Source organism: uncultured Limimaricola sp. (assembly GCF_964022235.1).
GTDB lineage: Bacteria > Pseudomonadota > Alphaproteobacteria > Rhodobacterales > Rhodobacteraceae > Limimaricola.
Genome location: NZ_CAXHZL010000002.1, coordinates 222,491 through 279,962 on the forward strand (window position 1 = coordinate 222,491; position 57,472 = coordinate 279,962).

The 57,472-nt window shown below is 68.2% G+C and carries 49 protein-coding genes (2 of these 49 cut by a window edge); 21 read left to right on the forward strand and 28 right to left on the reverse strand.

What is annotated here, in order from left to right; translation table 11 throughout:
• Window positions 1–527: the 5' portion of a YdeI/OmpD-associated family protein gene (locus AADJ02_RS03575; protein WP_341211613.1), read on the reverse strand. Its footprint begins 61 nt before the window's first position; 527 of the gene's 588 nt are visible here — the first part of the coding sequence; its start codon is at window positions 525–527; its stop codon lies beyond the left edge, outside the window.
• A 55-nt stretch (window positions 528–582) separates the two neighbouring features.
• Window positions 583–2,775, reverse strand: coding sequence for a primosomal protein N' (locus tag AADJ02_RS03580; RefSeq protein ID WP_341211614.1), 2,193 nt, complete (start codon window positions 2,773–2,775; stop codon window positions 583–585).
• A 212-nt stretch (window positions 2,776–2,987) separates the two neighbouring features.
• Here AADJ02_RS03580 and fsa point away from each other — a divergent pair, with 212 nt between their 5' ends.
• The 4 genes from fsa (at window position 2,988) to AADJ02_RS03600 (ending at window position 6,124) form a co-directional block, all read left to right on the forward strand.
• Window positions 2,988–3,641, forward strand: a complete 654-nt coding sequence (gene fsa, locus AADJ02_RS03585; RefSeq protein ID WP_341211615.1) for a fructose-6-phosphate aldolase — start codon at window positions 2,988–2,990, stop codon at window positions 3,639–3,641.
• A gap of 121 nt (window positions 3,642–3,762) precedes the next feature.
• Window positions 3,763–4,470 (forward strand): DUF484 family protein, encoded by a 708-nt coding sequence (locus AADJ02_RS03590; RefSeq protein WP_341211616.1) that lies wholly within the window; start codon window positions 3,763–3,765, stop codon window positions 4,468–4,470.
• Window positions 4,467–5,381 carry a tyrosine recombinase XerC gene (locus AADJ02_RS03595; RefSeq protein WP_341211617.1) on the forward strand — a complete coding sequence of 305 codons (915 nt, stop codon included), beginning with the start codon at window positions 4,467–4,469 and terminating at the stop codon, window positions 5,379–5,381. Before AADJ02_RS03590 ends, AADJ02_RS03595 begins: the two co-directional genes overlap by 4 nt.
• Window positions 5,382–5,428: 47 nt before the next feature.
• A complete protein-coding gene (locus AADJ02_RS03600) occupies window positions 5,429–6,124 on the forward strand; it encodes a phosphatidylcholine synthase (RefSeq protein WP_341211618.1) in 696 nt (231 codons plus the stop codon).
• A gap of 12 nt (window positions 6,125–6,136) precedes the next feature.
• Here AADJ02_RS03600 and AADJ02_RS03605 read toward each other — a convergent pair whose 3' ends face one another.
• On the reverse strand, window positions 6,137–6,973 hold the full coding sequence (locus AADJ02_RS03605; RefSeq protein WP_341211619.1) for a DMT family transporter: 837 nt from the start codon (window positions 6,971–6,973) through the stop codon (window positions 6,137–6,139).
• 118 nt (window positions 6,974–7,091) lie between these two features.
• Window positions 7,092–10,007 carry an isoleucine--tRNA ligase gene (ileS, locus tag AADJ02_RS03610; protein ID WP_341211620.1) on the reverse strand — a complete coding sequence of 972 codons (2,916 nt, stop codon included), beginning with the start codon at window positions 10,005–10,007 and terminating at the stop codon, window positions 7,092–7,094.
• 245 nt (window positions 10,008–10,252) lie between these two features.
• Here ileS and AADJ02_RS03615 point away from each other — a divergent pair, with 245 nt between their 5' ends.
• Window positions 10,253–10,654, forward strand: coding sequence for a group III truncated hemoglobin (locus AADJ02_RS03615; RefSeq protein WP_341211621.1), 402 nt, complete (start codon window positions 10,253–10,255; stop codon window positions 10,652–10,654).
• Here AADJ02_RS03615 and AADJ02_RS03620 read toward each other — a convergent pair.
• Complete coding sequence (locus tag AADJ02_RS03620) at window positions 10,651–11,658, reverse strand: TIGR01620 family protein (protein WP_341211622.1); 1,008 nt, start codon at window positions 11,656–11,658, stop codon at window positions 10,651–10,653. The two genes, AADJ02_RS03615 and AADJ02_RS03620, sit on opposite strands and share 4 nt — an antisense overlap.
• Before the next feature lie 10 nt (window positions 11,659–11,668).
• Entirely contained in the window at window positions 11,669–13,087 is a 1,419-nt protein-coding gene (locus AADJ02_RS03625) for a YcjX family protein (RefSeq protein WP_341211623.1), read from the reverse strand.
• Between the two features lie 158 nt (window positions 13,088–13,245).
• Here AADJ02_RS03625 and truA point away from each other — a divergent pair, with 158 nt between their 5' ends.
• From truA to AADJ02_RS03650, 5 genes are all read left to right on the forward strand, one after another.
• A complete protein-coding gene (gene truA / locus AADJ02_RS03630; RefSeq protein WP_341211624.1) occupies window positions 13,246–14,019 on the forward strand; it encodes a tRNA pseudouridine(38-40) synthase TruA in 774 nt (257 codons plus the stop codon).
• A gap of 114 nt (window positions 14,020–14,133) precedes the next feature.
• Window positions 14,134–15,963, forward strand: coding sequence for an autotransporter assembly complex family protein (locus AADJ02_RS03635; RefSeq protein ID WP_341211625.1), 1,830 nt, complete (start codon window positions 14,134–14,136; stop codon window positions 15,961–15,963).
• Window positions 15,960–21,530, forward strand: a complete 5,571-nt coding sequence (locus tag AADJ02_RS03640) for a translocation/assembly module TamB domain-containing protein (protein ID WP_341211626.1) — start codon at window positions 15,960–15,962, stop codon at window positions 21,528–21,530. The genes AADJ02_RS03635 and AADJ02_RS03640 overlap by 4 nt, the downstream gene beginning before the upstream one ends.
• Window positions 21,531–21,616: 86 nt before the next feature.
• Window positions 21,617–22,993 carry a DUF1800 domain-containing protein gene (locus AADJ02_RS03645; RefSeq protein ID WP_341211627.1) on the forward strand — a complete coding sequence of 459 codons (1,377 nt, stop codon included), beginning with the start codon at window positions 21,617–21,619 and terminating at the stop codon, window positions 22,991–22,993.
• A 4-nt stretch (window positions 22,994–22,997) separates the two neighbouring features.
• Window positions 22,998–24,194: a DUF1501 domain-containing protein gene (locus AADJ02_RS03650; RefSeq protein WP_341211628.1), complete on the forward strand. Its 1,197-nt coding sequence runs from the start codon at window positions 22,998–23,000 to the stop codon at window positions 24,192–24,194.
• Here AADJ02_RS03650 and AADJ02_RS03655 read toward each other — a convergent pair.
• The gene (locus tag AADJ02_RS03655; RefSeq protein WP_341211629.1) at window positions 24,191–24,907 is read right to left on the reverse strand and encodes a response regulator; all 717 of its coding nucleotides are present in this window, start codon (window positions 24,905–24,907) and stop codon (window positions 24,191–24,193) included. The two genes, AADJ02_RS03650 and AADJ02_RS03655, sit on opposite strands and share 4 nt — an antisense overlap.
• Before the next feature lie 152 nt (window positions 24,908–25,059).
• Here AADJ02_RS03655 and mce point away from each other — a divergent pair, with 152 nt between their 5' ends.
• Both mce and AADJ02_RS03665 read left to right on the forward strand, forming a co-directional pair.
• Window positions 25,060–25,464: a methylmalonyl-CoA epimerase gene (mce, locus tag AADJ02_RS03660; RefSeq protein WP_341211630.1), complete on the forward strand. Its 405-nt coding sequence runs from the start codon at window positions 25,060–25,062 to the stop codon at window positions 25,462–25,464.
• 10 nt (window positions 25,465–25,474) lie between these two features.
• A complete protein-coding gene (locus AADJ02_RS03665) occupies window positions 25,475–25,771 on the forward strand; it encodes a DUF1467 family protein (protein WP_341211631.1) in 297 nt (98 codons plus the stop codon).
• Here the strand turns inward: AADJ02_RS03665 and AADJ02_RS03670 are convergent.
• The 5 genes from AADJ02_RS03670 to AADJ02_RS03690 form a co-directional block, all read right to left on the reverse strand.
• Window positions 25,758–26,462 carry an EI24 domain-containing protein gene (locus AADJ02_RS03670; protein ID WP_341211632.1) on the reverse strand — a complete coding sequence of 235 codons (705 nt, stop codon included), beginning with the start codon at window positions 26,460–26,462 and terminating at the stop codon, window positions 25,758–25,760. The two genes, AADJ02_RS03665 and AADJ02_RS03670, sit on opposite strands and share 14 nt — an antisense overlap.
• Window positions 26,459–27,037 carry a nitroreductase gene (locus AADJ02_RS03675; RefSeq protein ID WP_341211633.1) on the reverse strand — a complete coding sequence of 193 codons (579 nt, stop codon included), beginning with the start codon at window positions 27,035–27,037 and terminating at the stop codon, window positions 26,459–26,461. Before AADJ02_RS03675 ends, AADJ02_RS03670 begins: the two co-directional genes overlap by 4 nt.
• 320 nt (window positions 27,038–27,357) lie before the next feature.
• Window positions 27,358–27,813, reverse strand: a complete 456-nt coding sequence (locus AADJ02_RS03680; protein ID WP_341211634.1) for a prepilin peptidase — start codon at window positions 27,811–27,813, stop codon at window positions 27,358–27,360.
• Between the two features lie 107 nt (window positions 27,814–27,920).
• A complete protein-coding gene (gene mgrA / locus AADJ02_RS03685) occupies window positions 27,921–28,955 on the reverse strand; it encodes an L-glyceraldehyde 3-phosphate reductase (protein WP_341211635.1) in 1,035 nt (344 codons plus the stop codon).
• A gap of 92 nt (window positions 28,956–29,047) precedes the next feature.
• A complete protein-coding gene (locus AADJ02_RS03690) occupies window positions 29,048–30,253 on the reverse strand; it encodes an AI-2E family transporter (RefSeq protein WP_341211636.1) in 1,206 nt (401 codons plus the stop codon).
• A gap of 128 nt (window positions 30,254–30,381) precedes the next feature.
• On the opposite strand from AADJ02_RS03690, the gene ettA reads away from it, so the two are divergent.
• The 3 genes from ettA (at window position 30,382) to AADJ02_RS03705 (ending at window position 33,023) form a co-directional block, all read left to right on the forward strand.
• Entirely contained in the window at window positions 30,382–32,037 is a 1,656-nt protein-coding gene (gene ettA / locus AADJ02_RS03695; protein WP_341211637.1) for an energy-dependent translational throttle protein EttA, read from the forward strand.
• Window positions 32,038–32,406: 369 nt separating this feature from the next.
• Window positions 32,407–32,613, forward strand: coding sequence for a cold-shock protein (locus AADJ02_RS03700; protein ID WP_021693403.1), 207 nt, complete (start codon window positions 32,407–32,409; stop codon window positions 32,611–32,613).
• A gap of 209 nt (window positions 32,614–32,822) precedes the next feature.
• Window positions 32,823–33,023, forward strand: a complete 201-nt coding sequence (locus AADJ02_RS03705) for a hypothetical protein (protein WP_341211638.1) — start codon at window positions 32,823–32,825, stop codon at window positions 33,021–33,023.
• A gap of 24 nt (window positions 33,024–33,047) precedes the next feature.
• Here the strand turns inward: AADJ02_RS03705 and AADJ02_RS03710 are convergent, their stop codons facing one another.
• From AADJ02_RS03710 to AADJ02_RS03740, 7 genes are all read right to left on the reverse strand, one after another.
• Entirely contained in the window at window positions 33,048–33,398 is a 351-nt protein-coding gene (locus tag AADJ02_RS03710; protein WP_341211639.1) for an H-type lectin domain-containing protein, read from the reverse strand.
• 71 nt (window positions 33,399–33,469) lie between these two features.
• Window positions 33,470–33,907: a F0F1 ATP synthase subunit epsilon gene (locus AADJ02_RS03715; protein WP_341211640.1), complete on the reverse strand. Its 438-nt coding sequence runs from the start codon at window positions 33,905–33,907 to the stop codon at window positions 33,470–33,472.
• A 12-nt stretch (window positions 33,908–33,919) separates the two neighbouring features.
• Window positions 33,920–35,344: a F0F1 ATP synthase subunit beta gene (gene atpD / locus AADJ02_RS03720; protein ID WP_341211641.1), complete on the reverse strand. Its 1,425-nt coding sequence runs from the start codon at window positions 35,342–35,344 to the stop codon at window positions 33,920–33,922.
• 22 nt (window positions 35,345–35,366) lie between these two features.
• Entirely contained in the window at window positions 35,367–36,239 is an 873-nt protein-coding gene (locus tag AADJ02_RS03725; RefSeq protein WP_341211642.1) for a F0F1 ATP synthase subunit gamma, read from the reverse strand.
• Window positions 36,240–36,269: 30 nt separating this feature from the next.
• Window positions 36,270–37,808, reverse strand: coding sequence for a F0F1 ATP synthase subunit alpha (gene atpA / locus AADJ02_RS03730; protein ID WP_341211643.1), 1,539 nt, complete (start codon window positions 37,806–37,808; stop codon window positions 36,270–36,272).
• Window positions 37,808–38,374 carry a F0F1 ATP synthase subunit delta gene (locus AADJ02_RS03735; protein ID WP_341211644.1) on the reverse strand — a complete coding sequence of 189 codons (567 nt, stop codon included), beginning with the start codon at window positions 38,372–38,374 and terminating at the stop codon, window positions 37,808–37,810. The genes atpA and AADJ02_RS03735 overlap by 1 nt, the downstream gene beginning before the upstream one ends.
• Window positions 38,375–38,611: 237 nt before the next feature.
• Window positions 38,612–39,373: a hypothetical protein gene (locus tag AADJ02_RS03740; protein ID WP_341211645.1), complete on the reverse strand. Its 762-nt coding sequence runs from the start codon at window positions 39,371–39,373 to the stop codon at window positions 38,612–38,614.
• 95 nt (window positions 39,374–39,468) lie between these two features.
• Here AADJ02_RS03740 and gloB point away from each other — a divergent pair, with 95 nt between their 5' ends.
• From gloB to AADJ02_RS03755, 3 genes are all read left to right on the forward strand, one after another.
• Entirely contained in the window at window positions 39,469–40,230 is a 762-nt protein-coding gene (gloB, locus tag AADJ02_RS03745; protein ID WP_341211646.1) for a hydroxyacylglutathione hydrolase, read from the forward strand.
• 202 nt (window positions 40,231–40,432) lie between these two features.
• The gene (gene clpA, locus AADJ02_RS03750) at window positions 40,433–42,763 is read left to right on the forward strand and encodes an ATP-dependent Clp protease ATP-binding subunit ClpA (protein WP_341211647.1); all 2,331 of its coding nucleotides are present in this window, start codon (window positions 40,433–40,435) and stop codon (window positions 42,761–42,763) included.
• Between the two features lie 177 nt (window positions 42,764–42,940).
• Window positions 42,941–43,912 (forward strand): M23 family metallopeptidase, encoded by a 972-nt coding sequence (locus AADJ02_RS03755; RefSeq protein ID WP_341211648.1) that lies wholly within the window; start codon window positions 42,941–42,943, stop codon window positions 43,910–43,912.
• Between the two features lie 4 nt (window positions 43,913–43,916).
• On the opposite strand, the gene AADJ02_RS03760 is transcribed toward AADJ02_RS03755, so the two are convergent.
• From AADJ02_RS03760 to AADJ02_RS03770, 3 genes are all read right to left on the reverse strand, one after another.
• A complete protein-coding gene (locus AADJ02_RS03760; protein WP_341211649.1) occupies window positions 43,917–46,115 on the reverse strand; it encodes a peptidoglycan -binding protein in 2,199 nt (732 codons plus the stop codon).
• Window positions 46,116–46,118: 3 nt separating this feature from the next.
• Complete coding sequence (locus tag AADJ02_RS03765; RefSeq protein ID WP_341211650.1) at window positions 46,119–47,303, reverse strand: biopolymer transporter ExbB; 1,185 nt, start codon at window positions 47,301–47,303, stop codon at window positions 46,119–46,121.
• A 106-nt stretch (window positions 47,304–47,409) separates the two neighbouring features.
• A complete protein-coding gene (locus tag AADJ02_RS03770; protein ID WP_341211651.1) occupies window positions 47,410–47,955 on the reverse strand; it encodes a gamma-glutamylcyclotransferase in 546 nt (181 codons plus the stop codon).
• A 64-nt stretch (window positions 47,956–48,019) separates the two neighbouring features.
• On the opposite strand from AADJ02_RS03770, the gene AADJ02_RS03775 reads away from it, so the two are divergent.
• Window positions 48,020–48,988 (forward strand): DUF2125 domain-containing protein, encoded by a 969-nt coding sequence (locus tag AADJ02_RS03775; protein ID WP_341211652.1) that lies wholly within the window; start codon window positions 48,020–48,022, stop codon window positions 48,986–48,988.
• Here the strand turns inward: AADJ02_RS03775 and AADJ02_RS03780 are convergent.
• From AADJ02_RS03780 to AADJ02_RS03805, 6 genes are all read right to left on the reverse strand, one after another.
• Window positions 48,985–49,944 carry an extensin family protein gene (locus AADJ02_RS03780; protein WP_341211653.1) on the reverse strand — a complete coding sequence of 320 codons (960 nt, stop codon included), beginning with the start codon at window positions 49,942–49,944 and terminating at the stop codon, window positions 48,985–48,987. The two genes, AADJ02_RS03775 and AADJ02_RS03780, sit on opposite strands and share 4 nt — an antisense overlap.
• A complete protein-coding gene (locus AADJ02_RS03785) occupies window positions 49,941–50,888 on the reverse strand; it encodes a prephenate/arogenate dehydrogenase family protein (RefSeq protein ID WP_341211654.1) in 948 nt (315 codons plus the stop codon). Before AADJ02_RS03785 ends, AADJ02_RS03780 begins: the two co-directional genes overlap by 4 nt.
• Entirely contained in the window at window positions 50,885–51,964 is a 1,080-nt protein-coding gene (gene hisC, locus AADJ02_RS03790; RefSeq protein WP_341211655.1) for a histidinol-phosphate transaminase, read from the reverse strand. The genes AADJ02_RS03785 and hisC overlap by 4 nt, the downstream gene beginning before the upstream one ends.
• Window positions 51,965–52,180: 216 nt before the next feature.
• Entirely contained in the window at window positions 52,181–52,801 is a 621-nt protein-coding gene (gene rpsD, locus AADJ02_RS03795) for a 30S ribosomal protein S4 (protein WP_341211656.1), read from the reverse strand.
• Window positions 52,802–52,992: 191 nt separating this feature from the next.
• Window positions 52,993–53,877: a lipid A-modifier LpxR family protein gene (locus tag AADJ02_RS03800; RefSeq protein WP_341211657.1), complete on the reverse strand. Its 885-nt coding sequence runs from the start codon at window positions 53,875–53,877 to the stop codon at window positions 52,993–52,995.
• Window positions 53,878–53,940: 63 nt separating this feature from the next.
• Window positions 53,941–55,095 carry a CaiB/BaiF CoA-transferase family protein gene (locus tag AADJ02_RS03805; RefSeq protein ID WP_341211658.1) on the reverse strand — a complete coding sequence of 385 codons (1,155 nt, stop codon included), beginning with the start codon at window positions 55,093–55,095 and terminating at the stop codon, window positions 53,941–53,943.
• A gap of 147 nt (window positions 55,096–55,242) precedes the next feature.
• Between AADJ02_RS03805 and AADJ02_RS03810 the strand changes: the two genes are divergently transcribed.
• Both AADJ02_RS03810 and AADJ02_RS03815 read left to right on the forward strand, forming a co-directional pair.
• Window positions 55,243–56,421, forward strand: coding sequence for a GAF domain-containing sensor histidine kinase (locus tag AADJ02_RS03810; protein ID WP_341211659.1), 1,179 nt, complete (start codon window positions 55,243–55,245; stop codon window positions 56,419–56,421).
• A 241-nt stretch (window positions 56,422–56,662) separates the two neighbouring features.
• On the forward strand, window positions 56,663–57,472 hold the start of the coding sequence (locus AADJ02_RS03815) for an alpha-glucosidase (protein WP_341211660.1). Its footprint extends 831 nt past the window's final position; the window shows 810 of its 1,641 coding nt (coding positions 1–810); the start codon lies at window positions 56,663–56,665; its stop codon lies off the right edge, out of view.

A 57,472-nucleotide genomic window follows, 5' to 3' on the forward strand; every position in this document is an offset into this window, starting at 1 on the left:
TGGCGGGTCGCAGCTTGCTTGGCACCAGCGATGGTGAGCGCATAGCCGCGCTGCCGCCCGGGTGTCAGCGCGGCAAAGGCCTCGGCAAGCGCAGGGTTCGCGTCGAGCGCCGCGACCAGCTCCTCGGGCAGGTCGATGTCGTCCTTGGGCAGCACCACGCGGCGACCGGCGCGGTCGATCGCCACCGCCTCGGCGATATAGCGGCGCAGCACCGTCTCTTGCGCCGCGATGTCGTCCATATCCCGAAACACCATCATCCGCACCGCGCGCGAGTTCGGCCCCGGCGCCACCAGCATGCCTTCGGGGTCCGAGAGCAGAACGCCCTTGAAGAAGGAGATGCCGCAGCGCTCGGCATAGCCCGCGATCATGGCCAGATTGCCGCCCGCGCAGGTGTAGCAGGGCGCGCGCCACTTCCAGACCTCCTCGATGCCGTCGGTGTCGCGCAGGATCGCCCTGAGCGCCGATTTCTCCGCCATCCAGCGCCCTTCGCGCGCATAGAAGGCCTCGATCCGTGCCTCGTCGTCCATGATCCGCCCCTCTCCTGCGCAATCCTTTCCCGCGCAGGGGGGCGCGGTCAACGGCTCACAGGAAGCTCTGCGGGTCGATGTCGATGGCAAGCCGCAGGTTGGCGGGCAGCCGCACCTGCGCCGCCCATTCGGCCAGAGCGGATTGCAAAGGCGCTGCCTTTTCGGCCTTGACCAGAAGCCGCACCCGATGCCGCCCGCGCACCCGCGCGATGGGGGCCGGTGCCGGGCCAAAAACCTGCGCGCCGATCCGGCGCAGCGGCGCGTCGAGCCGCGCCAGCCGATTGCCCAGATCGAAGGCGGCCTGCATGTCCGGAGACGAGATCACGATCCCCGCCATACGCCCATAGGGCGGCACGCCTGCGGCACGGCGGGCGGCGGCCTCGGCGGCCCAGAATCCCTCCTCATCGCCCGACAGGATCGCGCGGATCACCGGGTGCTCCGGCTGGAAGCTCTGCAAGAGCGCTGTGCCGCGCGCCTCGGCCCGCCCCGCGCGGCCCGCCACCTGCCGCATCAGCTGAAACGTGCGCTCGGCGGCGCGCAGGTCCGACCCCTGCAGCCCCAGATCGCTGTCGATCACGCCCACCAGCGTCAGCTTGGGGAAGTTGTGGCCCTTGGCGACGAGCTGCGTGCCGACGACGATGTCGGCGGCCCCTTCGGCGATCTCCAGAATACGGGCCTTGAGCGCGCGGGCCGAGCCGAACAGATCCGAGGAGAGCACCGTCACGCGGGCATCCGGAAACAGCGCCTGCGCCTCTTCGGTGATCCGTTCCACCCCCGGCCCCACGGCGGCGAGCTTGCCCGCCACCTCGCAGTTCGGGCAGGTCTCGGGCATCGGCGCGGTCTCGCCGCACTGGTGGCACATGAGCCGCTTGAGAAACCGATGCTCGACCATCCGCGCGTCGCAATGTTTGCAGCCGATCTGGTGCCCGCAGGCGCGACACAGCGTCAGCGGCGCATAGCCACGGCGGTTGAGGAACAACAGCGACTGCTCGCCGCGCTCCAGCCGCTGCATCACGGCCCCTCTGAGCGCCGGAGAAATCCAACTTCCCGAGGGCACCTCCTCGGTGCGCATGTCGATGGCGCGCATCTCGGGCATGACGGCGGGGCCATAGCGGCTTTCGAGATCGAGGCGGGTGTATTTGCCCGACTGGACGTTGACCCAGCTCTCGAGGCTCGGTGTGGCCGAGGCCAGCACCACCTGCGCCTTTTCCAATGATGCCCGCAGCACCGACATGTCACGCGCATTATAAAGAACGCCGTCCTCCTGCTTGTAGGAGGTGTCGTGCTCTTCATCGACGACGATCAGCCCGAGGTCATGGAACGGCAGGAACAGCGCCGAGCGCGCGCCGACCACAAGCTGCGCACCGTTCTCGGCCACCATCTTCCAGCAGCGCCGCCGCTCGGTCGTGGTCACGCCCGAATGCCATTCGGCGGGCCTGGCACCAAAGCGCGCCTCGACGCGGGTGAGGAATTCCGCCGTCAGCGCGATCTCGGGCAGCAGCACCAGCGCCTGCCGCCCGCGGGCGAGACAGGCGGCGACCGCTTCGAGATAGACCTCGGTCTTGCCCGAGCCGGTCACACCCTTCAGCAGCGTCGTGCCATAACGCCCGGCCTCGATCCCCTCGCGCAGACTTGCGGCTGCCGTGGCCTGATCGCCGCTGAGCGCCTTGCCCGGCATATGCGGATCGAGGGGCGGATATGGCACGTCGCGCGGGGCCTCCTCCTCGACCACGGCGCCAGAGGCCACCAGCCCCTTGACCACCGAGGAGCCGACACCCGCGAGGTCGGCCAGCTCGCCCAGCATGAAGCCCATGCCGTCGTGCTCTTCGAGCAGGTCGAGCACCCGGGCGCGGGCCGGCGTCATCCGCGCGGGCTGGCCATGGCCGCGCCGGTAGATCTTGCGCATCCCCGGCGGGTCGGTGAGCCCCGGCGCGCGGGTGGCGAGGCGCAGCATCGCGGGCATCGGCGTCAGCGTGTAATCCGCGACCCGGCCCAAAAATTCGCGCATGGCCGGGCGCATCGCCGGGATGTCGAGCACGCGGATCGCGGATTTCACCTTGGCAGGGTCGTAATCCCCCGCCCCCGGCCCCCAGACCACGCCCGTGACCTTGCGCGGCCCGAACGGCACCTCGACATGATCGCCCGCCCCGCAGCCGCCCGCGGGCGCGCGATAGTCGAGCACCCGGTCGAGCGGCTGTGTCGTCAGCACACCGATCAGCGCGCCTTGCTCGAAGCGGGGGGATGTCATGGGCGGGGCGGTATCCTCGGGCCGGACGGGAAAGAGCCGCCAACATGCGCCGCGCCCCGCCCAGCTTCAAGGGATCGGCATGTCGCAGCCTTCACGCCGCCTTCGCCGGTTCCCATATGGGAAAGGCGCTGTTCGACCACTGCGGCAATTGCTAGACCAAGGCCGAAGCCGCCTCGACCGGGGGCGCGCGACACCTGACAGGGAGAAACTCCATGAAATTCTTCGTCGATACCGCCGAGATCGACCAGATCCGCGAACTCAACGATCTGGGCATGGTCGACGGCGTCACCACCAACCCGTCGCTGATCATGAAGTCGGGCCGTGACATCAAGGAAGTCACCAAGGAGATCTGCTCGATCGTCTCCGGCCCCGTCTCGGCCGAAACCGTGGCGCTCGACGCCGAAGGCATGATCGCCGAAGGCCGTGAGCTGGCCAAGATCGCCGACAACATCGCGATCAAGGTGCCGCTGACCTGGGACGGCCTCAAGGCCTGCAAGGTGCTCACCGACGAGGGCCGGATGGTCAACGTCACGCTGTGCTTCTCGGCCAACCAGGCACTTCTCGCCGCCAAGGCGGGTGCCACCTTCATCTCGCCCTTCATCGGCCGCCTCGACGACCTGAACCTCGACGGGATGGAGTTGATCGCCGACATCCGGCAGATCTACGACAACTACGGCTTCGAGACGCAGATCCTCGCCGCCTCGATCCGCAACGCCAACCATATGTCCGACGCCGCCAAGATCGGCGCCGACGTGGCGACGGCCCCCGCCGCCGTGATCAAGGCGATGGCCAATCATGTGCTGACCGACAAGGGGCTCGACGCCTTCCTCAAGGACTGGGCCTCGACCGGGCAGAAGATCGTCTGACCCTTTCGGCGGGGCGCTGTGCCTTCCGGGCCGCGCCCCGCCGCATTCTTGCCACATCGGGGCGCATCGTCGCGCCAGCACTGCTATGATCGGGCGGATGCGACAGCCCGGACCCACCCAGATGACAGACGACACACCGCCAGATGACGGGCTGCGCGACCGCATTCTCGCCGATCCCGCCTTGCTGCTCGACGACCCCGCGATCATGCGCGCCCTCGTCGAGGCCGATTCCGAATCCAAGGGTTCGAACGTCGTCGACCTGCGCGCCCTCGCGATGGAGCGGCTGCAGTCACGGCTCGACCGGCTTGAGGACACGCACCGCTCGGTGATCGCCGCGGCCTACGAGAACCTCGCCGGGACCAACCAGATCCACCGCGCCGTGCTGCGCATGATGGACGCGACCCGCTTCGAGACCTTTCTTCAGGACCTGTCGGGCGAGGTGGCCGACATGCTGCGCGTTGACGTGGTGCGCCTCGTGCTTGAGACCGCGAGCCCCGAGGACGACCCCGCCATCGCGCGCCTGTCGGACGTGCTGTCGGTGGCCGAGCCGGGCTTTGTCGCCGATTACGTGACCCAAGGGCGCAATGTGCCAGTGCGGCAGGTGTCGCTGCGCCCGGTCGAGCCGCAAGAAGCCGGGCCATATGGCGCCCGCGCGCCCGACATCCTGTCCGAGGCCTGCCTCAAGCTCGATTTCGGTCCGGGCCGCCTGCCCGGCATGCTGCTTCTCGGGGCCTCCGACGCGACCCGCTTCGCGCCCGCGCAGGCGACCGACCTCATGGGGTTCTTCGCGGGCGTGTTCGAGCGGCAGATGCGACGCTGGCTGTCGTGATCTCGCCCGCCCTCACCGACGCGATGGGTCGCTGGCTCGATCACGAGCGGGCGCTGAACGCTGCGGCACAGAACACGCTCACCGCCTATCAGGGTGACGTGCTGGGCTTTCTCGCCTTCATGCAGACCCACCACGCCGAGGCGCAGGGCTTGGGCGCCATCGCGCGGGTCACGGTGTCCGACATGCGGGCTTGGATGGCGCATGAACGCGCGCGCGGCCTCTCGGCGCGCAGCCTCGCCCGCGCGCTGTCGGCGGTAAAGTCCTTCTACCGCTGGCTGTCCGCGCGCGAGGGGTTCGAGCCCACGGCGGTGCTCTCGACCCGTGCGCCACGCATGAAACCGCGCCTGCCGCGCCCGCTCGACGAAGAGGCGGCGGCGCGGGTGCTCGAAGCGGTGGAGCTGCAATCGAGCGAGCCTTGGGTCGCGGCGCGCGACACCGCCGTCGTGACGCTGCTCTGGGGCTGCGGGCTGCGAATTTCGGAGGCGCTCTCGCTCACTGGCGCGCAGGTGCCGCTGCCCGAGACGCTGAGAATCACCGGCAAGGGCGGCAAGGAGCGGTTGGTGCCGGTGCTGCCCGCCGCGCGCCGCGCGGTGTCGGACTATGTGAAGCTCTGCCCGCACCCGATGGATCCGGGCCTGCCGCTGTTTCGCGGCGTGCGCGGCGGTGCCCTGAGCCCGCGTCCGATCCAGAAGGCGATGGAGATGGCGCGGATGCAACTCGGCCTGCCCTCGACCGCGACGCCGCACGCGCTGCGTCACAGCTTTGCCACGCATCTGCTGAGCGCGGGTGGCGATCTGCGCGCGATTCAGGAACTTCTGGGCCATGCGTCGCTTTCGACCACGCAGACCTACACGGCGGTCGATGCGGCGCGGCTCATGGAGATCTATGACCGCGCCCATCCGCGCGCCTGACACCAGACGCGTTGCACCGGCTCGCAGGATCGGCCAAGAGGGACGGCATGACTGACGCACGCAAGGCCCTCGGGGTCCATCTCTTTACCGCCACAGGCGCGGTCTTCGCCATGCTCGCCATGTTGGAGGCGGTGCAGGACGACTGGAGCATGATGTTCCTGTGGCTGGTCGTTGCCTTTGCCGTGGACGGCATCGACGGGCCGCTGGCGCGCAAATACGACGTGAAGCGCAACGCGCCGATCTTTGACGGCGTGCTGCTCGACCTGATCATCGACTATCTGACCTATGTTTTCGTGCCTGCCTTCGCGCTGTTCGAATCAGGCCTGCTGCCGGGCTGGACCGGCTGGATGGCGATCATCGTGATCACCTTCGCCTCCGCGCTCTATTTCGCCGACAGTCGCATGAAGACCAAGGACAACTCGTTTCAGGGCTTCCCGGGCTGCTGGAACATGCTGATCCTCGTGCTCTTCGCGCTTTCGCCCAATTTCTGGATCATCCTCGCGCTTGTCGTGATCCTCGCCGTGACCATGTTCCTGCCGGTGAAGTTCATCCACCCCGTGCGCACCAAGCGCTGGCGCGCCGTGTCGCTGCCAATGGCGCTGGCTTGGACCTTCTTCGCCGGTTGGGCGGCCTGGGTCGATTTCGATCCGGCGAGCTGGGCGCATTGGGGCCTTGTGGTGACCTCGGTCTATCTGATCGGCGCAGGGGCCGCGCAACAGGTGGTGCACGGCAAGAACGGCTGAGCACCGTCCCGCCTAGAGACGGGTCAGCACCACTCCGGTGACGATCAGCCCCGCCGAGATCGCCTTGCTCCGGTCCATGCGGTCGCCGAAGGCCGCCCAGCCGATCAGTACCGCGAAGAGGATCGAGGTTTCGCGCAGCGCGCTCACCAGCGCGATCGGGGCCAGTGTCATCGCCCAGACCGCGATGCCATAGGCCCCGTAGGAGGCAAGCGCGGCCACGGCCCCCTGCCCCCAGACCCGCGCCGACACGCGCAAGAGCCCCCGGCCTCGCATCGCGAATCCCACAGGCACGAACAGGACCGTCGAGGCCACGAAGAGCCAACCGACATAGGCCACCGGATCGCCCGAGACCCGCGCGCCCAGACCATCGACCAGCGTATAGCCGGCGGTCCCCGCCGCGGCCCCCAGCGCATAGGGGATGAGTCGTCGGCTCTCGCCGGAGCCCAGCGCGCCGCGCGCCATCCCGAGAATGCCGAGGCCCAGCACCAGCACGCCCACGACCGACATCGGCTCGATCGCGTCGGACAAGAACAGCCCGCTCGCCACCAGCACCGCCATCGGCGCCGCTCCGCGCGCGATCGGGTAGACGCGGCTCAGGTCGCCGTGGTCGTAGGCCATGGCGAGGAAGGTGTTGTAGGTCGCATGGCACAGCGCCGATCCGGCGATCCACGGCCAGACCTCGGCTTCGGGCCAAGGCCGCGTCAGCGCCACCACGAGGCCCAAGCCCCCCTGCACCAGCGTCAGAATCACCATACCCGCGAGCTTGGAGGCCCCGAGCTTGATCATCGCGTTCCAGCTGGCGTGCAGAAGGGCCGCGAGCATCACTGCGAGAAAAACCGGCAAGCTCATCGCGGGCGGCATCCGCGCATGAGTATTCGCGGAGCAAAGTCACAAGGCGCGCGCCCTGCAACTTTACTCATCAAATACTCGGATCCGACGCCGCGGCAGGCGCGGCGCCGGGGGAGCGTCACGCCAGAGCCGCGTCGCAGCGCGCGCAGACGCCCGGATGCTTGTGGGTGCCGACATCGGGCAGGATCTTCCAGCAGCGCTGGCACTTCTCGCCGTCGGCGCGCTCGAACACCACGCCCACGCCCTCGACCTCGGGCAGACGGAACGCTTCGGACGGGGCAGGATCACCGGTGAGATAGATCGCCGAAGTGATGCACAGATCCTCAAAGGTCACGCTCTTGAGCGCCTGCAGAGCCTCTTCGTCGTCGACATGCACCACCGGGGCCGCTTCGAGCGAGGCGCCGATCACCTTGTCGCGCCGGGCCACTTCGAGAGCGGCGGTGACCACGCGCCGCACCCGACGGATCGCGGTCCATTTGGCCGCGAGATCCTCGTTGCGCCATTCCTGCGGCGTCTGCGGAATGTCGGTCAGGTGCACCGACGCATCGTCGCCCGGGTTCCGTTCCAGCCAGACCTCTTCCATCGTGAAGACGAGGATCGGCGCGAGCCATGTCGTCAGCCGGTGGAACAGCAGGTCGAGAACGGTGCGCGAAGCACGGCGGCGCGCGGTGTCGCCGTCGCAGTAGAGCGCGTCCTTGCGGATGTCGAAGTAGAAGGCCGAGAGCTCCACCGTCGCGAAGGTGAAGACCGACTGGAACACGCCCTGGAAATCATAGGCGTCGTAACCCTCGCGCACGGTCTGATCGAGTTCGGCCAGACGGTGCAGCACCCAGCGCTCCAGCTCGGGCATTTCCGATGCCTCGACCCGGTCCGCTTCGGTGAAGTCCGCCAGCGACCCCAAGAGGAACCGCATGGTGTTGCGCAGGCGGCGGTAGCCGTCGGCCGTGCCCTTGAGGATCTCCTGCCCGATGCGCAGATCGGCGGTGTAATCCGACTGCGCCACCCAAAGCCGCAGGATGTCGGCGCCGTATTGCTTTGTCACGTCGGCGGGGCTGACGGTGTTGCCCAGAGACTTGGACATCTTCATGCCCTTCTCGTCGAGGGTGAAGCCATGCGTCAGCACGCCTCGGTAGGGCGCGCGCCCGCGCGTGCCGCAGGCCTGCAGCATCGAGGAGTGGAACCAGCCGCGGTGCTGGTCGGTGCCTTCGAGATAGAGGTCGGCCAGACCGTCTTCGGAGCCGTCCTCGCGATCGCGCAGCACGAAGGCGTGAGTCGAGCCGCTATCGAACCATACGTCGAGGATGTCGAAGACCTGCACGTAGTCGTCGGGGTTCACGGCCTTGCCCAGGAACCGCTCCTTGGCCCCGTCCATGTACCACGCGTCCGCGCCCTCGGCCTCGAAGGCCTCCAGGATACGCGCGTTGACCGCATCGTCGCGCAGCAGGAAATCGGCGTCGGTGGGCTTGGCCCCCTTCTTCACGAAGCAGGTCAGCGGCACGCCCCAGGCGCGCTGACGCGACAACACCCAGTCGGGGCGCTGTTCGATCATCGCATAGAGCCGGTTGCGCCCGGTCTTGGGCGTCCACGTCACCAGTTCGTCGATCGAAGTGAGCGCGCGCTCGCGGATCGTCTTGCCGTACTGATCCTTGCCATCGCCCACGGGGCGGTCGATCGCGGCGAACCACTGCGGCGTGTTGCGGAAGATCAGCGGCGCCTTGGAGCGCCAGCTGTGCGGGTAGGAGTGCTTGATCTTGCCACGCGCAAAGAGCTTGCCCGACTGTGCCAGCGCGTCGATGACGGCGGCGTTGGCGTCGCCCTCCTTGCCATTGGGCTTGAGGATCATCTTGCCACCGAACAGCGGCAGATCGGCGCGGAAGGAGCCATCCTCCTCGACGTTGTAGGTGATGACCTCGGCCAGCATGCCCGCATCGCGATAAAGCTCGAACTCATCCATGCCGTGGCTCGGCGCGCAATGCACGAAGCCGGTGCCGTCCTCGTCGGTGACGAAGGGCGCGGGCCGGAAGTCGCGGGGTTGGTCCCACTCGCCCTCGCCGCCCTCGATGCCCGCGAAGGGATGCGCGACCGACAGGCCGCTCAGCGACGGCGCATCGCCGATCCGCTCCCAGCCGTCGACTCGCGCCTTGCCGAGGCAACCCTCGGCCAGCTTGTCCGCGAGCAGCAGCTTGTCGCCGGTCTTGACCCAGTTGTCCTCGGGCGCGCCGGTGATCCGGTAGACGCCGTAGGAGATGTCGGGGTGATAAACCACGCCCTTGTTGGACGGGATGGTCCAAGGCGTGGTGGTCCAGATCACCACGTCCGTGCCCTCGAGCAGCGGATCGTCGGACCCCTGCACCGGGAAGCGCACCCAGATCGTGAAGCTTTCCTTGTCGTGGTATTCGACCTCGGCCTCGGCCAGCGCCGTCTTTTCGACCGGCGACCACATCACGGGCTTGGAGCCCTGATAGAGCACGCCCGTGTCGAGGAACTTCAGGAATTCCTCGGCGATCACCCGCTCGGCGTGGAAGTTCATGGTGAGATAGGGATCGGCCCAGTTGCCGGTGATCCCGAGGCGCTTGAACTCTTCGCGCTGCACGTCGACCCAGCCTTCGGCGAACTTGCGGCATTCCTGCCGGAAGTCGATCACCGGGACCTCGTCCTTGTCGCGGCCCTTGTTGCGGTACTGCTCCTCGATCTTCCACTCGATCGGCAGGCCGTGACAGTCCCAGCCGGGGATGTAGCGCGCGTCGCGGCCCATCATCTGCTGGGAGCGGACCACCATGTCCTTGAGGATCTTATTGAGCGCGTGACCGATATGCAGGTTGCCGTTGGCATAGGGGGGGCCATCGTGCAGCGTGAAGGGCTTTCGCCCCTCGGCGCGCTCGCGCAGGCGGTCATAGACCCCGATCTGTGCCCAGCGATCGAGCCATTCGGGCTCGCGCTTGGGCAGGCCCGCGCGCATCGGAAACTCCGTACGCGGCAGGTTCAGGGTGTCTTTGTAGTCGGGGGCTTGGGTCTCGGGCGTATCGGCGCACATCGCTGTTCGGTCCTGTCGAAGTCCGGTCGTGTCGGAATGTCTGGTGAGGGGGCGGCGCGGCGTCGGCTCATGCGCCTTGTCCCGGCGGCCCTGATCCTCAGAGCGCCGGGCCGGTAATTCGCATGAGCGGGACACGAAAAGCCAACATGGGGCCGCTTATAGGCGCAGGCCCGGGGCGGGTAAAGCGCGGCCCGGTTTTCCCAGCGCGGCATTCGGGCGTATGAGGGGATCAGAGGAGCCGCGCCATGCCAGAGCCACGCATCACCGTCACACCCGAAGAGATCGCCCGCGTCGTGGCGCGGTTCTACGAACGGGTGCGCGCCCATCCCGGTCTCGGCCCGGTCTTTGCCCGCCACGTCACCGACTGGCCCGCGCATGAGGCGCGCATCGTGTCGTTCTGGGAAAGCGCGATCCTCGGCAAGCCGGGCTATCGCGGCAGCCCGGTCAAGCTGCACCGCGACGCGCGCGACGTGCGGCCCGGCATGTTCGCACCGTGGCTGGCGTTGTTCGACATGACACTGCGCGAGGAGCTGCCACCCGAAACCGCCGCCGCGTGGTCGGAGCTGGCCCACCGCATCGGCCGCACCCTGCGCGCCGGGGTGACCGAGCGCGAGACGCTGCCCGGCGGAATCCCAAAGCTGATCTAGCCGCGCCCGCCGAACAGCCCCGCCAGCGCCCGCGCCACCAGACCCGAGACCGAGGGGCGCTCCACCGCGCGGAACGGCAGCGGGCGGCAGACCTCGATCGCGGCGACCCCGACCCGTGCCGTCAGCGCGCCGTTGACCACGCCCTCGCCAAAGCGGCGCGACACGCGCGACAGCACGCCGCCGCCCGCAACCGATCCCACCAGATCGTCGCCCACTGCCACCGCCCCCGTCGCCACGAGATGCGTCAGCACCGAGCGGGTCAGGCGCCACGCGCCCAAGGTGCCCGACCGTCCGCCATAGATCTCGGCCACGCGCCGGATCATCCGCAGGTTCGAGGTCAGCGCCGCCGTCACATCCGCGAGCGCCAGCGGCACCACCGCCGTCACCGTCGCCACTTGCCGGGCCGCCATCTCGACCTCGCGCGCGGCCATGGCATCGAGCGGCGCCAGCAACTCGCGCTCGACCAGAGCCAGCACGCCGTCGGCGTCGAACACCTCGCCCTCGCGCGCCTTGACCTTGGCCAGACCCGGCGCCAACTCGTCGCGGCCCGCATAAAGCGAGAGCATCTGCGCCGAGACCGATGTGGCGAGGCCCAGATCCTGCGCGCCCAGCGCCGCCGCCGCATCCCTCTGAATGTGATCGAGCCGCGCCAGACGGCGAAAGGCCCAGGCCTCCTTGGCCGCGATCGCCAGAAGCAGCGCCAGCACCAGCGCCACCAACACGGTCGCGATCATCCCGAGCACCGGGCTCGCCGCCAGAAGACCCGTCACCCAGTTCCACGCCGCCACAGACAGCATGAAGCTTACCAGCGTGCCCAGCGCCGCGAAGAACCAGCGCGCCAGCTTTGATCGCGGCCTTGCCGCCATGACGGCGACGCGCTGCATCGCGGCCCCCTGCGGCAGGCCCGGCTCGGGCACCGGGGGGGCGGTGGCGGGCGTCATCTCCGGCGTCGCGTCCTCTTCGAGGTCGATCACCACCGGGCCGCGCCGTTTCTCGTCGTTCATGCCTGCCTCCTCACAGCCGGTCGCCCAAGAGGAACTCCGCCGCCCGGTCGAGCCGGATGTGGGGCGGCCCCTCGCCAGGCTTCAGCACCATCCGCGCGGGCGCGAAGTTCATGATCGAATAATCCCCATCGAGCCATTTCTCGGCCCCCGCCCGCGCCGGTGCCAGCAGATGCGACGGGTCTTCGGGAAGCGCGCCCGCGTGCAGCGCCGCCTGCCGACCCGTCTCCAGAAGCTTGCCGCGCACCACGTCGATCATCTCGCCGCCATGGCTCACCCGGTCCTCGACCGTGGTGCGCAGCGCCGCGATCGCCATGCCTTGGGTCTTGGCCCCGGCAAAATCGGCGCGGTCGCGCGCATCGCGCAACAGGGCCTCGGTGATCGCGGCCAGCTTGGCGTGCTCGGTGTGGTGCAAATGGTCCGCCTTGGTCGCGGCAAAGAGAATCCGGTCGATGCGACGTCCTTGAAGGATACGGCTCAGAAACGCGTTCCGGCCGGGGCGAAAGGCGCGCAGGATATCGGCCATCGCAGCCCGCAGATCCTCGACCGCCTGCGGCCCGGCATGGATCGCCGAGAGCACGTCGACCAGCACCACCTGCCGGTCGATCCGCGAAAAGTGATCGCGAAAGAACGGCTTCACCACCTCGCGCTTGTAGGCTTCAAAGCGCCGCTCCACCTCGCGCCTCAGGCTCCCCTTCGACCCCGGCTCGCCCGGCAGCGGTGCGAAGGTCAGCACCGGTGAGCCCTCGAGATCGCCCGGCAGCAGGAACCGCCCCGGCGTGCAGTCGGAATATCCCGCCTCGCGCGCCGCGTTGAGGTAATCGGTGAAGGTCCGCGCCAGCGCCTTGGCGCGCGGCTCGTCGTAGGGCGCGCCCGGCTCCACCGCCCCCACCGCTTCGACGAAGGCCGCCGCCTGCGGCATCGCCACCGCGCGCCGCTCGGCCCGCGCCAGCGCCTCGCGTGCCCAGGTGGCATAGTCCTTTTCCAGAAGCCCGAGGTCGAGCAGCCATTCGCCGGGGTAATCCACGATGTCGAGATGCACGGTGCGCGGGCCTTGCACGCCGGCGAGCAGCCCGCCCTGCTGCACCCGCAGCGACAGGCGCAGCTCGCTCACCCGGCGCGTGCCCTCGGGCCATTCCGGCTCGGGCGCCAGCAGATGCGCCAGATGCCCCTCGTAGTCGAACCGCGCCACCGTGTCGTCGGGCTGTGGCTTGAGCACCGCGCCAAGGATGCGCGGGGCGGAGGCGAGTTGCGGCATCCGCCCCCGGTCCATCAGATTCGCCACCAGCGAGGTGATGAACACCGTCTTTCCCGCGCGCGACAGCCCCGTGACGCCCAACCGGATCACCGGGTCCGAAAACGGCGTCACCAGACGGTCCGCCATCCCCTCGACGCCGCGCGTCAAGCTGTCCGTGATCGCCCCGATGACCAATGTGCCGCTCCCTGCCCGTCTCCGCCCGGCAAGATAGGCACGCGCAGCCGGAATGCACAGGGGCGCGCCCGAGGCCCGCGCCGGAATTGCGCATTCGCGACACCGCGTTGCCGTCACACGCGCTTGCCAAGCCGCGCGCCCGAAGCTACCCGACCGCCATGCCCCGCTATGCTCTCAAGATCGAATACCACGGCGCGCCGTTCTCCGGCTGGCAGCGCCAGTCCGAACATCCGTCGGTACAGGGTGCCATCGAAGCGGCGCTCGGGCGGCTGGAGAAGCGCGAGCACACCATCGCCGCCGCCGGTCGCACCGATGCGGGGGTGCATGGGCTGGGACAGGTCGCGCATTGCGACATGACCAAGGATTGGGAGCCGTTCCGCCTTTCGGAGGCGCTGAACTTCCATCTCAAGCCCGAGCCGGTCGCGATCACCGCCTGCGCCTTGGTATCGGAGAACTTCCACGCGCGGTTTTCGGCCACGTGGCGGCAATACCTGTTTCGCCTCGTGATGCGCCGCGCGCCGCTGACGCATGACAAGGGCCTCGCTTGGCAGGTGCCTCACGCGCTCGATTTGGGCGCGATGCAGCGAGGGGCCGACCGGCTCGTCGGACGGCACGACTTCACCACCTTCCGCTCCTCGATCTGTCAGGCGAAATCGCCGCTGCGCACGCTGGATCGGCTCGACGTGGAGCAGATCGAAGGCCCCTCCGGCCCCGAGATCCGGTTTCACGTGAAAGCCCGCGCCTTCCTGCACAACCAGGTCCGCAGCTTCGTCGGCACGCTGGAACGCGTCGGTGCCGGGGCCTGGACGCCCGACGATGTGACCGCGGCGCTCAAAGCCCGGGATCGCGCCGCCTGTGGGCCGGTCTGTCCGCCGCACGGGCTCTATCTTGCCGGTGTGGGATATACGCCCGATCCCTTCGATCACAATTGATCATGGGGCGGGAACAGGCTGTTGCCTCCCTGTCTCGATAGGATAGCAATAGGGCCAAGGCCCGGCCCAGACCGCGCCATGAATAAAGAGCGGTTCGCTGGGAGGACATCGAAGTTGCGCCATATTGCCGTGCTGACCGGCCTGTCGGTCCTTGCCCTGTCGACCTCTGCCGCCTTCGGTCAGGACGTCCGTTTCGAGATCGACGTCGCCGACGACAACCTCGAAAGCGTGCTGGAGAACTCCTCCCTGCTCGTGGCACTCAAGGATGACGAAGCCCCGACGCCGCAAGACTATGTGGCCGCCGCTCGCGCCGATTATCGCCGCCTGCTGACCGGGCTCTACTCCGAAGGCTACTACGGCGGCACCATCTCGATCCTCGTCAACGGGCGCGAGGCCGCGACCTTGGCACCGCTCGACGCGCCCGCGCGCATCGACGACATCGCGATCCGGGTGAGCCAAGGCCCGCGCTTTACCTTCGGCCGCGCCGAGATCGCGCCGCTCGCTCCCGACACCGAACTGCCCGAGGGCTTTGCCACAGGCGAGACCGCGCGCGCCGAATCGGTGCGCGGCGCCGCACGCGCGGGCGTCGAGGCCTGGCGGGACGTGGGCTTTGCCAAGGCCGAGGTCGCGGGTCAGGAGATCGTGGCCGATCACGCCACCGAGCGTCTCGACGCCTCGGTCACCCTGGCCCCCGGCCCGAGGCTGCGGTTCGGCGCGCTCACCGTCACCGGCAACGAGAAGGTGCGCGAGGAACGCATCCGCGCCATCGCCGACCTGCCGGTGGGGCGCATCTACGACCCCGAGGACCTCGACTTTGCCGCCACCCGTCTGCGCCGCACCGGCGCCTTCGACGCCGTGGCCTTCATCGAGAGCGAAGAGATCGGCCCCGACGACACCCTGCCCTTCGAGCTGACGGTCACCGAATCCAAGCCCCGCCGCATCGGATTTGGGGCTGAGGTCTCGACCGTGGAGGGGCTTGGCCTCTCGGCCTTCTGGATGCATCGTAACCTGCTCGGCGGGGCCGAACGGCTGCGCGTCGAGGGCGAGATCTCGGGCATCGAGGGCGAGGTGCCCGGCGTCACCGGCTCGGGCGGGGCCGACTACCGGCTCGGCACCAGCTTCAACCGCCCCGCTACCTTCCGCGCCGATACCGATCTCTTTGCCGAGGCCGAGCTGAAGCACGAGAACGAGATCGACTACGTGCTCGACCAGTTCAGCGCCGAGGTGGGCCTGTCGCGCTATGTCAACGAAACCCTGAGCCATTCCGCCGCCATCGGCATTCTGACCGCGCGCGAAGAGACCGACGCGCGGGTGCGCGACTACACGCTGCTGACGCTGCCGCTCGATGCTACGCTCGATCGCCGCGACGTCTCGCTCGATGCCAAGAACGGCTATTTCATCGACGCCGAGGTGACGCCCTTTCTCGGCGTGACCGGCTCCGACGACGGGCTGCGGCTTTACGTCGACAGCCGCGCCTATCGCAGCTTTGGCGAGACCGAGCGCCTGACGCTGGCGCTGCGGGGCCAGATCGGCTCGGTGCTGGGTTCGAGCCTCGCCGAGACGCCCGCCGATTTCCTGTTCTACTCGGGCGGCGGCGGCACGGTGCGCGGGCATGACTACCAATCGCTCGGCGTGACCTACACGCGCGATTTCGGCGACGGGCCGATCGAGGTCCGCTCCGGCGGCAAGAGCTTTGCCGGCGCCCAGCTCGAGGCGCGCGTCGGCGTCACCGAAAAGATCGGCGCCGTGGGTTTTTACGACATCGGCTATGTCGAGGCCGACGGCATCCCCGACGGCTCCGGCGATTATCAGGCCGGCGCCGGCGCGGGCCTGCGCTACACCACCCCGATCGGCCCGGTCCGGCTCGATGTCGCTACCCCCGTCACCGGCTCCGGCGCCTATGAAAGCGTCCAGATCTACATCGGAATAGGACAGTCGTTTTGAAGCAGCTCTCCCGCGCCGCCGCCATCTCCATCGCCACCATCGCGCCCACCATGCTGCCTGCCCAAGAGCAGGCCGAGCGGGACCGGGGCTTTCTCACCGGGCTGATCGAGGACAACCTCTCGGGCGCGGGCCGCGAGGTCATCATCACCGGGTTCCAAGGCGCGCTCAGCTCCACCGCGAGCATCGACGTCATGACCATCGCCGACGAAGAGGGTGTCTGGCTCAGGGCCGAGAACCTCGTGCTCGACTGGAACCGCTCGGCGCTCTTGCGCGGCAGGCTGGAGGTCGAGGAGCTTTCGGCCGAGTTGATCGAGCTCACCCGCCCGCCGATGGCCGACCCCGAGGCCCCCGCCGCCGAGGCCAGCCCCTTCTCGCTGCCCGAGCTTCCCGTCTCGATCCGTCTCGACGAGCTGGCCATCGACCGGCTGGTGCTTGGCGAGGCCTTCCTCGACGAGGAGGTCGCGCTGACGCTGCAGGGCTCGGCGCGGTTGGCCGAGGGCGAGGGCGAGGCGCAGCTTCTGGCCGAGCGGCTGGGCGATCGTACCGGCCGGTTCGAAATTTCGGGAAGCTATGCCAACGACAGCCGCCTGCTCGACCTGACCCTCGCGTTGGATGAAGCCGAGAACGGCCTCATCGCGCGCATTCTCGGCCTGCCCGGCCGCCCCTCGGTCGCGCTGAACGTCGAGGGCACCGGCCCGATCGACAACTTCGACGCCGCCATCACGCTCGACACCAACAACCAGCGCCGCATCGCAGGCAGCTTCGCGCTCGACCGCGAAGAGGCCCCCGAAGGCGGCACCGCGCCGCTTGCCTTCTCGCTCGATATCGATGGCGACGTGACGCCGCTCATCGCGCCCGATTACAGCGACTTCTTCGGCCCCGACGTCTCGCTCGCGGTCACCGGATCGCGCGACGCCGACGGCGCGCTGGCGCTCACCGCGCTCGACATCGACGCCCGCGCGCTCAGCCTCGAAGGCTCGGCCCGCATCGGCGCCGACGGCTGGCCCGAGCGATTCGACCTCTCGGGCGAGATCGCCAATGCCGACGGCAGCGCCGTCACCCTGCCCGTTCCGGGCGGCGAGACACTCCTGCAACGCGCCAACCTCGCGCTGCAGTTCGACGCCAGCACCGGCGATCAATGGGTGATCGACCTCACCGCGCAGGAGTTCGCCCGCCCCGGCCTGACCATCCCGCAGTTCACCGTGCAGGGCGGTGGCGTCATCGTCGAGAAGACCGACGCCGCGCCGAGCCTGTTCACCGCCGACGTGAACTACACCGCGCGCGGGCTGCAGTTCGACGACGAGAACCTCGCCGAGGCGCTGGGCGAGCAGATCGCGGGCGAAATCGTGCTGGAGCGCGACGGCACCGGCCCGGTCACCATCGACCGCATCACCCTCGACGGCCCCGGCATCGCGCTCGATGCCAAGGGTACGGTCGCGGGGTCGGAGAACGGCTTCGAGACCACCTCGACCCTGCAACTGGCCGCCGACCGGCTCGAGCGGTTCTCGGGCCTCACCGGGCTCGACATCGCGGGGGCCGCCGATCTCGACATCGAAAGCACCATCCGTCCGCTCGACGGCATCTTCGATCTGACCCTGTCGGGCACGACGCAGGATCTGGCGCTCGGGATCGAGCCGCTCGATCCCTACATCGCCGGTAGCGGCGATATCGCTCTTGCCGCGGCGCGCGATGAGACCGGCACCCGCGTCGAGAACCTGCGCATCGCCACGCCCGAGATGACCGCGACGGCGCAGGCCGACATCACCTCGGGCGCAAGCTCGGCCACCTTCGACGTCGAGGTCACCAACGCGGGCCTCGCGCTCGACGGCGTCACCGGCCCCGCCAGCCTCAAGGGCACCGCCATGCGCGACGCGGCGGGTGTGACCACCGCCGATGTCGTGGCCACCCTGCCCAACGGTCGCGCCGAGATCGACGCCAGGCAGGCCTCCGAAGAGGACGGCGGGCAGGTCACGCTCGACGTGACGGCCGATCTGCGCGACGTGGCCCCCTTCTCGACCATCGCGGGGCGCGACCTTTCGGGTGCCGCCGCCTTCAAGGCCAATGGCACGCTCGCCGCAGATGCCTCGACCTTCGACATGCTCATCGATGCCGACACCATCGACCTCGTCACCGGCGTGCCGCAGGCCGATCCTTTGCTGCGCGGTCAGGTGGCGCTGTCGGGCCGCGCCGTGCGCTCCGGCCCCGAAAGCTTCCGCGTCGAAAACCTCGATCTGACCTCGCAGACCCTCGCCGCCACAGGCCAGGCCGAACTCAATGGCGATCGCGCGCTGTTCGACATCACCGCCCGCGCCACCGATCTCGCCCCGGTGGGCGAGGCGGTCGACATGCCGCTCTCGGGCGCGGTCGAGCTTGCGGCCTCGGGCACGATGAAGACCGACCTGACAGAGGCCGACATCACGCTCGACGCCACCGCCACCGATGTCACCACCGGCATCGCACAGGTCGACCCGCTGCTCGCGGGCCGGGTCGAGATCGCGGGCCACGCGGTGCGCAGCGGCGAGACAGCCTTTTCGGTAGAGGATCTGGTGCTCTCGGCTCCTTGGGTGCGCGCATCAGGCGACGCCTCGCTCGACGGAACCACCGCCACCTTCGACATCGAGGCCGACGCTTCGGACCTCTCGCCGCTGGGCGCGGCGCTTGATCGCCCGATCTCGGGCGCGGCACAGCTCTACGCCTCGGGCACCGCCGAGACCGACGGCTCCGGCGCCGACGTGACGCTCGATGCCGTGACCACGGACCTCGTCACCGGCATCGCGCAGGCCGACCCCCTGCTCGAGGGCCGCGTCACACTGTCGGGTCACGCCACCCGCACCGGACCGCAGAGCTTCTCGGTCGAAGACCTCAAGCTCGACGGGCCCGCCGTCGCCGCCACCGGCCGAGCCGAGGTGATCGACGGGCAGGCGAGCTTCGATCTCGACCTCGACGCGCGCGATCTCGCCGCCGTGGGCGAGGCGGTCGACCGGCCGCTCGCGGGCGAAGCGCGGCTGTCGGCCAATGGCACGGCGGCGCTCGACGCCTCGAACTTTGACGTCACCCTCGACGGGCGCGCCACGAACCTTGCCACCGGCACGGCCGAGGCCGACGCGCTGTTCGGCGGCGAACTCACGCTTTCGGGCCATGCGGTGCGCACCGGACCTCAGGATCTGCTGGTCGAGAACCTGGAGATCGCCTCCGAAGGGTTCAACGTCGCGGGCTCGGCCACCATCGCCGATGGTTCGGGCGATTTTGACCTCGACATCGACATCGACGACCTCGCGCCCATCGGCACGCTGGCGGGCCGCCCGTTGTCGGGCGCGGTGGACCTCACCGCGAATGGCACGGCAAGCGCCGATCTGTCGCGGTTCGACGTCACGCTCGACGGCACTGCATCGGACGTGACCACCGGCATCGCACAGCTCGACCCGCTGCTCGCGGGCGAGACCGTGCTCGATGCCCGGGCGATCCGTACCGGGCCGCAGGACTTCGCCCTGCCCCGCTTCACGCTGGTGAACCCGCAGATCCGCGCCATGGGCGAGGCCACCGTGACGAACGGCCTGCCCACCGGGGATTTCGACATCGAACTGGCGCAGATCGCGCCCTTCGCGCCGGGCCTCTCCGGCCCCGCCACCGTCTCGGCGCGGGCCTCTGGCGACGCCTCGGGCGGCATCGACTTCGAAGTGACGGGCCGCGCGCAGGGCACGAACCTTGCCGCCACGGGGCGCGTCGCGCCCGAAGCGCAGGGCCGTGAGATCACCGCGCGCGTCTCGGCCGACGTGGCCTCGCTCGCCCCCTTCTCGCAGCTTGCGGGCCGACCCTTGGGCGGTAGCGTCGACCTCGACGCCGCGGGCACGGTGATGCCCGACCTGTCGCGCTTCGACGTGACGGTCGACGGTCAGGTGGCCAACCTCGACATCGGCGTCGAAGCCGCCTCGCGCCTGCTCGCGGGCACCGGCTCGATCGACGCTCGGCTCAGCCGCAGCGCGCCGGGTGAAATCACGGTGCGCGATCTCGATGTGCGCTTCCCGGCCTTCGCGGTGCAGGCCGACGCCACCGGATCAGGCGCCAACCAGAGCGCCACCTTCGAGGCGCGGCTCAACGACATCGGCCTGTTCACCCCGGATTTCACGGGCCCCGTCACGGCGTCCGGCACCGCCGCGCGCAATGCCTCGGGCGATCTCGATCTCGACGTGACGGCCACCGGCCCCGGCGGCACCACCGCCGATGTCTCGGGCCGCTACCTGCAAAACGGCACGCTCGATCTCGACGTGACCGGTCAGGCGCAGCTTGGTCTCGTCAACGACCTGATCGAACCGCGCCGCCTCGACGGCACCGCGCGCTTCGATCTGTCGGTCAATGGCCCGCCTGCACTCTCCTCGGTGCGGGGCACGATCTCGACCGCCGACGCCGAATTGGCGGTGCCAACGGTAGGCCTCACCGTGCAGGACATCGACACCACGGTGCAGCTGTCGGGCGACCGCGCCGATGTCGCGCTGTCGGCGGCGCTCGAAAATGGCGGGCGTATAGGCGTTACCGGGCCGGTCGCGCTCACCGGGGGCTATGACGCAAACCTCGTCATCACCCTCGACGGGCTCGATCTGCGCGACCCCGAGCTTTACGAGACCACCGCCGATGGTCGCCTGACGGTCACCGGCCCGCTCACGGGCGGGGCCCGGATCGCGGGTCTCGTGCAGCTCGGGCCGACCGAGATCCAGGTGCCGTCGTCCGGCATCGGCGCCTTGGGCAGTCTGCCGGAGGTGCGGCATGTCAACGCCCCCGAAGCGGTGCGCCAGACGCTGAATCGCGCCGGGCTGACCATTGCCGGCATCGACATCGGCGAGGCGACCGAGGCGGCGGATGGCCCGACGGGCCCCGGCTACGGGCTCGCCGTGACGATCCGCGCGCCCTCGCGCATCTTCATCCGCGGGCGCGGCCTCGACGCCGAACTGGGCGGTGAGTTGGAGATCGGCGGCAGCACCAACCAAGTGATCCCGATCGGTCAGTTCGAGCTGATCCGGGGCCGTCTCGACATCCTGCAACAGCGGTTCGAGCTCGACGAGGGCGGCGCCTATCTGCAGGGCGACTTCAGCCCCTTCATCCGCCTCGTGGCCACCACCGAGACGGCGACCGGCACCCAGGTGCGGATCATCGTCGAGGGTCCGGCCAGTGAGCCCGAGGTGCGCTTCGAATCGACCCCGGATCTGCCGCAGGACGAGGTGCTGTCGCAGCTCATCTTCGGGCGCGACCTGTCGTCGATCACACCGCTTCAGGCGGTGCAGCTCGCCGCAGCGGTGGGCACGCTGGCGGGCACCGGCGGCGGTGGGCTGATCGATGATTTCCGCGCCGATACCGGGCTCGATGATCTCGACATCACCACCGACGAGACCGGCAACCCTGCCGTGCGCGCGGGAAAATACCTCTCCGAGAACGTCTATACCGACGTCACCGTGGGCACCGACCAGACCTCGATCAACCTCAACCTCGACGTCACCGACGACATCAAGGCACAGGGCAGCGTGACCAGCGATGGCGAGACCAGCTTGGGGATTTTCTTCGAGCGCGACTACTGAGGCGGTTTCCCGCCGCGGTGTCGCGGCGGGGCTCACGGCACAACCTGCGATGCCTTATATGAGCAAGGCAGCCAGGAGGATCCGTCTTGCCCTTCGACCCCACGCGCGCCGCCATAAGGTTCGGAACGGGCTTGTCGCCGCTGCTGCCGCCGCCGGGCAGCATCGAGGCGATGCTGCGCCCGCTTGGCGGGTTGGACGAGATCGGTCGGCAGCTGCCCATCACCCCCTACAGCGAAGCGCGCCCGACCCTCGCCGAATGGCAGGACACCGCCGCGCGTTGGCGCAAGGCGCGAGGCACCCCGCAGGAGATAGCGACCCGCGACGCCTATGACGTCATGCGCATCACCGCGCGTGAGGTGGCGCTGCGCAACTTCTCCACCACCCTCGCCCGCGGCGTCGCGGCCCCCGAAGGCGGTCTGCGCGAACGGCTGGTCCGGTTCTGGGCCGATCACTTCACCGTCGTCGGACAGGGCCAGCGCGATCAGCATCTCGTCACCCCCTTTGTCGAGGAAGCGATCCGGCCCCATGTCGCCGCGCGTTTCGAAGACATGCTCATCGCCGTCATCACCCATCCGGTGATGCTCTCCTATCTCGACCAGAGCCGCTCGATCGGCCCCAACAGCCGCGCCGGCCGGCGCGGCGGCGGGCTCAACGAGAACCTCGCGCGCGAGCTTCTGGAGCTGCACACCGTCGGCGTCGACGGCCCTTATGACCAGACCGACGTGCGCGAATTGGCCGAGCTGCTCACCGGGCTGGGCTGGACCATCGAGCGCGGCATGGAGTACCGCCCCGAGCGCGCCGAGCCGGGGGCCGAGACGGTGCTCGGCACCACTTTTTCCGACCGCGCCAGCTTTGACACGATCCGCGAGGCACTGCGCATGCTGGCGCGTCATCCTGCCACGGCGCGCCACATTGCGCGCAAGCTCGCCGTCCACTTCGTGGCCGACGATCCCGACCCCGCCCTCGTGGCGACGCTCGAGACCGCGTGGCGCGACAGCGGCGGTGATCTCTTCGCCGTCACCGCGACGATGCTCGAACATCCGCAGGCCTGGGACCCCGAGCCGCGCAAGGTCAAGCCGCCGTTCGATTTCCTCCAGTCGGCGCTGCGCGCGCTGGCCGTGCCGCCCGCGACGATCCTGCACCCCGACAAGCCCGGGACACGGGGGCTGTTTCGACGGCCCCTCACCGCGATGGGTCAGAATTGGGAGCGCCCGCTAGGCCCCGACGGTTGGCCCGAACAGGCCGAGGCTTGGATCACCCCGCCCAACATGGCAGCGCGGGTCGACTGGGCGATGATGGCGCCCGAACGCCTGCTGGACGAACTGCCGGACCCGCGAGCCTTTGCCCGCGCCGCGATCGGCCCGACACTGCCCGACGCGGTGGCCTTTGCCGCGCGCGCCGCCGAAAGCCGTGGCGAAGCGATCGGCGTGGTGCTGATTAGCCCCGCCTTCCAGAGGAGATGAGCGCATGACCCGGATCGACAGGCGCGCCCTGCTGCGCGGTGGGCTGGTGCTGGGTTGCTCGGCGGCGGCGAGCCCGCTGTTGACCCCCATGGCCTTCGCCAGCGCCCCTTGGGAAAATCGGCTGGTGGTGATCGTGCTGCGCGGCGCGATGGACGGGCTCGACGTGTTGCGACCGGTGGGCGATCCGGCGTTGGCAGCGCTGCGCCCGACGCTGGCGGGCAAGGCCACGCCCGGCGCGATCAATGCGGGGTTCTTTGCCGTTCATCCCGGCCTCGACCGGCTGGCACCGATGTGGGCCAGGGGCGAGTTCGGCGCGGTGCATGCAGTCTCCACCCCTTATCGGGACAAGCGTAGCCATTTCGACGGACAGGACATGCTCGAGGCCGGCACCCCCGGTGAGGCGGGCGGCGAAGGCTGGCTCAACCGCATGCTGCAGACGGTGCCGGGCCTTTCGGCCGAAACGGCCTATGCGATTGGTCGCGAGGAGATGCTGATTCTGTCGGGCCGGGCCGCGGCGTCGCGATGGGCCCCCGAGGCGCGGCTGCGTCTCACGCCGCAGGGACGGCGGCTGCTTGAGCTCGTCAATCACGAGGACCCGCTGTTTCGCGACGCCACGGCGCAGGCGATGGACATCGTTGATGAGCTCGCCGCCGAAGAGGACGCGGAGAACGGCGGGATGGCCGGTACCGGCGACGGCACGCTTCGGGGCGATCACGTCCGCCTTGCCGAGTTCGCGGCCTCGCGTCTGCGCGGCGACAGCCGTATCGCCAGCTTTTCGATCAACGGCTGGGACACGCACGAGCGTCAGTCGGCGGGTCTCGGACGGGCGCTTGAGCGGTTGAGCGACACCCTGCTGACGCTGGAGGCCGGGCTTGGTGCGGCGTGGGAAAAGACGGCGGTGCTCTGCGTGACCGAGTTTGGCCGCACGGCGGCGGAGAACGGCACCCGTGGCACCGATCACGGCACCGGTGGCGCGATGCTCTACGCGGGGGGCGCGCTGCGCGGCGGCCGTGTGCTGGGCGATTGGCCGGGCCTGTCCGAGGCCGATCTCTACGACCGACGCGATCTCATGCCGACACGCGACCTGCGCGCCCATGCGGGGTGGGTGATGCGCGGGCTGTTCGGGCTCGATCGCGCGATGATCGAAGAGGCGGTGTTTCCCGGGTTGGAGCTTGGGGCCGATCCGGGCCTGCTGGGCTAGAGCGACGCAGGTTCGGCCAGCCGTCCCTCGACCAGCGTGGCCAACCGATCGAGCGCCGGCCCCGCGCCGCCCTCTCCGCGCGCTGCCATCAGCGCCTCCGCAGCTGCGAGCAGATCCGCATCCCCGGCGCTCTGCGCGACCCCGCCGAGAAACTGCGCAACATAGGCGATTTCGCGATCTGCGGGCCAGTCGCTGCGCAACAGTTGCACGGCGAGCGACAGGTCGTCGCGAAACGCCAGCCGGTCCGGTGCCACGACCTCTTCGGGAAGCAAACGCGGCCCGTCGGGCTGCCGCTCGGCGGGCACATGTGCGAGAAGCGCCGCCTGAAACTCGCCCAGCCGGGCGATCGGCTTGGCGATGAAGCCGTCGGCCCCGGCCTCCATCGCGGGCCTCTCCCCGTCGGGATCCCCCGACGTGGCGAGCAATATGTCGATGCGCGGGTTTGCCTGCGCCAGCTCGACGATGAGTTCGATCCCCGAGCCGTCCGGCAGGCCCAGATCCGCGATCACCACGTCGGGGCGATAGACCCGCAGATGGCGGCGCGCGTTGTGCAAGCTGTCGGCACGGCGGATCCGTGCGCCCGAACGCAGGCACAAGAGCCGCATCGCCTCGCAGGCAAAGCGGCTGTCCTCGACCAGCAACACGGTCAGCCCCAGCAAGGGACGGTCCACGGTGGGCGCGCGGGCGCCGGGAAACGCGACATTGATGGGCATCAAAGCCTCCTGCCAGATCGGTGGGACCAAGGCGGCCCCGAGCCCCATATTGGCCCGCGCTGGTGAATCCCGTCTTAAGCCGCGACGATCCGCGCGGTTGCGCCACGCGGCCCGAGCAGCCATATCGCCGCCATGCCCTATGGAGTTCTCCGATGATCGGCCGCCTCAACCACGTCGCAATCGCCGTGCCCGACCTCGCCCGTGCCTCCGAACGCTATGCCGGGCCGCTGGGCGCGCGGATCAGCGCGCCGCAGGATTTGCCCGAACATGGCGTCCGCGTCATCTTCGTGGAGTTGCCCAACACCAAGATCGAGCTTCTGGAACCCTTGGGCGAGGCCTCGCCCATCGCGGCTTTTCTCGCCAAATCCCCTTCGGGAGGCATGCACCATGTCTGCTACGAGGTGGAGGACATCCACGCAGCCCGCGACCATCTTGTGGCGAGCGGCGCGCGCGTCCTGGGCGACGGCACGCCGAAGACCGGCGCGCATGGCAAGCCGGTGTTGTTCCTGCACCCCAAGGATTTCGACGGTTGCCTGATCGAGATCGAACAGGTCTGAGGAGACACCCATGACCATCACCGCCGCCTTCGTGCTCTTTGCCGTGACATGGTTCATGGTGTTCTTCGTGGTGCTGCCGCTGCGCCTCGTCACCCAAGGCGACGCGGGCGAGACGGTGCCCGGCACCCATGCCTCGGCCCCCGCCGACTTTCGGCTGGGCCGCAAGGTTCGGCTCACCTCCTACTGGGCAATCCCGATCTGGCTCGGCCTCACTGCCTTCATCCTGTGGGGCGGCGTGACCGTGCGCGACATCGACGTGTTCGACCGCATGGCCCCCGCCAGCGGTCCGCTCGTCAGCGACGAGTAGGCGTCCGCTTAGCCAGTCGGTGATAGAGGTGCGTGAAGGTGGCAGCCCCGAGCACCGGCACCAGCAGGTTCACGACCGGCACCGTCAGCGGCGCCGCCATCATGCAACCTGCGCCCCAGATCCTGAGCGGGTGGCGCTTACGCATCATCCGCGCCCCGGCCCGCCCCTCGCGGCGCATCGCAGCCACTTGGAAATACTCGCGCCCGAGCAGCCAGCCGTTGACCCCGTAGAACAGGAACGGCGCGGCGGGTGGAAAGGCGAGACTCGCGGCAAAGGCCGCCACGTTGACCAGCACCAGTACCGCGAGGAACGCGAAGGTGTCGCGGACCTGATCGGCGATGGGAATGGTGCGCGCGGGCGGCAGGCCGGGATAGTGTTTCGCCTCGACGGCGCTTGCGACCTCTTCGAGGAAGAACCCGCTCATCATCGAGGCGACGGGCAGCATCAAGAACACCGACAGCCCCAGCATCAGCAGCAGCGAGCCCCAGCCCAGCGCGTCGTCGATCCAGGCCACTTCACCGATGAGCGGCAGCGTCACGCTGTCGGGGGCAAAGACCCCTACCAGCGCCAGCAGCCCCGCGTAGAGCGCCACCAGAAGCGCTGCCGACAGCCCGATGCCGAGCCAGAGCACCCGGCGGAATCGCGGGTCGAACATCTGCGCCAGCGCGCGGGTGAAATCCGTCAGGATCATGCCTCGCGCCATTCCGTCAGCGCATTGACGTCAGGGCGCGGGCGCTCCGGTGCTGCCACGGTCTCGGTGCCGATGTGGATCAGGCCCGCAACGCTTTCGCCGTCCCGCAGCGCCAGCCCTTCGCGGCAGAAGGTCTCGTCATGGCTGGCCCAGCCCGAGAGCCAGTTGGCGCCCCAGCCCGCCGCCAGCGCGGCGTTCAGCAGCGACAGGCAAACGCAACCGGCGGAATAGACCTGCTCGATCCGGGGCACCTTGTCGCTGTCCTTGGGCGCAGAGATCACCGCGACCGCGAGATCGGCGTCGCGAAACTGCGCCACCGCCTTCTCGCGCTTGCTCTCCTCGATGCCCAGCACCTCGGCGCGGGCGGGCACCAACGCAGCCAGACGCGCCAGCGCGGGCTTTTTCAGCACGATGAGCCGCCACGGCTCAAGCTTGCCATGATCTGGCACCCGCAGGGCAGCGGTGAGCAGCGGGCGCAGCTCTTCGCGGGTCGGCGCGGGCGCGGTCAGGGTCTTGGCGGGGCGGGAGCGGCGCGTCAGCAGGAAGTCGAGCGCCTCTGGCTTGGGATCGGGCATGTCGTCTCCGGGGTGGCTTGGTCGCGCCCTTCCTGCCGCAGATCGCGGGCGGGGAAAAGGTGGCCCTGCCCCCGGCCCCGTGTCCGCCCCAATGTCCGTCAAGTGCATAAAGCCCCCCTGCACCGGTCCGATCTCGTGCGCCTTCACCGGCCCCTGGCACTGTGATCGCTCCGGTGGGGTACCCGGCGCGTCATGCGATGCGGTCTCAAAGGCCAGCGTTGTCGTAGGGGTGGAGTGACGGCGGCGATCGAGAAAGACCGCACCGTTCGAGCTTGTCCTTGTGACGACACCCAGTCGCGCGACAAGGCGTTCCGGTCAGGTCAGATCCCGAGCGGCAGGATCATCGCCGCGGCGGCAATCGATACCCCGAGCGGGTAGCGCCCCCGTACGCGCAGGCTCACCCACGCCGAATCGGGGCCGCCCACCGTACGGCGCACCCCGGCGAGCAGCAGCGCCCCGGCCAGCATCGTCATCGCGAGCAGCATCCCGAAGGCGGGCAGATCATGTGGCGGCACCAGCGGCACCAGCACGGCGAGCATCTTCACATCGCCGCCGCCCATCATGCCGAGCGCGAACAGCGCGATCCCCACCGCGAAGACCGCAGCCCCCGCGATCAGGCGCGGCGCGAGATCGGGCATCAGCCCCGCGAAGGCGCAGCCGATCCCGAGGGCAGCCACGGCACCGACGAGCTTGTTGGGAATCCGCATGTGACGCAGATCGGTCCAGAGCATCACCGCCATCAGAGGCGCGGCAAGGATCAGCGGCAGGTCATCCATGGCAAGGGGGTCCCGGTTCGGTTGCACTTGGCCCCCAACCTGCCCCGCCCAAGTGCCGCGAACGGGGCATGGTCGGGGCGCGATCATGGCATCGCGCCCCTTTTGTCTCAGTCGTCGAGTTCGGCCGAACGGGCCCAGAGGTTTATCTGCTCTTCGTCGGCATACTGGTCGATGAGCTTCAGCTCCTCGGCGGTGAAGTCGAGATTGTTCACGGCACCGACGCAGTCGATCACCTGGCTCGGCTTCGATGCGCCGATCAGCGCCGTGGTGATGCCGCCTTCGCGCAGAACCCAAGCGATGGCCATCTGCGCCAGCGTCTGGCCGCGCCCTTCGGCAATCTCGTTGAGCTTGCGGATGTTCTCGATCGCCCGTTCGGTGAGCATCGACGGGAACAGCGACTTGTCCTGGGCGGCGCGGCTGTCCTCGGGGATGCCGCCGAGATACTTCTTGGTCAGCATGCCTTGGGCCAGCGGCGTGAAGGCGATGGAGCCGATGCCGAGGTCCTTCAGCGTGTCCTTCAACCCGTCGGTTTCGACCCAACGGTTGAGCATGTTGTAGCTCGGCTGGTGGATCACGCAGGGCGTGCCGAGATCCTTGAGGATTGCCGCCGCCGCGCGGGTGCGCTCGGAGTTGTAGGACGAGATGCCGACATAGAGCGCCCGGCCCGACCGCACGATGTGATCGAGCGCGCCCATGGTTTCCTCAAGCGGCGTTTCGGGATCGAAACGGTGGCTGTAGAAGATGTCGACATAGTCGAGACCCATCCGTTCGAGAGACTGGTCGCAGGAGGCAATCAGCGACTTGCGGCTTCCCATTTCACCGTAAGGGCCATCCCACATCCGGTAGCCCGCCTTGGACGAGATGATCAGCTCGTCGCGGTAGCCCGCAAAATCGGTGCGCAGGATCTCACCAAAGGCGGTCTCGGCGCTGCCTGGCTCGGGGCCGTAGTTGTTGGCGAGGTCGAAATGCGTGATGCCGTGGTCGAAGGCGGTCTGGCAGATGTCGCGCTTGGTCTGATGCGGGGTGTCGTCACCGAAGTTGTGCCACAGCCCGAGGCTTACGGCGGGCAACTTGAGGCCGGAACGGCCGCAACGGCGGTAGGCCATCCGCTCGTAGCGGTCGGCAGCGGGGGTATAGCTCATGTCGATGGTCTCCCTTGGCCAAGGGCGCGTCCGACCGGCCCCGGCATCGGCGCAGAGCCTAGGCCGGGGCTCGCGCCGATGTCAAACCGGCCTCAGGCAGCCCGCGTTGCGCGTTTCTCGGTCCGGTCCGTATCGGTGCCTTCGGTCTTCATCGCCGGATCGCCCGACAGGAACCCGCCGAAGGCCCGCAGCGAGGGGACGTTGTCGCAGATCGCCTTGACCACCACGAGGAACGGCACCGCCAGCACGGCCCCCGGCACGCCCCAGAGCCAGATCCAGAAGGCCACCGTCACAAAGACCGACACGATGTTCAGCTCGAGCCTGCGGCCCACCAGCATCGGCGTGACGAAGTTGCCCTCGATCGTGGTCAGCGCGAAATAGGCCAAGGGCGCGAGCAGCGCATAGGGAACGGTGTCGAACGACACCAGCGCGAAGGCCCCAACGGCGACGGTGCCGATGATCGCACCGATGAAGGGCATGAAGTTCAAAAGGAACGCGAGCGTGCCCCAGACATGCGGCATCGGCAGCCCGAGGATCCACAGCGCCACGCCGATCGACGCCCCGAGTCCCGCGTTGATCACGGTGATCGCACCGAGATAGCGCGAGATCTGCTTTTCCACGTCGCGCACGATGGTCAGCGCGCGTTTCTTGTCGTGCAGCTTGGGCGAGGCCTCGACGATGCGGCGATGATAGAAATCGCCCGAAGCCAGAAGAAACAGCGTCAGGATCATCGCCGCCACCAACGAGGAGCCGACCGAAGCGAGGCTGCCCACCGCCTCGGGGATCATCCCCGACTGGTCGACCACGACCTCGACCTTGTCATCGGCGGCTCCGGCCGCGTCGGCCATCTCGGTCACCTGCTTGCCGACCTCCTGGATCGAGGCGAAGCGGTCCATGACGCCTGCGAGCTTGTCCTGCACCTCGCGGCCGATTTGCGGCGCGCGCGCGGCCATCTCACCGATCGGCCCGCTCAGGAAATAGCCCGCCAAGGCAAAGCCGAGCCCGATGGTCAGCATGAGCAGCACCGCGCTTATGCCCGGCGGGATGCCGATCCGCTGCAGGCCGCGCACGGCGGGGCGCAGCGTCAGGGTCAGCAGGATCGCCAGCACGATCGGCAGCAGCACATCGCGGGCGAAATAGGTCGCGGTGAAGCCCGCGAGCAGGAAGGTGCACAGCATCAACCGGCGGATCTTGCGCAGCTCCGAGAGCCGCTCTTCCGCCAAGTCCAGATGCGGATCCGGCAGGTCTTCGTCGGTTGCCGCCCCGGCAGCGGTGCCGCCCGTCTCGCTCGATGCCACAGCCCGCCACTCCTTTTGCGCAATGCCGCCCAACGTCACGCCGGGGATAGCAGTTCCACGCCTCCCCCGATTGCTACGCCGCGTCCTCGCGCGTATGAGGGGGGCCGATCGCAGACAGGAGAGCCCCGATGGCCAGCTACCAGTACGTCTATCACATGGATGGTGTCTCCAAGACCTATCCCGGCGGCAAGAAGACATTCGAGAACATCCGGCTGAACTTCCTGCCCGGCGTGAAGATCGGTGTCGTCGGCGTCAACGGCGCGGGTAAATCCACGCTGCTCAAGATCATGGCCGGGATCGACAAGGACTTTCAGGGCGAAGCCTGGGCCGCCGAGGGCGCCCGCGTCGGCTACCTGCCGCAGGAGCCCAAGCTCGACGAGACCAAGACCGTGCGCGAGAACGTGATGGAGGGCGTGGCCGCCAAGAAGGCCGTGCTCGATCGCTACAACGAGCTGGCGATGAACTACTCGGACGAGACCGCCGACGAGATGGCCCAGCTGCAGGACGACATCGACGCGCAGAACCTTTGGGATCTCGACGCGCAGATCGACGTCGCGATGGAGGCCCTGCGTTGCCCGCCCGACGACGCGGATGTCTCGACCCTCTCCGGCGGCGAAGCGCGCCGCGTGGCGCTGTGCAAACTGCTGCTCGAAGCGCCGGAGATGCTGCTCTTGGACGAGCCGACCAACCACCTCGACGCCGAGACCATCGCCTGGCTGCAAAACCACCTGATCGAGTACAAGGGCACGATTCTCGTCGTGACCCACGACCGCTACTTCCTCGACGACATCACCAGTTGGATCCTCGAACTCGACCGTGGCCGGGGCCTGCCCTACGAAGGCAACTACTCGAGCTGGCTGGAACAGAAGGCCAAGCGTCTCGAGCAGGAGGCCCGCGAGGACAAGTCCAAGCAGAACACGCTGCAGCGCGAGCTCGAGTGGATGCGGCAGGGTCAGAAGGCGCGTCAGGCCAAGTCCAAGGCCCGGATCAGCGCCTATAACGATCTGGCCAGCCAGTCCGAGCGCGAGCGCGTGGGCAAGGCCCAGATCGTGATCCCCAACGGCCCGCGTCTCGGCGGCAAGGTGATCGAGGTCGAAGGCCTCAAGAAGGCGATGGGCGACAAGCTCCTGATCGAAGATCTGGAATTCTCGCTGCCGCCGGGTGGCATCGTCGGCGTGATCGGACCCAACGGCGCCGGCAAATCGACGCTGTTCAAGATGCTCACCGGGCAAGAGCAGCCCGACGACGGCAAGATCGAGTTCGGCGACACGGTGAAGCTCTCCTACGTCGATCAGAGCCGCGACGACCTCGAGCCGAACGCCACCGTCTGGGAGGCGATCTCGGGTGGTGCCGAGGTGATCGAGCTCGGCGACGCTTCGATGAACTCCCGTGCCTATTGCGGCGCCTTCAACTTCAAGGGCGGCGACCAGCAGAAGAAGGTCAGCCTGCTGTCGGGCGGTGAGCGCAACCGCGTACACATGGCGCGGCTCCTGAAGGACGGCGGCAACGTGCTGCTGCTTGACGAGCCGACCAACGATCTCGACGTGGAAACGCTGCGGGCGCTCGAAGATGCGCTGGTGGATTTCGCGGGCTGCGCGGTGGTGATCAGCCACGACCGCTTTTTCCTCGACCGGATCTGCACCCATATTCTCGCCTTCGAGGGAGAGGCGCATGTGGAGTGGTTCCAAGGCAACTTCGCCGACTACGAGGAGGACAAGAAGCGCCGCCTCGGGGCCGATGCGCTGGAACCCAAGCGGGTCAAGTTCAAGAAGTTCACACGCTGAGACGGACGGGCGGGGACAAGTCTCCGCCCTTTTTCAATGGGCGGCAGGTGGCCCAAGCCTGAAACGGCAGTCCGCACTTTGTGGGCGACAGGCCCCCTCCTCGGCTTGCGCGCGAATCGCTTTGTCCCCTCTCCGCCCGGACCGAGGCGCCTTCAGTTGTTGCCTGCAACCCTACTCGGCGGTGATCCGCCATTCTGGCAGGACACGGCGAAACAACTTGCCATCGTGGCCTCGCGGCCTCATACGGCCCATGCGAACGTTATTCCCTCGACCACTGTTCTCCGTCACTGGCTGCAGTTCTCTCGATGCGACACTGACCAAGCCGGGCTGCCGCAGTTTCGTGGGCAGCGCATGACAGGAGATCACACGATGGCCACTGGCACCGTGAAATGGTTCAACACCACCAAAGGCTTCGGCTTCATTGCTCCCGATGGCGGCAGCAAGGACGTCTTCGTCCACATCTCGGCCGTCGAGCGTTCGGGCCTCACCGGCCTGCGTGACGACCAGAAAGTCAGCTTCGACATCGAATCCGGCCGTGACGGCCGCGAATCGGCGATCAACCTGAAGCTCGCCTAAGACACTCGCGGTTCGCCGCGCGGTCTTTTACGCCCCGGACGCAGCCGCGTCTGGGGCGTTTTCGTCACGTAAGACGCTACAGTCGTCTACACCGACCTATTTATTCCCGCTCAACGTCTGCCACGCTATCATCATCGGCACACCGCTTCCTGGCCACATTGCTGCCGGATTCAGACCCGATGGTCGAGACATAGCGCAGGAGAGAGCATATGGGCACGATCTTCATTATCCTCGGCAGCCTTGTCGGATTTGTCGTCGCCGTGATTTCGGTCGCGACCGGAGCCCTGCCGCTTATGGCCGGTTTGGCCGTGTGGATCGCCTCTGGCCCGATCTCGGCACTGGCTTACATGTTCATCATGCCGGCGCTGCGCGCGCTGCACCGCATGAGCCCGAGCCAGAACCTCGCCTGATCCCTCTCCGGGCGACGCCCTCGGTCAGCCGACCTCCCACATTTCGTCGTCCCGGCAGGCCCCGAAGGCCAGCCACGCCACACGCACACGCGCGATCCGGCTGTCGCTCCAGGTCCGCACCCTGAGCGTGAAGCCCTTCTGATCGATTTCTTCCGCCCCGACATCAAGCCGCGTCGCGGCCTCTGCGGCCACGTCCCACATCGTGACGCTGACATGCACGATGGGCGGCAGCGCGAAGGCCACTTCGAAGGGGATTCTGGTGCGCACCTCGCGTGTGCCCGTACCAACCCACATGGGCCCGTTGTTCTCAAAGTCCGAAAACGGCGTCACCTCGCCTTGGTCGATGCCGAAATTGCCTTGAAAGTATTGCGCCATTCCGTCAGTTCCTCCCGAAACGCCAAAGGCCCCGCGATTGCGGGGCCTTTGCTGTTAGCCAGTCCAATTCGTCAGAAATTGGGCTGTTTCGGATCAAGTCCGATATGCGTGCCGACGGCGACCATGTCGGCGAGAAGCTTCGCCGTGTCATCCACCGGGCCGGGCTCATTCTCGAACTTCACCTGCGCGTCGCGATGCGCGGCGGCGAACTCCTCGATCATGCCGTCGAACACCTCCTGCGTGACCTCGCCGCGCGGATGCGCGCGCTCGGCCAGCACGGAGACGCTGTCGGGGCCGATCTCGGCGAAACCGCCGGAGATCACGTAGTCATCGGTGCCGCCCTGATGCACGACCTGCAACAGGCCGGGACGCAGGGTGGTGATGGTGGGCGTGTGGCCCGCCATCGCCGTCAGGTCACCGTCGGTGCCCGGAATGCGCACCTCGGTCGCCGTCACGGAAGCGAGCTTCCGTTCCGGGCTGACCAGGTCGAATTGCAGCGTGTCGGCCATGAAGCCCTCCTATCAGGCCGCCGCAGCGGCCATTTTCTCGGCCTTGGCCTTCACGTCCTCGATGCCACCGACCATGTAGAAGGCCGATTCCGGCAGGTGGTCGTATTCGCCGGCAACCACCGCCTTGAAGGACGAGATGGTCTCTTCGAGCGGCACCTGGATGCCGTCGGAGCCGGTGAACACCTTGGCCACGTCGAAGGGCTGCGACAGGAAGCGCTGGATCTTGCGGGCGCGCGACACGGTCAGCTTGTCCTCTTCGGACAGCTCGTCCATCCCGAGGATGGCGATGATGTCCTGCAGCGACTTGTAACGCTGCAGGATGCCCTGCACGTCACGCGCGACCTGGTAGTGCTCTTCGCCGACGACCGCGGGGTCCATCAGGCGCGAGGTCGAGTCGAGCGGGTCCACGGCCGGGTAGATCCCGAGCTCGGAGATCGCGCGGTTGAGCACGGTGGTCGCGTCGAGGTGCGCAAACGAGGTGGCCGGCGCGGGGTCGGTCATGTCGTCGGCGGGCACGTAGATCGCCTGCACCGAGGTGATCGAGCCGTTCTTGGTCGAGGTGATCCGCTCCTGCAGCGCGCCCATGTCGGTCGCCAGCGTCGGCTGGTAGCCCACGGCCGAGGGAATGCGGCCCAGCAGCGCCGAAAGCTCGGAGCCGGCCTGGGTGAAACGGAAGATGTTGTCGACGAAGAACAGCACGTCGGTGCCGGACTGGTCGCGGAACTGCTCGGCGAGGGTCAGACCGGTCAGGGCGACGCGGGCACGCGCACCCGGCGGCTCGTTCATCTGGCCGTAGACCAGCGCCACCTGGGATTCGCCCAGAGCGTCGGGCTTGATGACGTTGGATTCGATCATCTCGTGGTAGAGGTCGTTGCCCTCACGGGTCCGCTCGCCCACGCCGGCGAACACGGAGTATCCCGAGTGCACCTTGGCGATGTTGTTGATCAGCTCCATGATGAGCACGGTCTTGCCCACGCCGGCGCCGCCGAACAGGCCGATCTTGCCGCCCTTGGCGTAGGGGGCCAGCAGGTCGATGACCTTGATGCCGGTGACGAGGATCTCCGAGCTGGTCGACTGCTCGGCGAAGGTCGGCGCATCGGCGTGGATCGGGCGGAATTCGCTCGCCTCGACCGGGCCCTTTTCGTCGATCGGCTCGCCGATGACGTTGAGGATGCGCCCGAGCGTCGCGTTGCCGACCGGCACCGAGATCGGCTTGCCGGTGTCGAGCACGGCCGCGCCGCGGACGAGACCTTCGGTCGCGTCCATAGCGATGGTGCGAACCGTGTTCTCACCCAGATGCTGGGCCACTTCGAGAACCAGCTTCTTGCCGTTGTTTTCCGTGGTCAGGGCGTTGAGGATCTCCGGAAGGTGATCCCCGAACTGCACGTCCACGACGGCGCCGATGACCTGGGTCACTTTGCCTTGTGCTGCTGCCATGTGTTGTACTCCGGTTCTCTCTTTAGAGCGCTTCGGCGCCCGAAATGATTTCGATCAGCTCGTTGGTGATGACCGCCTGACGCGAACGGTTGTACTGGATCGTCAGCTTGTCGATCATCTCGCCCGCGTTGCGGGTCGCGTTGTCCATCGCGCTCATCCGGGCACCCTGTTCGGACGCTGCGTTCTCGAGCAGCGCCGCAAAGATCTGCGTCGCGACACCGCGCGGCAGCAGATCCGCGAGGATTTCCTCCTCGCCGGGCTCATAGTCGTAAAGCGCCGTGTCGGCCTCGTCCCCGCCCTCGAAATGGGCCGGGATGATCTGCTGCGCGGTCGGGATCTGGGTGATCACATTGCGGAACCGCGCATAGAAGATCGTCGCCACGTCGAACTCGTCCGCCTCAAAGCGGCCGAGCACGTCGCGTGCGATGTCCTGCGCGTTGGCGTAGCCCACGCGCTTGACCTCGGTGAGATCGACATGGCCCACGAAATGCTTGCCGTAGTCACGGCGCAGCATCTCGCGGCCTTTCTTGCCGACGGTGAGAATCTTCACCGTCTTGCCCTGCGCCAGCAGCTCGCTGGCCCGGATGCGCGCCTTGCGCACGATCGAGCCGTTGAAGCCGCCGCAGAGCCCGCGCTCGGCGGTCATGACGACGAGCAGGTGCACGTCCTCCTTGCCGGTGCCGGCAAGGAGACGCGGTGCCCCGTCCGAGCCGCCCACGGAGGAGGCGAGCCCGGCCATCACGGCGTCGAACCGCTCGGCATAGGGGCGCGCCGCTTCGGCGGCGTCCTGGGCGCGACGGAGCTTTGCCGCCGCGACCATCTGCATCGCCTTGGTGATCTTGCGGGTCGATTTGACCGACGCGATCCGGTTCTTGAGGTCCTTCAGACTAGGCATCGGCCAGCCTCCCTAGTTCCGTGGCTGGTTTCAGGCGAAGTCCTTGGCGAAGGCATCGAGCGACTTGCGGATACGCGCCTCGGCATCGCCCTTGATCTTCGGGTCCTCGGTGGTGATCCAGTCGAGCAGCTCGCGATCGTTGGTGCGCAGGTGCTTGAGCAGACCGGTCTCGAAACGACCGACGTCCTTGACGGCGATCTTGTCGAGGTAGCCCTGAGTACCGGCGAAGATCACGCAGACGATCTCGGCATTGGTCAGCGGCGAGTACTGCGGCTGCTTCATCAGCTCGGTCAGACGCGCGCCACGGTTCAGCAGCTGCTGGGTCGAGGCGTCGAGGTCGGAGCCGAACTGCGCGAAGGCGGCCATCTCGCGGTACTGAGCGAGCTCGAGCTTCACCGGACCGGCGACCGACTTCATCGAGTTGGTCTGGGCCGAGGAGCCGACGCGGCTCACCGACAGACCGGTGTTCACCGCGGGACGGATGCCCTGGTAGAACAGTTCGGTCTCGAGGAAGATCTGGCCGTCGGTGATCGAGATCACGTTGGTCGGGATAAAGGCCGACACGTCGCCGCCCTGCGTCTCGATGATCGGCAGCGCGGTCAGCGAACCGGCACCGTGATCCTCGTTCAGCTTGGCCGAACGCTCGAGCAGGCGCGAGTGGAGATAGAACACGTCGCCCGGGTAGGCTTCGCGGCCCGGCGGGCGGCGCAGCAGCAGCGACATCTGGCGGTACGACACGGCCTGCTTGGAGAGGTCATCGTAGATGATGAGCGCGTGCTTGCCGTTGTCGCGGAAGTACTCGGCCATAGCGGTCGCGGCGTAGGGGGCCAGGAACTGCATGGGGGCCGGGTCGGAGGCGGTGGCCGCCACGACGACCGAATACTCGATCGCGCCGGTTTCCTCGAGCTTCTTCACCAGCTGCGCCACGGTCGAGCGCTTCTGGCCGATGGCCACGTAGATGCAGTAGAGCTTCTTGCTCTCATCGTCGCCGGCGGCGTCGTTGTAGCTCTTCTGGTTCAGCACGGTGTCGAGCGCCACGGCGGTCTTGCCGGTCTGACGGTCGCCGATGATCAGCTCGCGCTGGCCACGGCCGATCGGGATCATGGCGTCGATCGACTTGAGGCCGGTCGGCATCGGCTCGTGCACGGATTTGCGCGGGATGATGCCCGGCGCCTTGACGTCGGCGACGCGGCGCTCGGAGGAAACGACCGGACCCTTGCCGTCGAGCGGGTTGCCCAGACCATCCACGACGCGGCCCAGAAGGCCCATGCCGGCGGGAACGTCCACGATCGAGTTGGTGCGCTTGACGACGTCACCTTCCTTGATGTCGCGGTCGGAGCCGAAGATCACGCAGCCGACGTTGTCGGTCTCGAGGTTCAGCGCCATGCCCTGGATGCCGCCCGGAAACTCGACCATCTCGCCGGCCTGGACGTTGTCGAGGCCGTGGACGCGGGCGATGCCGTCACCGACGGAGAGCACGCGACCAACCTCTGCGACCTCGGCCTCCTGGCCGAAATTCTTGATCTGGTCCTTCAGGATCGCGGAGATTTCCGCAGCTTGGATCGCCATTATCCGACCTCTTTCATGGTGTTCTGGAGTGCCTGGAGCTTCGAACGGATCGACGTGTCGATCATCTTCGAGCCCAGCTTGACGACGAGACCGCCGATGAGGCTTTCATCCACGGTCTGATTGATCTTCACCTCGCGGCCCGCGCTCTCCTTGAGAGCGGCGGCCAGCGCGGTCTTTTGCTTGTCGGACAGCGCCTTGGCGGTGGTGACGTCGGCGGTCACCTCGCCGCGGGCCTCGGCCAGCATCTCGTCGAGCGTGCGCAGCATGTAGGGCAGCACGAAGAGGCGGCGCTTGGAGGCCATGAGCCCCAGCACGTTGGTGGTGGTCTGCGAGAGCCCCATCTTCGCGGCGATCGCGGCGATGGCCCGGCCCTGCTCGTCACGGCTGTAGACTGGCGAGGAAATCAGGTCGCGGAACTCCGCGCTCTCGGCCAGTGCTGCGCGCAGCGCGTCGACGTCGGACGTCAGGGCGGCGAGATCATCGCCTTCCCGCGCCAGGTCGAACACGGCCGTGGCATAGCGCTGGGCAATGCCGGTTGAGATCGATGCTGGTTCGGACACGTCCACCCTTCCGCAGTCTTGGGCCCGGCAATTCCGCGCCCCAGAGACAGGCGGCGGTCGGGCAGCTTGCAAGGCCCTCGTGCGAGCGAAGGCCGTCAAAATCAGGGGCGATGTAGCAGAGCGGTCCGGGTGTCGCAACCGCCTTGAAGCCCGTGACACCCCCCTCTTGTCCCTAGGTCACAAGGTCTCGGGGGGTGTGACAATTTGCCCATGCCGCAAAGCGCTTGGCGGGCCCTGCCCGGCTCAGCGCCGGCGCGACGGCTCGGGCACCGGCGCGCCGATCCCCTCGAGCACGCGCAAGGGCCGTTTCACCGCTGCGGTCAGCCCCGGACGGCTCGGGGCCGCGACCTGCTTTGAGGCCTCGACCATCAGCACGCCGCCGGTGTTGAGGATCGGCATGTGCCGCCCGACCTTTTCCAGAAACGCCGCCGAGCGGCGCCAGCCGCGTCGCAGGCTCGGCGGCCGGTAGAGCGCCGAGATCGCCCGCTCGGTGACGAAGCGATGGCGGCGCAGCTGCGCTTCGAGCTGGCCCAGCGAATAGGGTCGCCCGTAGCCGAAGGGCGTGGCGTCTGAGCGCGACCACAGCCCCGCGCGGTTGGGTACCACGAAGACCGCCTTGCCGCCCGGCCCGAGACTGCGCCAGCATTCCTCCAAGAGCGCGCCTGCGTGCTCGGAGGTCTCGAGCCCGTGCATCAAGACCAGCCGGTCCACTTGGCCGGTGCGCAAAGGCCAGAGCGTTTCCTCGCACAGCACCGAGACATTGGGCTGGCCCGCGGGCCAGGGCATCACCCCCTGTGGCCCCGGCATCAGCCCGATCACCCGGCGCGCATCCGGAAGATAGGGGCGCAGCAGGGGCACGGCAAAGCCGTAACCCGCCACCGTCTGCCCCTGCACATGCGACACCGGCCACCATTCGACGAGTTGGTCGCGGATCACCTTTTGCGCCGCCCGCCCCAGCGCGCTGCGATAATAGAAGTTGCGCAGGTCGAGCACGTCCAGATGCATTGAGGGCCTGCGGTCCTTTTATCAGAAATCACGAGCCGGAATAGGAAGTCAGCCTAGCTCCGTGTTACCATAGCAACCAAACCACGGGTGCCGCCATGCCTCTCGAACTTCTCACCGTTGCGTGCCTCTCAGACAACTATGCGTATCTGCTGCATGACGCAGGCTCGGGGCGCACGGCGCTCGTCGACGCGCCGGAGGCCGCGCCGATCAGGGCCGCGCTCGACGCGCATGGCTGGACGCTCTCGGATATCCTGATCACGCATCACCATGACGACCATGTCGCGGGCCTGGCCGAATTACGCGGCGCAGCGCGGGTGATCGGGGCGCGCGCCGATGCGCATCGCCTGCCGCCGCTCGACCTTGCGGTGGCCCCCGGCGCGCCGCTCGAGGTATTAGGCGAGCCGGTCGAGGTGATCGACGTGCCGGGCCACACGCTGGGCCATATCGCGTTCCACTTTCCGCACAGCGCCATGGCCTTCACCGCCGACAGCCTTATGGCGATGGGCTGCGGGCGCTTGTTCGAGGGCAGCGCCGAACAGATGTGGGACAGCCTGCGCCGCCTGCGCGACCTGCCGGGACGGACTCTGATCTGCTCGGGGCACGAATACACCCAGAGCAACGCCCGCTTCGCCCTGACCATAGAGCCCGACAACGTCGCCCTGCGCGATCGCGCCGCCGACATCGACGCCGCGCGAGCCCAAGGCCGTGCCACGGTGCCCTCGCGATTGTCGGAAGAACGCGCGACGAACCCTTTCTTGCGGGCCGACACGCTCAAGTTGCAGCAAGCGATCGGGCTCGAAGGACAGCCCCCCGCGCAGGTCTTTGCGGAAATTCGGCGCAGGAAAGACCGCTTCTGAACTATTTCGCGGCGCGGGGGCAACGGATTGTGAGCGGCTGGCATGCAAAGAACACAGCTGCGTGACGTAGCGGCCCCCGAACCATGGTTTTTGTGAGTTTTAACTTGAAGCGCGGCCGATAAACCCGATCTTTAACTACAGAGGCCACGGTCATGGCGGGGCACCCAACCGCCCGGACCCCCGATCAGAGGAGCACATCATCGTGCCGTCTTTTTCGACCACTCTCGAGCAGTCCATCCATGCGGCGCTGGCTCTGGCCAATGCCCGCCGCCACGAACTCGCGACCCTCGAACACCTCCTGCTGGCCTTGATCGAGGAACCTGACGCCGCCCGCGTGATGCGCGCCTGTGCCGTCGATCTCGAAGAGCTGCGCAAGTCGCTTGAGGATTTCATCGAGGACGATCTCTCCACCCTCGTCACCGACGTCGACGGCTCCGAAGCCGTCCCCACCGCTGCGTTCCAGCGCGTGATCCAGCGCGCCGCGATCCATGTGCAATCTTCTGGTCGTACCGAGGTCACCGGCGCCAATGTGCTCGTGGCGATCTTTGCCGAGCGTGAGAGCAACGCCGCCTATTTCCTGCAAGAGCAGGACATGACCCGCTACGACGCGGTCAACTTCATCGCGCATGGTCAGGCCAAGGATCCGGCTTTCGGCGAAAGCCGTCCCATTACCGGTGCCACTGAAAAGGACGAGGAGGGCGAAACCGCCTCGGCTGGTGGTTCGAACGAGGAAAAGGATTCGGCGCTTGCGAAATACTGCGTCGATCTCAATGCCAAATCCCGCAAGGGCGACGTCGATCCTCTGATCGGTCGCGAGCATGAGGTCGAGCGCTGCATCCAGGTGCTCTGCCGCCGTCGCAAGAACAACCCGCTGCTGGTCGGCGATCCCGGCGTCGGCAAGACCGCCATCGCGGAAGGCCTCGCCTGGAAGATCGTCGAGGGCGCGGTGCCCGAGGTGCTCTCCGAAGCCACGATCTACAGCCTCGACATGGGCGCTCTGCTCGCCGGGACCCGCTACCGCGGCGATTTCGAAGAGCGGCTAAAGGCGGTGATGACCGAGATGGAAAACCACCCCGACGCGGTGCTCTTCATCGACGAGATCCACACCGTGATCGGTGCCGGTGCCACTTCGGGCGGTGCTATGGATGCGTCGAACCTGCTGAAGCCCGCGCTTCAGGGCGGCAAGCTGCGCTGCATGGGGTCGACCACCTACAAGGAGTTCCGCCAGCACTTCGAAAAGGACCGCGCCCTGTCGCGCCGGTTCCAGAAGATCGACGTGAACGAGCCTTCGGTCGAGGACGCGGTGAAAATCCTCAAGGGACTCAAGCCCTATTTCGAGGATCACCACCAGATCAAGTACACCGCCGACGCGATCAAGATGGCGGTGGAGCTTTCGGCCCGCTACATCAACGACCGCAAGCTGCCCGACAAGGCGATCGACGTGATTGACGAAGCCGGAGCGGCGCAGCATCTCGTCACCGAGAGCAAGCGGCGCAAGACCATCGGCACCAAGGAGATCGAGGCCGTCATCGCCAAGATCGCCCGCATCCCTCCCAAGAACGTCTCCAAGGATGACGCCGAGGTGCTCAAGGATCTCGAGCCCGCGCTCAAGCGCGTGGTGTTCGGACAGGACGACGCGATCACGGCCCTCAGTTCGGCGATCAAGCTGGCCCGCGCCGGCCTGCGCGAGCCGGAAAAACCGATCGGCAACTACCTCTTCGCCGGCCCCACCGGCGTCGGCAAGACCGAGGTGGCCAAGCAGCTCGCCTCGACGCTGGGCGTCGAGATGCTGCGCTTCGACATGTCGGAATACATGGAGAAGCACGCGGTGAGCCGTCTGATCGGCGCGCCTCCGGGCTATGTCGGCTTCGATCAGGGCGGTCTTCTGACCGATGGCGTCGACCAGCATCCGCATTGCGTGCTGCTGCTCGACGAGATCGAGAAGGCGCATCCGGACGTGTTCAACATCCTTTTGCAGGTGATGGACCACGGCAAGCTGACCGACCACAACGGCCGGGCGGTGGATTTCCGGAACGTGATCCTGATCATGACCTCGAACGCAGGTGCCGCCGAGCAGGCCAAGGAAGCGATTGGCTTTGGCCGGGCGCGGCGCGAGGGCGAGGACACGGCCGCGATCGAGCGGACCTTCACGCCCGAATTCCGCAACCGTCTCGACGCGGTGATCTCCTTTGCGCCGCTGGCGCCGGAGACGATCGTCTCGGTGGTTGAGAAGTTCGTGCTGCAACTCGAGGCGCAGCTGATGGACCGCAACGTCCATATCGAGCTGACCCGCGAGGCGGGCGAATGGCTGGCGGACAAGGGGTATGACGCCAAGATGGGTGCGCGTCCTCTGGGCCGTGTGATCCAGGAGCACATCAAGAAGCCGCTCGCCGAGGAGCTTCTGTTCGGCCAGCTAACCAAGGGCGGTCTCGTCAAGGTCGGCGTCAAGGACGACAAGATCGTGCTCACCTTCGAGCAACCGGGGACCAAGCGTCTGTCGGGCAACCGCCCGCCGCTGCTCACTGCCGACTGATCAGGCACCCCTCCCACGGCGATACAATTCCGACGCGCGGCCCCTTCCCCGGGGCCGCGCGTTTCTTTTGGCGTGACCCCGCCGCGCCGCCGCTCGGTCGCTGGACGCCTGCCCTGCCCTGCGCCACGCTTGCGCCAATCGCGCGACCCAGCGCCCGCATGCAACAGGAGCGCCGCCATGACCCGCCCCCTTGTCTTCGCCCTTGCCCTCGCCCCCAGCGCGATCTCTGCCCAAGAGGCCCCGTTTCGCCTCGCCCTGCCGATCGACTGCACCCCGGGCGAGGATTGCTTCATCCAGAACTATGTCGATGCGGATCCCGGACCGGAGGCCGCCGATTTCACCTGCGGACCGCTGAGCTACGACGATCACAAGGGCACCGACATCCGCGTGGCGACGATTGCGCAACAGCGCGAGGGGGTCGACGTTCTGGCCGCCGCTCCCGGCGTGGTGCTTGGCCTGCGCGACGAAATGCCCGACATCCTGCAAGGCTGGGACGGCGCGCCGGAATTGAACGGGCGCGATTGCGGCAACGGTGTCAGCATCGCCCACGACGGCGGGTGGGAGACGCAGTACTGCCATATGGCGCGCGGTTCGGTCGCGGTAAAACCGGGCGACCGGGTGGAGACGGGCGCGCGGCTGGGCTCGGTCGGGCTTTCGGGCCAGAGCCAGTTTCCGCACCTGCACCTTTCGGTGCGCAAGGACGGCGTTGAGATCGACCCCTTCGACCCCGACGACACCGCCACCTGCGGCGACACGACCCCCGCCGACACGCTATGGGACACGCCCCCGGCCTATCTGCCGGGCGGGCTGCTCGATGCGGGCTTTGCCCCCGGCGTGCCGGACTGGTTCGACATTCAGGCCGGAGAGGCCGACGCCGAGGTCACGTCGCAGTCGCCCCTCGTGATCTGGGGCTATGCCTTTGGCGCCCGGGCCGGGGATACCCTGCGCCTCACCGTGACGGGGCCGCAGGGCAGCGTGATCGATGACGTGGTGCCGTTGGACAAGACGCAGGCGCAGCTGTTTCGCGCCAACGGGCGGCGCGCGCCCGAGGAGGGCTGGGCCGAAGGGGACTATGTAGGGCGGGTCGCCCTTATGCGCGATGGCGAGATGTTGGGCGAACGCGAGGTGCCGCTCAGCATCGGCGACTGATCTCTCACCGCTCGGTCAGCTTCAGCTCGATCCGCCGGTTGCGCGCCCGTGCTTCGGCCGTGTCCGATGGGTCGAGCGGCTGGTATTCGCCAAAGCCGTTGGCGGCGAGGCGGCCGGGCGGGATGCCCTCCTCCTCGCTCATGTAGCGCACCACCGACAGCGCCCGCGCCTGGCTCAGCTCCCAGTTGTCTGCGTAGCGGCCCCCGCGGATCGGGATGTCATCGGTGTGGCCGTCGACGCGGATCACCCAGTCGATGCCCGGCGGGATTTCCGCGCCGATCCGACGCAGCAGCGCCGCCACCTTGGCGATCTCGGCCTTACCCGCCTCCGACAGCGTCGCCTCGCCCTGCCCGAACAGCACCTCCGAGGAGAACACGAACCGGTCGCCTGCGATGCGCACGCCCTCCTGCCCCTCGAGCATGCCGCGCAACTCGCCAAAGAAGTTCGAGCGATAGCGCTCCAGGTTTTCGGCCTCGGCGGCGAGGCGCTCTGTCTCCTCCTCAAGCCTGCGACGCTCCTCTTCCTCGAGCTCGCGGCGGCGGCGTTCCTCGGCAGCGGCGCGGGCGAGCGCCGAGTTGAGCTGGCGGCCCAGATCGTCGATCTCGGCTTCGGCCACGGCTTCGGTGGTTTCGGCCTGCCCCAGCAGGCTGCGCAACTCGGCCACGTCCTCGCGCAGTGCCGCCACCTGCGCGTTGAGCGCGGCCATGCGGCGCTGCGCCTCGACCGAGGCGCCCTCTTCCTGAGACAGAGCAGCCCGCGCCGTGGCCAGCAGGGCCGCGCGGCGCTCGGCCTCGCTGCCCTGTCGTGTGGCCTCCTCGCGGGCGGAGGCGAGATCGGCCAACGCCTGGGCCAGCCGCGATTCGATCTCCGCACGGTCCTGTTCGGTCTCGCTGCGGTCCTGGGACAGGGTTTCGGCACGGGCCTCGGCGGCCTCACGCGCCGAGATCGCATCGGCAAGTCGATCAGCGAGATCGGCGCGACCGAGTTCGGCCTGTTCTCCGGCGGCGCGCGCGGCCTCGGCTTCGGCGCGGGCCGCGTCGCGGTCGATCACGGCGGCCGCCAGCCGCGACTGCAGCTCGGCCTCGGTGGTCTCGCCTTGCGCCAGCGCGGCCTCGAGCTCGGCGCGCACCGCGTCGAGATCCGCCTCGCCCATGTCGCGCGCGGCCAGCGCGGCGGCAAGGCGGGTCGACAGGTCGCCGGCTTCGGCCTGTGCCTGCGTCAGGGCCGCGCGGGCCTCCTCCAGATCGCCTTCGGTCTGACGCACCAGATCGAGGGCGGCGGCGAGGCGGGCGTCGAGCCCTTCGCCGCTGCGCAACGCACGGGTGAGCGCGTTCTGGCTCTCGGAGCGGGCCAGCACCGCCTCGGCCAGCGCCCGGTCGAGATCGTCGCGCGCGGCCTCGGCGGCGGCCAAGAGCGTCAGCGTCTCCTCGGCCTCGCGCCGCTTGTCCTCGAGCGCCAGCGTCATCGTCGACAGTTCGGCGTCGGCATCCTCGAGGCGGTCGCGCAGCCGCTGTGCCGCGGCGGCGTCAACCAACCGGTCGGCTTCGAGCGTGGTGATCGCCTCGGCGTCGGCCTCGGCCCCGGCCTCAAGGTCTGCGACAAGCGCTTCCAACGCCTCGCGCCGCGCCGCCGCCAGACGCGCGGCTTCGGTCTGCGCGTCGATTTCGGCGCGCGCGGAGGCCAGCGCGAGGGCGGCGGCATCGCGTGCGCCCTCGGCCTCGCCCGCGCGGTCGCGCTCGGCGGTCAAGTCCTGCTCCAGCCCGGCGATCCGATCCTGCGCCTCGGTCCGAGCCGCCAGAAGCGCCGCGACCCGGGCTTCGAAATCGCTGATCTGCGCGCGCGCCCCCTCCAACGCGTCGGCCTGCGCCTCGCGCTCAGCCGTTAGAGTCGCGATCCGGTCCGACTGTGCCTCGGCCCGCGCGCGCGCCTGCGCCAGCTGATCGCTCAGCCCGGTGATTTCGCGGTCGAGCTCGCCGCCCCGCGCCCGCTCTAGCCCCAGCACCGCTCCGAGACGCTCGACCTCGGCCCCCAGCGCATCGAGTTCGCTCTCCTGTCCGGTGATGGTGTCGCGCAGCACGAACTGCATCACGGTGAAGATCGTCAGCACGAACATCAAGACGAGGAGCAGCCCGGTCATCGCATCGACGAAACCGGGCCAGATCGAGGACTGGAAGCGGTTGGAGCTGCGGCGCTTGAGGCCCATGGATCAACGGTCCAGATGGCCGCGCGTGGCGCGCAGGCCGCCGGGGTGGTTGCTCTCGCGCAGCACCCGGCTCAGCCCCGCCAGATCGGTGCGCAGCTCGGCCAGCATCTCCTGCCGCCCGGCGGAGATCTCTTCAAGGATACGCAGAAGCTGCACATCCATGTTGCGCAGCCGCATCCGCGTTTCGCTGTCATTGCCGCCTTCGGCCGCCCGGACCAGCGCCTCGTGCACCCGTTCCTGCCCCTCGGCGATGCGCTCCAGCGCCGCGCGTTCGGCTTCGGGGTCCATGCGCTCGGCAATCCGCGACAGCGTGTCGGTCAGCGTCGCGATCCGCGCCTCGCTCTCGCGCCGTGCCTCGCCGGTGGCGCCGATGGCCGTACTCAGCCCCTCCATTCGGGAGCCCAGATGTTCGACCATCTGTGCCAGAAGCCCGGTGTCGCCGCCCGGGCCGGCATGGTCCTCGCCCGACGCATAGCCGAGCCGGGTGATGGTCGAGAGCCATTCCTCGAGCTCGCGGTAGAACCGGTTCTGACCATGGGTGGCGAACAGCTCCAGAAGCCCGACCACGAGCGACCCCGCGAGGCCCAGAAGCGAGGAGGAGAAGGCCGTGCCCATGCCGCCGAGCTGCGTCTCGAGCCCTTGTTGCAGCCGCCCGAAGATCGCGGTGCCGCTTTCGCCCTCGGCGGGGTTGAGCGAGCGGATGGTCTCGACCAGCGCCGGCACGGTGGTGGCGAGGCCGTAGAAGGTGCCGAGCAGGCCGAGGAAGATCAGCGTGCTGGCGAGGTAGCGGGTGATCTCGCGCTCTTCGTCGATGCGCTGGGCCACCGATTCGAGGATCGAGCGGGCGCTGTCGGGCGAAATGTGCCGCCGCAAACCACGCGAACGCAGGAGCGTGGCCAGCGGCAACAGCAGTCCCGGCGCGGGGCCGATGCCTTGCGGGTGGCGCGCAAAGGTTTCGATCCAGCCGACCGAGCGTATGAGCGCGATCACCTGCCAGAAACAGGCCAGCACACCCAGCACGAAAAAGGCCGAGATGGCGCTGTTGAGCCAGGGGTTCGACAGGAAGATCTCGCGCAGCACGCCCCAGCCCAGCACCAGCCCGGCAGCGACCAGCCCCAGCGCCACCAGCATCGACAGGATCTGCCGGACCGGTTGAGAGAATTGCGGTTTCACCTCTGGCTGCCTCATGCGGGGCCGTGTCCTCGTGGTTGTGGCCTGTGAACCATAGGGACCGCGAAGGCGGGAGGCCAATGGCCTTTCGCGGCGTGGACGCGCGCTGTGGCGGCGCCGCCTCTCAGAGACCCGATTTCAGCGCCCCGACCCGTGCGACCAGCCAGTCGAGATCGGGGTCGTGCACGCCCATCTCGCTCAGATGCGCGGCGGTGTTGAAAAGGTATTCGTCGTTGGGCCCGCGTCCGCCCACCGCCCCCGCAATGCGCCGCGCCTGGGTTTCGAGGTCGAGCGCGACGTATTGCTCGTGGGTGGGGTCTATCACATAGGTCAACGCCTCGACCACGCGCCCATCGGCGAGCGCCAGCGGCTGATGCGTCTCGATATAGGCCGAGGAGACGAGCTCGCGCTCGCGCAGCATGGCGATCACCGCCTCGGCCTCTTCTTCGGGGGCGTGCAGTGCCAGCCCGGTGCAGACCGAGCCCGGCGCTCGGTCGAGCGCCAGCACGAGGCCGGGCGTCTCCGGCGTGCCGCGGTGATGGATCGACGACATGCAAAAGCTGCGGTGCCAGTCGTCGAGGCGGGCCACCACCACCTCGCGCGGCGTGAAGCCCGGATTCCACAGAAGCGATCCGTAGCCGAAAACCCAAAGAGCGGTCTGGTCGGTCATGCTGGCCCTCCTAGCTCGCCCCCTGTAAATACCCGATCCTGAGCGGGCGAAAGGGCCTAAATACATGCGATTCATCCTCATTCTCGTGGCACTTGTCGCACTGGCCTTCGGCGGCTGGTGGATCTGGGGCAGCCGCGCCGTCGACGCGCGGCTCGCGGATCTGACGCAGGAGCTGCGCACGGCGGGTTGGCAGGTCGATTACGCCACCGACGGCACGGGCGGCTTTCCCTACCGCTTCGATCTGGATCTGCGCGATCTATCGCTGGTCTCGCCCAACGGCACCTTTGGCTGGCAGAGCCCGCGTCTCAGGGTGGTGGCGCAGAGCTATCAGCCGAACCGGCTGATCGTGGCAGCGGACGAGACGCACCGCGTTTCTATCCCCGGGCAGGACCTCGACATCACGGTGACCGGCCCGCGCGCCTCGGGCGCAGTCGAGATCGGCGAAACGCTGCCCCTGACCGAGTTCACCACGGAGGCCAGCGATCTGGCGGTCGCCTCGTCGCAAGGTTGGGAGACGCGCATCGCGACGCTGCTGGCGGCACTGCGCGAGGGCGCGTCGGTGAACGGCTATGACGCCTATGCCAAGGCGACCGGGATCGCCGTGCCAGAGGCGTGGCGCGGGGCGTGGGATCCCTCCGGGAACCTGCCCGCCGAAATCACAGCGCTGACCTTTGATGCGGACCTCGGGCTTGACGCTCCGCTGACACTCTCGGGCGCCCCGGCCCGGATCGAGCGCATCGATCTGCGCGATCTGGCGCTCGACTGGGGCCCGGTGCGGGCACAGGGTCGCGGCACGCTGGAGGTTGGCCCCGACGGCGCGCCCGAAGGCGAGGTGGTGCTGGAGATCACCGGCTGGGACACGCTTTTGGATCTCGCGGCGCAGGCGGGCGTGCCACTTGCCGAATCCTCGCTGCTGCGCGGCGCGCTGGGCTCGATGGCCCAAGGCGAGGTGCTCACCGCGCCGATCACCTTCGCGGGCGGGATGATGCGGCTCGGCTTCATCCCGCTCGGACCCGCGCCCTTGTTGCGTTAACGGCAGTAGGGGCTGCGGTTCGAGGCGGTGTCGAAGTGGAAATGGTCCCGGTGCGCCGCGTTGGCATCGGGCCCGAGCACGGTGCCAAAAGGACCGCAGGCAGCCTTGTGCAGATCGCGCAGCGCCGGTCCCGCGCCCCGGCTGTTCCAGTCCGACTGCACCGAGACCTGACGCCCGTCGCGCAGACCCAGCGCGGTGATGTCGATGGCGCGACCAAAGGCGTGCTCGGAGAGCTGCGCGCCCTGCTCGTTGTTGCGCGAGCGGCAGACATAGCTCCCGGCGGTGCGCAGCACGGCAAGGCCGCCACCGGTGGCCGAAAGAGCGGGTTTGGCCGATTGGCCGACCCATCCGGCCAAGGCGCGCGCCGTGTCGCAATTGACCACCGCCACGGGCAGGATCTTCACGCCGTGCACCGCCGTGATGCGAACCGGGGCCTCGATGCCACAGGCGCCAGCCCCCGTCACCGGTGCGATGCGCGCGCCCTCGAGCCCCGGCACGCCGCACAAGGCCCCCGTCGTATCGGCGGGCGGCGGTGTGCGGGCAGCGGGGGCCGAGACAACCTGCGATCTGGCAATCGACGCGGCAACGGCGGCGGGGCGCTCTTCGGGGCGCGACGCGGTAGCGACCGCCTCGGGCGAGGCGCTGGCAATGATGGCGGGGACCGTTTCGGGCTCAGGGTCCGGTACGGAGGCTGAAGCGGCGGTCGAAGAGAGACGCGCGCGGGGCCGCGAGACGGTCGTCGGCTGGCCCGGCGCTGCTGCGACCTGCGCCATGGGTGCGGAGGCCTCTTTGGCGGGAGCCTCTGCCGCGACCTCGGCGGCAGCGGGGGCCTTTGACGTGGCTTCGGCGGCACGCCCGATCGGGCGGCTCGCGGTCTGAGGGGCCAGATCCTGCGCCGAAAGTGTCATCGGCCATGCCACGAGCAACGCGGCCAGCGGCCAGCCTGCCCGGCTCATCCTCGGTGCTCCGTCTTGTCGGTGCGCGACGCGCCACGGCCAAAGTCCGGCGCCGCCGTGTCCTGCCCCGCCTCGATGATGCCGCGGCGGATCGCGCGGGTGCGGGTGAAATAGTCGTGCAGGTGATCGCCGTCGCCGGTGCGGATCGCGCGTTGCAGGGCAAAGAGCTCCTCGGTGAAGCGACCAAGGATTTCAAGCGTCGCTTCCTTGTTGGTCAGGAACACGTCGCGCCACATGGTGGGGTCCGAGGCGGCGATGCGGGTGAAGTCGCGGAAACCGGCGGCGGAATACTTGATGACCTCGCTGTCGGTGACCCGGCGCAGGTCGTCGGCCACGCCGACCATCGTATAGGCGATGAGGTGCGGCGTGTGGCTCGTGACGGCGAGCACGAGGTCGTGGTGCTCGGCATCCATCACGTCGACATGCGCGCCCATCCCCTCCCACAGGGCCGACAGCCGCGCCGTGGCGGCCTCGTCGGTGTCGGGTGTGGCGGGCACGATCAGGCACCAGCGGTTGTCGAAGAGCTCAGCGAAGCCCGAACGCGGCCCCGAATGCTCGGTCCCCGCCAGCGGGTGCGCGGGGATGAAATGCACGCCTTCGGGGATGTGCGGCGCGACCGCCTCGATCACCGCCTTCTTGACCGAGCCCACGTCGGAGACAGTGGCGCCGGGCTTCAGCACCGGGGCGATCTCCTCGGCCACGGCGCCCATCGCGCCCACGGGCACGCAGAGCACCACGAGATCGGCACCTTCCGCCGCCTCGGCGGCGGTTTCGCAGACCCGGTCGACAAGACCGATCTCGGCCGCGATGGCGCGCGTCTCGGACGAGCGGGCGTGGCCCGTGATCTCGCCCGCGAGGCCCGCGCGCCGCATCGCATGCGCCATCGACGAGGCGATGAGACCGAGGCCGATCAGCGCGACGCGGTCGTAGACCGGCGCGCTCATGCCGTGCCCTTGAAGCGGGTGATGGCGTCGATCACGCGCGCGCAGCCCGCCTCGTCGCCCACGGTGATGCGCAAGCCTTCGGGAAAGCCGTAGCCGCCGACGCGCCGCACGAGGATGCCGTCCGCGCGCAGCGCCGCGTCGCAGGCCGCCGCCTCGGCTTCGTCGGCAAAGCGCGCCAGCACGTAGTTGGCGTGGCTTTCGTCGCAGGCGATGCCAAGGCCGAGGAGCTTGTCGCGCAGCCAGTCGCGCAGCCGCGCGTTCTCGGCCCGGCAATGCTCGGTGAAGCCCTCGTCGCGCAGCGCGGCTTCGGCCACGGTGAGCTGTGTGTTGGACAGGTTGAAGGGCTGGCGCACGCGGTTGAGCACGTCGATGATCGCGCGCGGTCCGTAGCCCCAGCCGATCCGCAGACCGCCAAGACCGTGGATCTTGGAGAAGGTGCGGGTCATCACGACGTTCTCACGGCTCTCCACCAGCTTGGCGCCGCCGTCGTAATCTTCGGTGAATTCGACATAGGCACCGTCCAGCACGAGGATCACCTGATCAGGGATGGCCTCGGCCAGACGGGCCACTTCGGCGATCGGGATCATCGTGCCGGTCGGGTTGCCGGGGTTGGTCAGATAGATGATCCGCGTGGCGTCGGTGCAGGCGGCGAGGATCGCGTCGACATCGACCACGCGCTCGCGCTCGGCCACCTCGATCGGTGTCGCGCCTGCGGCGCGGGCGAGGATCGGATACATGGCAAAGCCGTGCTCGGTGTGGATCACCTCGTCACCGGGACCAGCGTAGCACTGGGCGAGGAATTGCAGCACCTCGTCCGAGCCGACGCCGCAGATGATGCGGTCCGCGTCGAGGCCGTGGATCTCGGCGATGGCGTCACGCAGCTCGGCGTGGTCGGTCGAAGGGTAGCGGTGCAGCGTCGCGGCGGAGCGCTCAAGGGCGGCCAGCGCGCGGGTGCTGGTGCCGTAGGGGTTCTCGTTGGACGAGAGCTTCAGCGGGCTCGCATGGCCCTCGAGCCTGCTCTGTCCGCCCACGTAGAGGGCGATGTCCATGATGCCGGGCTGCGGGGTGATGGTCATTGTCTGCGCTCCTCTCGACCGGGTCTGCATAACGGGGGGCGAAGGTGGTTTCCAGCGTCATGCGCGGCCCCCGCCCCCGCCCGTCGGCGGCACGCCGCCGCAGACGCGCGAGGGGCCGTCTTGGGGATACGATCCCCGCAACGCCTTGCCCCGAATGAACAAAGGGCCGCGCGGTGTCCCGCGCGGCCCCAGCCGTCCCTCGATCCGTTGTCCGGATCAGTTCTTGGCGTAGAATTCGACGACGAGGTTGGGCTCCATCATCACCGGGTAGGGCACGTCGCCCAGCGCCGGGGTGCGCACGAAGGTCGCGGTCAGCTTGGAGTGGTCCACCTCGAGGTAGTCCGGCACGTCGCGCTCGGGAAGCTGGATGGCCTCCAGGATCACGGCGAGCTGCTTGGACTTGTCGCGGACGGCGATGACGTCGCCTTCCTTGACGCGGTAGGAGGGGATGTTCACGCGCTTGCCGTTCACGGTCACGTGGCCGTGGTTCACGAACTGGCGGGCGGCGAAGACGGTCGGCACGAACTTGGCGCGGTAGACCACGGCGTCGAGGCGACGCTCGAGCAGGCCCACGAGGTTCTCACCGGTGTCGCCCTTGACGCGCTCGGCTTCGCCGTAGATGCGGCGGAACTGCTTCTCGGTCAGGTCGCCGTAGTAGCCCTTGAGCTTCTGCTTGGCGCGCAGCTGGATGCCGAAGTCCGACAGCTTCTGCTTGCGGCGCTGACCGTGCTGGCCGGGGCCGTATTCGCGGCGGTTCACCGGGGACTTCGGACGGCCCCAGATGTTCTCGCCCATGCGACGGTCGAGCTTGTACTTGGCAGAGGTGCGTTTGGTCACTCTCTGATCTCCTTCTATCGGCCCTTTGGGGGCCATGGTTCGAAGGGCGTTGTCCTCTGGGACGACCTTGCAGCCGCCTCCCGACAGGGATCCCCTTGCGGGGTCCGCCAACACCAATGAAAACCCCGGGACGCGAGGACCCGGGACGGGCGGCTTATACAGCGAGGCCCCGCGGAGTCAACCGCCCCGCCCTAGTAGCCGAATTCGAGTTTGAGCGAGCCCAGAACCTGCGCCTCGTGCTGGCCCTCGAACTCCTCGGACAACCATGTCAGCCCGTAGAACAGCCGCACCTGCGGCCCCGGCTGCCAGTGCAGACCGATCCGGGCGCGGCGGCGATCCTGCGCCTCGCGATCGGGCAGGAACACGCTGTCGCCCACCCATGCCGCGTCGGCCCCGGCGACGAGCGCGAGGCCGGTCGTCTCGGCCTCGATGCCGCGGTAGGGCTGGCCCGTCACCGGATCGCGCAGCCACAGGTCGCCATGCCCGATGTTGCCCCAGATCGCATCGACGCCGACGCGCGTGATCTCCTCGGAGCCGGATTCACCGGCCAGAAAGGGGCGCAGCGTCAGGCCGGGGGTCATGTGCATGGGCAGGACCAACTCGCTTTGCGCATGCAGATGCAGCGCGTCGCCAAGCTGCCGGTCGATGCCACGCGGCAGATCGAAGCCGAGGATCTCGTGAGCGCGCTCCTGAAACGCCGCCACGCCGGTCGAGCGGCCGATGGCGATGATCTCGCCGCCAAAGCTGCCCTCTATCGGCCCGAACGACTGGTGCCCGAAGAGACCGAACGCCAACAGCCCCGCATAGGGCCGGTCGTCGCGCCCATCGCGAGTGCGGGCGGGGGCGATCACCTCCGTGCGAAACCGCAGTTCGGCAAGTGCGCCGGGCGCGGGCGGCGGCGCGCCGTCCCAGCCCTGCCCGCGCAGCATCGACAGCGCGAAGGAACCCGAGCGCCAGCGGTCGTGACCGTCGCCCGCATAGTCGTTGGAGAAGATCCGCCCCCAACCGAGCGTATCGGCCGAGGCCAAAACCGGACCGGCGAACCCGAAGGCCAGAGCAAGGACGAGCGCGCGCATATCGGTCTCCGCTGGGGTGCCTCCGGTCTAGCCGCCCTCCTGCCCCGCGCGCCAGACCCGGCCCTAAGTGGTGCCTTGGGGCGTGTCCTTCGCGTCATGCTCGCCAAGGGTGGGCGCGCGGCGATCCAAGGTAAGCGGGCTTTCGGAGAACCGCATCGGGCTGCGCAGGCCCGGCACGCCCTGCGCATCGATCCGAAGGCCGCGCGCGATGACCTGCGGGTCGGCAAAGACCTGATCGACGCGGTTGATCGGCCCGGCGGGCACGGTCGCGGCCTCGAGCGCGGCCAGCACCGCGTCGCGGCCCCATGCGGCAAAGGCCGTGCCCAGCGCCCCGGTGAGCGCCGCGCGATTCTCCACGCGCGCGCCGTTCGAGGCAAAGCGCGGATCGCTCGCCAGCTCGTTGAGGCCCAGCACCCCGCAGGCCCGGCGGAACTGCCCGTCGTTGCCGACCGCGAGGATCAGGTCGCCATCCGAGGCCGAGAACACCTGATAGGGCGCGATGTTGGGATGCGCGTTGCCCAGACGGCGCGGCGCGTCGCCGGTGGCGAAGAAGTTCATCGCCTGATTGGCCAGCACGCCGGTCGCGCAATCCATCAAGGCCATGTCGATGTGCTGACCCCGCCCGGTCGTCTCGCGCGCCGCAAGGGCCGCCTGTATCGCGATGACGGAGTAGAGCCCGGTGAAGATGTCGGTGAAGGCGACGCCGATCTTTTGCGGCTCACCGTCCGGCGCGCCGGTCAGATCCATGATCCCCGACATGCCTTGAATGAGAAAGTCGTAGCCCGCGCGGTTCGCATAGGGCCCGTCCTGCCCGAAGCCGGTGATCGAGCAATAGACCAGCGCCGGATTCGCGGCGCGGAGGCTGTCGTAGTCGAGGCCGTATTTTGCCAGACCCCCGACCTTGAAGTTCTCGATCACGACGTCGGCGCCCTCGATCAGCGACCGGACGAGGGCCACCCCCTCGGGCGTGCGAAAATCGGCGGTGACGCTCTTCTTGCCACGGTTGCACCCATGGAAATAGGCCGCCGAGCGGTCGCCCTCCACCTCGATCCAGGGCGGGCCCCAGCGGCGCGTGTCGTCGCCCTCGGGGGCCTCGACCTTGATCACCTCGGCGCCGAGATCGGCCAGCACCTGCCCCGCCCAAGGCCCGGCGAGAATGCGCGCCAGCTCGATCACCCTGAGCCCGGCCAATGGTGCCTGTCCTGCCTCTTCCCGCATCATATTCCTCCCCGGCTCCCTGCGCGGGCGACGCTAGCCGGGTCATGCGATCTCAGCAATCGGATGGGTGCGCTTTCGGCTCGGTCGCAGCCGTTGCGCCCATGCAACCGAACGGGCATGTTCCCCTTGAGTTCATCTGGTGACGTCATGCCTCTCGAAGATCCGTATCAACGTGACGTCGACCTTGTCGGTACCCTGTCGCAAGTGCCGTTGATCCTCGACATCTGCGCGCGCACCACCGGCATGGGTTTTGTCGCGGTGGCGCGGGTGACGCAGGACCGCTGGATCACCTGCGCGGCCCGCGATGAGGTGAACTTCGGGCTGAAGCCCGGTGACGAGCTGTCGGTGGGCACCACGATCTGCCGCGAAGTGCGCGATTGCGGCCAGCCCACCGTCTTCAACGACGCGCAGTCCGATCCGATGTTCGTCGACCATCCCACGCCTAAGCTCTATGGCTTTCGCAGCTACATCTCGGTGCCGATCCTGCGCGGCGACGGCAGCCTGTTCGGCACGCTGTGCGCCATCGACCCCGAACCGCGCCGGGTCGAGACGCCAGAGACGCTCGGCATGTTCCAGCTCTTTGCCGAGCTGATCGGTCTGGCCTGCGACAAGGCCGAGGAGCAGGAGCGCGACCGCCGCGCGCTTGCCGCCGAGCGCGAGACGGCGGCGCTGCGCGAGCAGTTCATCGCCGTGGTGGGCCACGACCTACGCAACCCGGTCGCGGCGGTCGATGCCGGACTGCGCAGGCTGGCGCGCGATGCGACCGAGCCCGCGCAGTCCGGAATGATCCGGCAGATGCAGGAGGCGACGCGGCGGATGGATGGCATCATCGCCAACCTCCTCGATTTCGCGCGGGGCCGGTTGGGCAAGGGCATCCCGATCAGGCCCGCGCATATCGGCGACGCCGAGGCGCTGTTGTCGCAGGTCATCGACGAGATCGCTGTGGTCTCGGACCGCTCGATTCTGCGGCGGATCGACATTCCCTGCGAAATCCTCGCCGACCGGGCGCGTCTTGGTCAGATGCTGTCGAACCTTCTGGCCAACGCCGCGGCCTACGGGCGCGAAGGCACCGAGATCGAAGTGACGGCGCGGATCGAGGCGGCAGAGCTGGTGATCGAGGTCGCCAATCAGGGCGATCCGATCCCGGCGCAGCTGCAACTCGAGCTTTTTCGCCCCTTCACCCGCCGCGAGGCCTCCGGCCAGCCCCGCGACGGGCTTGGTCTCGGGCTCTATATCGCCTTCGAGATCGCCCGCGCCCATGGCGGCACGCTCGATCTGACCTCGACCATCGACCGCACCGTCTTTATCGCCCGGCTGCCGGTCTGAGTACCGCCGCCCGAGAGGTGGCGGCGTTTCACGTGGATCGTCTGCTTCCGGCATTCCGAAGCGCCACGCCCGTTTGCATCCCTCGGGGCGCCTGACTTGCCCGGATCGGGAAGGGGCAAAGGCCCAGCGCAATGGCGCGGAGGCGCTCCAAAGCGCTTCGGCAAGCGCTTGCGTCCCGGCCTTGCCGGGGTGAGACTATGCCCAACCGACCCCAGACAGGCCCGCGGCCCAAGGATTGCGCATGAGCGAAACCTCCCCCTGGTGGCACGCCGCCACCGCCTACCAGATCTATCCGCGCAGCTTTTGCGACAGTGACGGCGACGGCATCGGCGACATTCCGGGCATCATCTCGAAGCTCGGCCATCTCGCCGATCTCGGGATCGGCTTCGTCTGGCTGTCGCCGGTCTATCGCAGCCCGATGGCCGATAATGGCTATGACATCTCGGACTACCGCGACATCGCGCCCGAGTTCGGCACGCTGGCGGACATGGACCGGCTCATCGCCGAGGCGAAGCAGCGCGGCATCGGCATCGTCATGGATCTCGTGGTGAACCACTCCTCGGACGAGCACGCGTGGTTCCAAGAGGCGCGCAAGAGCCGCGACAACCCCTACCGCGACTATTACGTCTGGCGCGACCCGGCCCCGGACGGTGGCGCACCCAACGATCTTCAGTCGAATTTCGGCGGGCCCGCATGGAGCTATGACGAGCATTCGGGCCAGTATTACCTCCACCTGTTCGACCGCAAGCAGCCCGATCTGAACTGGCAGAACCCCGAGCTGCGTCATGCCATTTACGAGATGATGAACTGGTGGCTCGACCGGGGCGTGGCCGGGTTCCGGATGGATGTGATCGATCTGATCGGCAAGGACCCCGACGCCGGCATCACCGCCGACGGGCCGGACCTGCATCCGTTCCTGCGCGAAATGCATGACGCCACCCTCAAGGGCCGCGACGTGGTGACGGTGGGCGAGGCGTGGAGTGCGACCATAGAGGGCGCTTTGCTCTACTCGGGCCGCACCACGAACGAGCTGTCGATGGTGTTCCAGTTC

Coding starts and splice junctions, on each gene's coding strand:
- AADJ02_RS03655 (WP_341211629.1), bottom strand. CDS start 24,907: ATGCCCATCAATGTCGCGTTTCCCGGCGCCCGCGCGCCCACCGTGGAC.
- hisC (WP_341211655.1), bottom strand. CDS start 51,964: ATGACCATCACCCCGCAGCCCGGCATCATGGACATCGCCCTCTACGTG.
- AADJ02_RS03785 (WP_341211654.1), bottom strand. CDS start 50,888: ATGAGCGCGCCGGTCTACGACCGCGTCGCGCTGATCGGCCTCGGTCTC.
- AADJ02_RS03590 (WP_341211616.1), top strand. CDS start 3,763: ATGACAGACGACACACCGCCAGATGACGGGCTGCGCGACCGCATTCTC.
- AADJ02_RS03605 (WP_341211619.1), bottom strand. CDS start 6,973: ATGAGCTTGCCGGTTTTTCTCGCAGTGATGCTCGCGGCCCTTCTGCAC.
- AADJ02_RS03615 (WP_341211621.1), top strand. CDS start 10,253: ATGCCAGAGCCACGCATCACCGTCACACCCGAAGAGATCGCCCGCGTC.
- AADJ02_RS03665 (WP_341211631.1), top strand. CDS start 25,475: ATGACCATCACCGCCGCCTTCGTGCTCTTTGCCGTGACATGGTTCATG.
- AADJ02_RS03760 (WP_341211649.1), bottom strand. CDS start 46,115: ATGGGCCTCAAGCGCCGCAGCTCCAACCGCTTCCAGTCCTCGATCTGG.
- ettA (WP_341211637.1), top strand. CDS start 30,382: ATGGCCAGCTACCAGTACGTCTATCACATGGATGGTGTCTCCAAGACC.
- AADJ02_RS03725 (WP_341211642.1), bottom strand. CDS start 36,239: ATGCCTAGTCTGAAGGACCTCAAGAACCGGATCGCGTCGGTCAAATCG.
- AADJ02_RS03705 (WP_341211638.1), top strand. CDS start 32,823: ATGGGCACGATCTTCATTATCCTCGGCAGCCTTGTCGGATTTGTCGTC.
- truA (WP_341211624.1), top strand. CDS start 13,246: ATGCCCCGCTATGCTCTCAAGATCGAATACCACGGCGCGCCGTTCTCC.
- AADJ02_RS03765 (WP_341211650.1), bottom strand. CDS start 47,303: ATGAGGCAGCCAGAGGTGAAACCGCAATTCTCTCAACCGGTCCGGCAG.
- AADJ02_RS03770 (WP_341211651.1), bottom strand. CDS start 47,955: ATGACCGACCAGACCGCTCTTTGGGTTTTCGGCTACGGATCGCTTCTG.
- AADJ02_RS03755 (WP_341211648.1), top strand. CDS start 42,941: ATGACCCGCCCCCTTGTCTTCGCCCTTGCCCTCGCCCCCAGCGCGATC.
- AADJ02_RS03680 (WP_341211634.1), bottom strand. CDS start 27,813: ATGGATGACCTGCCGCTGATCCTTGCCGCGCCTCTGATGGCGGTGATG.
- AADJ02_RS03600 (WP_341211618.1), top strand. CDS start 5,429: ATGACTGACGCACGCAAGGCCCTCGGGGTCCATCTCTTTACCGCCACA.
- AADJ02_RS03805 (WP_341211658.1), bottom strand. CDS start 55,095: ATGCGGGAAGAGGCAGGACAGGCACCATTGGCCGGGCTCAGGGTGATC.
- AADJ02_RS03775 (WP_341211652.1), top strand. CDS start 48,020: ATGCGATTCATCCTCATTCTCGTGGCACTTGTCGCACTGGCCTTCGGC.
- atpD (WP_341211641.1), bottom strand. CDS start 35,344: ATGGCAGCAGCACAAGGCAAAGTGACCCAGGTCATCGGCGCCGTCGTG.
- AADJ02_RS03740 (WP_341211645.1), bottom strand. CDS start 39,373: ATGCATCTGGACGTGCTCGACCTGCGCAACTTCTATTATCGCAGCGCG.
- gloB (WP_341211646.1), top strand. CDS start 39,469: ATGCCTCTCGAACTTCTCACCGTTGCGTGCCTCTCAGACAACTATGCG.
- AADJ02_RS03800 (WP_341211657.1), bottom strand. CDS start 53,877: ATGCGCGCGCTCGTCCTTGCTCTGGCCTTCGGGTTCGCCGGTCCGGTT.
- AADJ02_RS03780 (WP_341211653.1), bottom strand. CDS start 49,944: ATGAGCCGGGCAGGCTGGCCGCTGGCCGCGTTGCTCGTGGCATGGCCG.
- mce (WP_341211630.1), top strand. CDS start 25,060: ATGATCGGCCGCCTCAACCACGTCGCAATCGCCGTGCCCGACCTCGCC.
- AADJ02_RS03700 (WP_021693403.1), top strand. CDS start 32,407: ATGGCCACTGGCACCGTGAAATGGTTCAACACCACCAAAGGCTTCGGC.
- AADJ02_RS03710 (WP_341211639.1), bottom strand. CDS start 33,398: ATGGCGCAATACTTTCAAGGCAATTTCGGCATCGACCAAGGCGAGGTG.
- mgrA (WP_341211635.1), bottom strand. CDS start 28,955: ATGAGCTATACCCCCGCTGCCGACCGCTACGAGCGGATGGCCTACCGC.
- AADJ02_RS03675 (WP_341211633.1), bottom strand. CDS start 27,037: ATGCCCGATCCCAAGCCAGAGGCGCTCGACTTCCTGCTGACGCGCCGC.
- AADJ02_RS03670 (WP_341211632.1), bottom strand. CDS start 26,462: ATGATCCTGACGGATTTCACCCGCGCGCTGGCGCAGATGTTCGACCCG.
- AADJ02_RS03715 (WP_341211640.1), bottom strand. CDS start 33,907: ATGGCCGACACGCTGCAATTCGACCTGGTCAGCCCGGAACGGAAGCTC.
- ileS (WP_341211620.1), bottom strand. CDS start 10,007: ATGTGCGCCGATACGCCCGAGACCCAAGCCCCCGACTACAAAGACACC.
- AADJ02_RS03650 (WP_341211628.1), top strand. CDS start 22,998: ATGACCCGGATCGACAGGCGCGCCCTGCTGCGCGGTGGGCTGGTGCTG.
- AADJ02_RS03580 (WP_341211614.1), bottom strand. CDS start 2,775: ATGACATCCCCCCGCTTCGAGCAAGGCGCGCTGATCGGTGTGCTGACG.
- AADJ02_RS03620 (WP_341211622.1), bottom strand. CDS start 11,658: ATGAACGACGAGAAACGGCGCGGCCCGGTGGTGATCGACCTCGAAGAG.
- AADJ02_RS03810 (WP_341211659.1), top strand. CDS start 55,243: ATGCCTCTCGAAGATCCGTATCAACGTGACGTCGACCTTGTCGGTACC.
- fsa (WP_341211615.1), top strand. CDS start 2,988: ATGAAATTCTTCGTCGATACCGCCGAGATCGACCAGATCCGCGAACTC.
- atpA (WP_341211643.1), bottom strand. CDS start 37,808: ATGGCGATCCAAGCTGCGGAAATCTCCGCGATCCTGAAGGACCAGATC.